Raw genomic sequence first — 57,671 nt, 5'->3', positions numbered from 1 at the left:
CATAGCAATGTGGGTCTCGACCGTATCATTATTTAGGTCGATCATTTTTATTAAGGTGTCGACGGCTTTATCGGGTTGCTCTGATAAAAGGAAGTTCAGACCCCGATAATAGTGCTTCGAGAGGATACTCGATTGCTTGCGTTGGGCTTGGCGCAGACTATTCCGCCCCATTACCCATCCGTAGCCTACTGCGACGGGTAGCAATAGAAACAAAAGTTCTAACATGAGTTACTCGTTTTGCAGCTTTTTGAGCTTTTGTTTAGCAATACCTAACTTAACTCTGAGTGCTAGCCAGCTGGTCATTAGGATACATAAACCGATAGCAACTCCTATCGTCATAATAATGGCCATAAGGGTGCTGAGCTTTAGTGTGGCTTGAGCAATTAAAAAGTTGACTGTGACTGTTTGGCTATTTTGTGCCCCAATTAACACAAAAACACACACCAGCACGATCACAACTAAAAATAATGCTAACCCTCTCAAGGACTATTTCTCCCGTAGTCAGTCGCAACTTTTACATCGCTTCATTGACGCGATCACGAAGTTCTTTACCTGGCTTAAAATGTGGCACGTACTTCCCTTCTAATTGCACAGTTTCACCAGTTTTAGGGTTACGACCTACGCGAGGTGCACGATAATGCAAAGAAAAGCTACCAAAACCGCGAATTTCGATACGCTCACCTTTTTGCAGAGTTTGCGCAAGTTGCTCAAGCAGTTCTTTAACCGCTATTTCAAGCTCTTTGGCAGGGATATGCTCGGCCTTTAAGGCCAATCTTTCGATAAGTTCAGACTTTGTCATGGCAACCTCACGATAGTTAGATATCTCGATGTTACCAGCAGGAGGAGGTAGGCGCATCAGATAGATGCGCCTAATTTGGGGAGAATTACTCGCCTTTTGCTGCTTTGAAAGCTTCAGCCATGGCATTTGCGAAACCGGCGTCTTCTTGCTGGTTCACTTTATCCAATGCTTCTTTCTCGTCAGCTTGGTCCTTCGCTTTAACTGAAAGGTTAACCATGCGGTTCTTGCGATCAACGCCCATGAACTTGGCTTCGATTGCATCGCCTACATTAACAACTTCAGAAGCGTCTTCTACGCGGTCACGTGCTAAATCACCAACACGGATGTAGCCGTCAACTTCTTCAGCTAGATTTACGGTTACGCCTTTCGCGTCAACTGCGGTAACTGTTCCATTAACGATAGCACCTTTCTTGTTATCTGTCAGATACTTATTGAAAGGATCTTCTTCGATTTGCTTAACGCCAAGAGAAATACGCTCACGCTCTGGATCAACTTGTAGTACAACAGCAGAAATTTCGTCACCTTTCTTATAGTCACGAACCGCTTCTTCACCTGACTTGTTCCAAGAAATGTCAGATAAGTGAACAAGACCATCGATGCCGCCGTCTAGGCCGATAAAGATACCGAAGTCAGTAATTGACTTGATCTTACCGCTAACTTTGTCGCCCTTCTCATGTGACTTAGCGAACTCTTCCCAAGGATTAGCAATACACTGCTTAAGGCCAAGAGAAATACGACGACGCTCTTCGTCAATTTCAAGAACCATTACTTCAACAACGTCACCTAGGTTAACAACCTTAGATGGGTGTACGTTCTTGTTAGTCCAATCCATTTCAGAAACGTGAACAAGACCTTCAACACCGTCTTCGATTTCAACGAAGCAACCGTAATCAGTTAGGTTTGTTACTGCACCGCTAAGCTTAGCACCCTCTGGGTAACGCTCAGCAATTTCTTGCCACGGATCGCTGCCCATTTGTTTCATACCTAGAGAAACACGTGACTTCTCTTTGTCGAACTTAAGTACCTTAACGTTGATTTCATCACCAACATTTACGATTTCACTTGGGTGCTTAACGCGCTTCCAAGCCATATCAGTGATGTGAAGTAGACCGTCAACACCGCCTAAATCAACGAATGCACCGTAGTCAGTAAGGTTCTTAACGATACCTTTAACTTCATGACCTTCTTCCAAGTTAGCTAATAGCGAGTCACGCTCAGCACTGTTTTCTGCTTCGATAACAGCACGACGAGATACAACTACGTTGTTACGCTTAGCATCTAACTTGATTACTTTAAATTCGAGTTCTTTACCTTCAAGGTGTGCCGTGTCGCGTACTGGGCGAACGTCTACCAACGAACCAGGTAAGAAAGCGCGTACTGCATTCACTTCTACTGTGAAGCCGCCTTTCACTTTACCGTTGATAATACCTTTGATGGTTTCTTTTTCTTCGTATGCTTTCTCAAGCTCTACCCATGCTTCATGGCGCTTCGCTTTTTCACGAGAAAGGATAGTTTCACCGAAGCCGTCTTCGACTGCATCAAGTGCAACGTCAACGGAATCACCGATAGCAATTTCAAGCTCGCCATCAGCGTTCTTGAATTGATCAGCAGGAATTGCGCTTTCTGATTTGAGACCCGCGTCTACTAATACGATGTCTTTGTCGATTGAAACAACGGTTCCTTTAACGATGGCACCAGGACGCGTTTCAAGTTGTTGTAAGCTCTCTTCAAAAAGCTGTGCAAAATTTTCAGTCATAAAGTTCAGTTAATTTATCTAATTTACATCCACGTTACGTTCCAGCTAACATGGGGTTGTTATTCAAAATCATCACAATCCATGGCGACGATACGTTACATAACACTTGCAGAATCTATTGCGCGGATATTTTCCCGCCAATAATTTCTTTCGCTTTTTCAAAGACTTGAGCAATGCTCATTGACGTTGAATCGATAACAATTGCATCGTCAGCAGGCACTAATGGCGCGACCGAACGGTGCGTATCTCTTTCGTCTCTGGCTTTGATGTCAGATAAAAGGCGCGAAAGTTTAACATCATGGCCCTTATCTTTCAACTGATCAAAGCGTCTTTGCGCACGGGCTTCCGCCGAGGCTGTAAGGAAAATTTTTGCCGGTGCGTCGGGGAAAACAACAGTACCCATGTCGCGTCCATCAGCAATCAATCCAGGCTCTTGTTCGAACGCACGTTGACGGCGCAATAACGCTTCCCGAACCCGCGGGAGCGCTGCCACTTGTGAGGCGATACTACCAACCTCTTCAGTACGGATCACGTCAGTGACATCTTCGCCTTCGAGGATAATCTTTTTTACATCACCGTCTATTTCGAATGTGACGTCAAGGCTTGAAGCTAATGGCATTAGTGCTTCTTCATCGTTTGGTGCTAACCCATGATGTGAGGACGCTACGGCTAGTACCCGATATATCGCGCCACTATCTAGTAGGTGCCAACCGAAGTGCTCCGCTAACATGGAAGCCAATGTCCCCTTCCCTGCACCGCTGGGGCCGTCGACGGTTACGACTGGAATCGACTGCATATAAACCACCCTTGGTAAAAATCGGGCGGCATTATACGCGTGCTAGCATTCAATTACCACTTGGATCCTGTAACCATTTGTGATTATGCGTTTTGTTGTATCGTAGCGAACCGGGTAAAATAGTCAGGGAAGGTTTTTTTGGTACATTGCGGATCGAGGATTGTTACCGGCGTATCACTTAATGCAACTAAAGAAAAACACATAGCAATACGATGATCATCGTAGGTTTCAATTTCAGCGTGGTTAAGCGTTTTTGGTGGGGTTACGCTAATGTAATCATGGCCTTCATCCACCGTAGCGCCTACCTTACGTAATTCAGTCGCCATCGCATGTAAGCGGTCTGTTTCTTTAACACGCCAGTTGTAAATATTAGAAATCCGGGTTGTTCCTGTCGCAAACAAAGCAGTAGTTGCGATAGTCATCGCAGCATCTGGGATGTGATTCATATCCATATCAACTGCCGTTAATGGAGCACCTGTGACAGTAATGGACTCGTCTTGCCAATCGACTCTTGCACCCATTTTCTCAAGTACATCCGCAAAACGAATATCACCTTGGATTGATTTTTTGCCCACGCCTGTCACTGTGACGGTGCCACCTTTGATGGCTCCGGCAGCGAGGAAATACGATGCGGATGATGCGTCACCCTCAACTAAAAAGCGGCCTGGGGATTGGTACGTTTGATTTCCGGCAACTTTGAAGATTTGATAATTCTGATTCTCTACCTTAATACCGAAGGCTTCCATGGTGGCAAGGGTAATATCAATGTAAGGTTTGGAGACCAACTCTCCTTCTATACTGATCACCGAATCCTGTGCAAATAGCGGAGCAGCCATAAGTAAAGCAGTTAAAAATTGGCTCGACACACTGCCATCAACAGAAATATTACCACCCGTTAATTGCTTACCTTTGATCGTAAGTGGTGGAAACCCTGTGTTTTTTAAAAAATCAATTTCTGCCCCAGCTGAAACCAGGGCATCAGTGAGATCGCCGATTGGGCGTTCTTCCATGCGCGGTTCACCCGTTAGAGTGACCTCAACATCAGATGTCGCAAGTACTGCACACAGGGGGCGCATAGCGGTACCAGCGTTGCCCAGAAACAACTCGAGTGGTTGCGAGCGGGCAAAGCGCCCACCAAGGCCTTCAACGGTGCATTCGTCGCCTGCAGCGTTTAAAGAAACGGTTACGCCTAACTGCTTTAACGCATTGAGCATATGCTTTATGTCGTCGCTGTTAAGCAAATTAGTTAAGGTTGTCGTACCCTTTGCTAATGCGGCTAATAATAATGCGCGATTGGATAAACTCTTTGAGCCGGGCACATTCACAGTGCCCGCGACATGTGCAATCGGGTTCAATAATAATTTATCCATTAACTATCCTTGGGTACGTTCAAATTCGCGCATAAAATCAACGAGCGTTTTAACTCCAGCTAACGGCATAGCATTATATATACTGGCACGCATACCACCCACTGAGCGGTGCCCTTTCAGCGCATGCAATCCCGCATCTACCGACTGTTCCAAAAAGCGCTCATTAAGAGATTCATCGGCAAGCTGAAATACTACATTCATACGTGACCGGTTAGCATCCATAATGCGGTTATTAAATAGACTAGACTGATCAAGAAATTGATAAAGCAGTTCGGCTTTTTGTTTGTTTAGCTGCTCTGCTGCGTTCACACCACCATTGGCGAGTAGCCATTTAAAGACTAATCCAGACAAGTACCAACTGTAAGTTGGCGGAGTATTGAACATTGATTCATTGTTGGCTGCGGCGGTGTAATCCAATATCACGGGTGTTTGTGCTTGCGGCTTTCCGAGTAAATCTTCACGCACAATAACCACTGACAAACCACTTGGGCCTATGTTTTTCTGCGCACCCGCGTAGATCAATGCGTAGTCTTCAACATTTATTTGGCGCGATAAGATGTTTGATGACATGTCAGCGACCAAGGGCGCTTTGGTTACTGGTACGTCAAAGATCTCAATGCCATCAACAGTTTCGTTGGGACAATAATGCACAAACGCATACTGTTCATTATCTTCATAAAGCTTAAGATCCGCGCCTAATCGCCCGTCTCGCTCGACACGAATGTCTGTCTTGTGCGCTTGGATGAACTTATCAGCCTCCACTACCGAGGCCTTAGACCAAGAGCCGGAAACTAAATGCATTCCACTTTGCGACGGACTTGCCAGATTTAATGGCACGGCCGCAAACTGACCACGGCCACCACCATGCATAAACAATACACGGTAATTAGCCGGTATCTGCATCAATGCACGTAAGTCTTGCTCAGATTCCTCGGCCACGCGCATAAACTCTTTACTGCGATGACTGATTTCCATCACTGAAGTGCCAAGGCCTTGCCAGTTGATGAGTTCTGCTTGCGCTTGTTCTAATACCGCAGCCGGCAGCATTGCCGGCCCCGCGGAAAAGTTATACACGGTTTGTGTCATAGAGCCTTATTCTTCTGCTGGAGCTGATCCGCTATCTTGAGTTGTTGATTCTTCGATACCTTCAGCGTCGATTGACTCGTCGTCGAGCTCTTCAGCTGCGATTTCTTCAATGCGCTCAAGCCCTACAACGTTTTCATCGTCAGCAGTACGGATCAGACGCACACCTTGAGTATTTCTACCCACAACCGACACTTCGTTCACACGTGTGCGCACCAAAGTACCTTTATCGCTGATCAACATGATTTCCATGTTTTCGTCTACTTGCACTGCACCAACAACTTTACCGTTACGTTCAGAGACTTTTATCGATACAACCCCCTGAGTTGCCCGGCTCTTCGCTGGGTAATCAGCCAGCGGCGTGCGCTTGCCATAGCCGTTTTCGGTCACGGTTAAAATTGCGCCATCACCGGTAGGCACAATCAGCGATACAACGCGTTGACCCGGCTGCAACTTGATCCCTCTAACACCTGTTGCGGTGCGCCCCATAGGACGAATAGCTAGGATTTCTTCACCGGTATCAGGGTCACGTTTGACTTCACCCGTTTCTGAATCTCTTGCCTTCTCGTTAAAACGCACAACCTTACCTTCGTCTGAGAACAACATGATGTCATCCTCACCGTTAGTAATTGCAACACCGATTAACTCATCACCATCATTAAGATTTACGGCGATGATGCCGTTCGAACGAGGGCGAGAATATTGGGTAAGAGCAGTCTTCTTAACTGTTCCATTAGCGGTTGCCATAATGACAAACTTGTCGTCCACAAACTCTTTAATCGGTAGAATCGCGGTAATGCGCTCATCTTCTTCAAGTGGCAAGATATTTACAATCGGACGCCCACGCGCGTTGCGGCTGGCTAGCGGTAACTGATAAACCTTTAACCAATACAAGCGACCGCGGGTACTGAAGCACAAAATATGATCGTGGGTATTGGCCACGAGTAAACGCTCAATGAAGTCTTCGTCCTTCATTTTCGTTGCTGACTTACCCTTACCGCCACGGCGTTGCGCCTCGTAGTCAGAAAGTTTCTGATACTTAACATAACCTTCATGGGAAAGCGTCACTACGACATCTTCTTGCTCGATTAAATCTTCAATATCGATATCATGACTCGCAGCAGTAATTTCAGTGCGACGTTCATCACCGAATTCTTCACGAATGGCTTCTAATTCTTCACGGATGACTTCCATCAAACGTTCGGAGCTGGCCAAAATATGCAACAACTCAGCAATTAGTTCTAATAGCCCACGATACTCATCGAGGATCTTGTCGTGCTCTAGACCCGTTAATTTATGTAAGCGCAAATCGAGAATAGCTTGTGCTTGTTGCTCAGTAAGGAAGTATTGTCCATCCCGGATCCCATACTCTGGCGCTAACCATTCTGGACGCGAAGGATCTTCATCCCCTGCACGCTCGAGCATTTGAGCAACATCACCCAGATCCCAGCCACGCGCCACTAAGGCTTGTTTAGCTTCAGATGGACTTGGTGAAGCCTTGATTAATTCAATGATCTCATCAATATTCGCAAGGGCTATCGCTAGACCTTCTAAGATATGCGCCCGGTCACGCGCCTTGCGCAATTCAAACACAGTGCGTCGAGTAACCACTTCACGACGGTGCAGAATAAAGGCTTCGAGCATTTCCTTGAGGGTAAATACTTTTGGCTGACCGTTATCTAGTGCAACCATGTTAATGCCAAACACAGTTTGCAACTGTGTATTAGCATATAAATGATTAAGAACAACCTCTGCAGATTCGTTGCGCTTTACCTCGATAACAATGCGCATACCGTCTTTATCTGATTCATCACGCAGTGCAGATATACCCTCAACACGCTTTTCTTTAACCAATTCTGCAATTTTTTCGATTAAGCGTGCTTTGTTAACCTGATATGGAATTTCATTAACGATGATGGTTTCTTTACCATTCTCTTCCGTTTCGATATTCGCTCTGGCGCGCAGGTAGATCTTGCCACGACCGGTACGGTAAGCATCTTCAATGCCTTTACGGCCGCTGATCATTGCAGCTGTTGGAAAATCCGGACCGGGTATGAAGGTCATTAGCTCTTCAATCGGCATGTCAGGATTATTGATCAACTCAATACAACCGTTTATCACCTCGGTAAGATTGTGTGGTGGAATGTTGGTTGCCATTCCTACGGCGATACCGGACGAACCGTTAACTAATAAGTTAGGAACCTTGGTAGGTAATACCTCAGGGATCTGTTCAGTACCGTCATAGTTAGGTACAAAGTTAACCGTCTCTTTATCTAAGTCAGCGAGTAGCTCATGCGAAATTTTAGCCATACGCACTTCGGTATAACGCATAGCTGCAGCAGAGTCTCCATCCACAGACCCAAAGTTACCCTGACCATCAACCAGCATATAGCGCAATGAAAACGGCTGCGCCATACGTACAATGGTGTCATAAACCGCGGAGTCACCATGCGGGTGATATTTACCTATAACGTCACCGACCACACGCGCCGACTTTTTATACGGTTTATTGAAATCATTTTTGAGTTCGTTCATCGCAAACAAAACGCGGCGATGCACCGGCTTAAGCCCATCACGAACGTCAGGCAAGGCACGCCCAACGATTACGCTCATGGCATAGTCCAAATAGGAATTCTTCAATTCTTCTTCGATATTAATCGGAAGGATTTCTTTCGCATTGTCAGTCATAAACTGGCTGTTCCCTTATAGGTTTTATTGGGTCATACCTGCGATATATTAACGCTAGCGATCGGTCTGCGATCTGGCGTTTCTGATTGGAAGAATACTGCAGGCTATGACACGCTTTTGGGTCATACTCCAAGCAGTTGAGTGTACCACTAGAAATTCTCAAACTGTAGCCTTAGATGCGCTTCTAACAAAACTTTTAGTGAAGCCTTTACCTTATCAATTGGTATCGTTAATAATAACGCCGAAACCAGACGTAAAATGAGCAAAAAATGACCACTAACGTAGACGCTAAAGAAATTCAAAAATTCTCAGAGATCGCCTCTCGTTGGTGGGACTTACAGGGTGAGTTTAAGCCTCTGCACCAGATAAACCCCCTTCGCGTTGACTGGATCGCCACTGCGTGTGACGGTTTATTTGGCAAAACGGTATGCGATGTTGGCTGTGGTGGTGGGATCTTATCAGAATCTATGGCTAAGCAAGGGGCGGATGTCAGTGGCATAGATATGTCGGAGGATGCATTAGAAGTCGCCAAACTGCATGGTCTTGAATCGGGTGTTGCCGTAAATTATACGTTAAGCACCGCTGAAGCCTTTGCAGATAAACATGCGCACTCATTTGACGTTGTGACATGTTTAGAAATGCTTGAGCACGTGCCTGAACCGGCTTCCGTTATTTATTCATGCGCACGTTTAGTTAAACCTGGTGGCCATGTGTTTTTCTCCACGTTAAATCGAAATATGAAGTCCTTTTTAATGGCGATCGTAGGCGCTGAATATGTACTTAATATGGTACCGAAAGGTACTCATGAACACGCTAAGTTCATCAAACCCAGTGAACTGATGGCTATGATCGACCAAACTAATTTGACGGTAAGCGGTGCAATCGGTTTGCACTTTAATCCGTTATTACAAAATTATTATTTGTCAGATAAAAATCTAGATGTGAACTATCTTTTACATTGTCGCGCTTAATAGCGAAAACACTATATCTAGTTATTGCACTCACAAGTTAAACCTATATATCGATTTCCTCTAGGATCTACGTAAGTTATAAAAATTTGATTTTAACGCCAAAAAACTCGTTGATCTTTAGTAAACATTGCTAAGAAAAGCGACATAACGTTAGTCTCCACTAACTTAAATTTAATGCCAATTTTTATTTACTAAAATCACCATATATTGGGTTGCGTTAACAACCAAAGCGCACTATCTTGTGTTTCAGTTGCTCGCTAAAAACGTATAAAAAAGCAGCGACAAATTTAACTATAAGAATTCCAACGATACTCAAACTGAGCCTTATCGCTCTCTGTGTCGTGCGCTAACTCAATGAATGGCTAAAAATCATGAATAATAATCTGTATGTCACCAAACGTAATGGTGAAAAAGAAGCAATCGATCTCGATAAAATCCATAAGGTTATTACTTGGGCTGCGAAAGGGCTGAGTAATGTCTCGGTTTCTCAGGTAGAAATCAAAGCTCAAATCCAGTTTTATGAAGGGATCAGCACCGAAGTTATTCATGAAACCTTAATTAAGTCTGCTGCTGACTTGATCAGCACTGACGCCCCAGATTATCAATATCTAGCTGCACGACTTGCGATTTTCCACTTGCGTAAAAAAGCCTACGGTCAGTTTGAGCCACCAACGCTTGTTGACCATGTACAAAAAATGGTGAGCACGGGTAAGTATGATGCGCACATTCTTGAAGACTACAGCATTGCTGAATTAGAAGAGCTTGATGAGTACATCGACCACTGGCGTGATATGGATTTTAGTTATGCTGCAGTGAAACAGTTAGAAGGTAAGTATTTAGTTCAGAACCGGGTAACAGGTGAAATCTATGAGTCAGCGCAGTTCCTCTATATCTTGGTGGCTGCTTGTTTGTTTGCTGACTATCCCAAAGAAACGCGCATGGATTACATTAAGCGTTTCTACGATGCTACATCTAAATTCAAGATTTCTTTGCCTACACCAATAATGTCTGGTGTGCGTACCCCTACCCGTCAATTCAGCAGCTGCGTATTGATCGAGACAGGTGATAGCTTAGATTCGATTAATGCAACAGCAAGCGCGATTGTTAAGTACGTGAGCCAACGTGCCGGCATCGGCATCAATGCCGGTCGTATCCGCGCTTTAGGTAGCCCTATCCGCGGCGGCGAAGCCTTCCACACTGGATGCTTACCGTTTTATAAGTACTTTCAAACAGCCGTTAAAAGCTGTTCACAAGGCGGAGTTCGCGGTGGTGCAGCCACTCTGTTCTATCCACTTTGGCATTTAGAAGTTGAATCATTGCTGGTGCTTAAAAATAACCGTGGTGTTGAAGAGAACCGCGTACGTCATTTGGATTACGGTGTACAGTTTAATAAATTAATGTACCAGCGCATGATTAAGGATCAGAACATCACATTGTTCAGTCCATCAGATGTTCCTGGGTTGTACGATGCATTCTTTGCGGATCAAGATGAATTTGAGCGTTTGTATGTACAATACGAAAACGATCCAAGCATTCGGAAGAAGCAAATCAAAGCTGTAGAGTTATTTAGCTTATTTATGCAAGAGCGCGCTAGTACTGGGCGTATCTACCTACAGAATGTGGATCACTGTAATACCCACAGCCCGTTCAATCCTCAATTGGCGCCAGTACGTCAAAGTAACTTATGTCTTGAAATAGCTTTGCCAACTAAGCCATTGCAACACGTGAACGATGAAGAAGGTGAAATTGCATTATGTACGCTATCTGCCTTTAACCTGGGTGCTATCCAAAGCTTGGACGAGTTCGACGAATTAGCTGACCTAGCTGTACGTGCGCTTGACTGCTTGCTCGATTACCAGGATTACCCGGTGCCTGCCGCGCGTAATGCCACTGAAGGTCGCCGCACGTTAGGAATTGGTGTGATTAACTTCGCATACTACCTCGCCAAAAACGGGGTTAAATATTCCGATCACAGCGCAAATGGTTTAGTGCACCGTACGTTTGAAGCCATGCAATATTACCTGCTCAAAGCATCAAATAACCTTGCGAAGGAAAAAGGTGCTTGTCCGAAGTTTAATGAAACAACTTACTCTCAAGGATTAATGCCGGTTGATACCTATCGTAAAGAACTCGATGCAATTTGCGACGAACCGCTACATTACGATTGGGATGCATTGCGTGACGACATTGTTAAATACGGTTTACGTAACAGCACGTTGTCGGCCTTGATGCCATCAGAGACATCATCACAGATCTCTAATGCAACAAATGGTATTGAACCACCGCGTGGTCACATCAGTATCAAGTCGAGTAAAGACGGCGTATTGAAACAAGTTGTACCTGAGTATGAGCGGTTAAAAGATCAATACGAATTGCTATGGGATATTCCATCAAACGATGGTTATCTGCAACTGGTTGGTATTATGCAGAAGTTTATTGATCAAACCATTTCTGCCAATACTAATTACGATCCAAGCAAGTACGACGGTGGCAAGGTTCCTATGAAGCTACTGCTTAAGGATTTGTTGACGACTTACAAGCTGGGCGTAAAAACTCTGTATTACCACAACACCCGTGATGGAGCGTCTGACAGCAGCAGTGTTGCAATTACATCAGCGGGCGTTAAACAACCTCAAGCCACTGAAGTAGTTATGGCTGAAGATGACGATTGTGCGGGTGGTGCTTGCAAGATCTAACGCAGGCACCATAGCAACAGTAAAACGCGAACACGTACGTAGAATCGATATAAGAATAGGTTTCCATGAAATACACAACGTTTAATCAATCTGTTACGGACACTTTGTCAGAACCCATGTTTATGGGAAATCCGGTGAATGTTGCGCGTTATGACCAACAAAAGCACGAAATCTTTGAAAAGTTAATTGAAAAACAAATCAGCTTCTTTTGGCGCCCAGAAGAAGTTGATGTAAGCAAAGACCGTGTTGACTTTCAAAAGCTGAGCGATGCTGAACAGCATATTTTTATTTCTAACTTGAAATATCAAACCCTGCTCGACTCAGTACAAGGCAGAAGCCCAAACATTGCGTTATTGCCGATTGTTTCGATCCCAGAGTTAGAAACGTGGATTGAAACATGGTCGTTTTTCGAAACCATTCATTCGCGTTCGTACACGCACATTTTGCGAAATCTATTCACTGATCCTAGTGAGGTATTCGACGATATCGTTGTGAATGAGGAAATTAAAAAGCGCGCCAGTGACATCAGCCGTTACTATGATGACCTTATTTTCTATACCCAATTATGGCAAACCTTGGGCGAAGGCTTACACACTATAAACGGTGAGGCACATAACGTAACGATCCGTGAACTTAAAAAGAAATTGTTCTTATGCATTAACTCGGTTAATGCGCTTGAAGCTATTCGTTTTTATGTGTCGTTTGCCTGTACCTTTGCATTTGCAGAGCGTAAATTGATGGAAGGTAATTCTAAGATCATTCGTTTAATCGCGCGAGATGAGAACGTTCACCTAACCTCCACTCAACACATCCTTAATTTATGGGCGCGTGGCAAAGACGACCCGGAAATGGCTGAAATCGCTGAAGAACTCAAAGATGAAGCGCGCGAAATCTTCCTTAAAGCGGTTGAGCAAGAAAAGCAATGGGCTGATTATTTGTTCCAAAATGGCTCAATGATTGGCTTGAACAAAGACATTTTATGCCAGTACGTTGAGTATATTGCTAATCACCGTATGTCAGCGATTGGCATGGACCAACCGTTTGATGTGAAAGACAATCCACTACCGTGGATGAATAACTACTTGAGCTCAGACAATGTACAGGTAGCGCCCCAAGAGTCTGAAATCAGCTCTTATCTAGTCGGTCAAATTGATTCTGAAGTCAGCGTAAATGACTTCGAAGATTTTGAACTGTAAGTAAGCGATACATGTGACGAGCACTGCTGCCGACACATTGATTGTCACCGTTATCGACGGCAAGTCTGATAACGGTGATAAACTCGATATTACCCCTCTCCCCAAAGAAACCCTGCTTGAAACACTCGAACGGCACAATATCGATGTTCAGTTTCATTGCCGGGATGGTTTTTGTGGCGCTTGCCGCTGCAAAATGACCAGTGGTAGCGTGGACTATACCACCGACCCCCTCGCCTTTATCGATGACGATGAAATTTTACCCTGTTGCACAAGGGCAACATCACCAGTGACATTAATTGTTAGCTAGAAAATCCAAATACTATAGAACGAATCAGAAATACTAGTCGTCGCCCCGTTAGTTTGAAACTTAATCTGAGCCTTGATTCAAATAAAAAGGATTCACACGCATCTTTCATCTAATAGTTATTCTTGCAATCTAGCAAAAGATTAGACCATCACGCACATATTCGGTAAATCAAAGGTCAGATTTTAGAGAAACGTCAGCAGAAAATGGCTGCGTAGATTAGATGCTGCGATTGCTGAGTGCTGGTCGCAAAATAAGTCTATATTTAAATAACAGTTAATTATAAGTTTAACGGAATTGTCGGTATAGAAGTTCCTCTAAATTAAAAATTTTACCATTAAGGATCTCTATGTTATTCGGGATTGATAGTTCATCTTTTATGCCGCATGGCCATTGTATACTTTGGAAACCTGAACTACTTTTTCCTATCGTAATTTCAGAGATTATGATTTTCATTGCATATACATCAATACCTGTAGCGATTTATATATTTTACAAACGTAGACCTGATCTAACCAAAGATTCACAAAAAATACTCTTTCTATTCTTTCTTTTCATACAATTGTGTGGTTTTACACATTTGATCTCTGCATACAATTACTGGAACAGCGAGTACGTATTAGCGATGTTCTTAAAAGTATCAATTGCTATCGTTAGTCTTTTGACCGCCTACACGCTTTTTAAATTGCTACCAAAGCTTACCGCACTGCCGTCGCCTGCTGAGCATCTAAAGCTCATTGATGAACTACAAAAGCTAAATACTCAACTTGAAGAAAAGGTTCAAGAGAGAACCTCTGTAATTACAGAACAAAAGAATCTGTTAGCCACGCTCGTTGAGGGAAATCCAGGGTCTATTCTTAAATATGAACCTAAGTTTAATAATGGCAAGATAGTTGACTTTCGCAGTAGCATCGTTTCCGGCAAAGCTACTACAGAGGCCGGTGTAGCTAGCGCAAGTGAAGTTGTCGGAGAGTCGGTTTTAGAGCTGTTTCCAGACGTTATAGAAAATGGACATTTTGATTCAGCAGTTAAAGCTTTTAATAGTGATGACCTGGTTATTGAAGATCCTGTGTATAACAAATCACTAAAAAGATACTTTAGAGTTATTAATTTTAAAAAACCTGAAATGGACTTTCTTCTAGTTTACTTCACCGACGTTACGCAGAGAGAAAAAGTAAAACTAGAGGCTACAACAAATTCGAAGCTGATTAGTTTGGGTGAGCTTGCTGGTGGAATTGCACATGAAATTAATAGCCCTCTGCAGATAATCATTGGAAGCGCTGAAATATTAGAAAAATCAATTAGCTCTGAAGATATCATCGGAAATAAGTGCCTAACAAATATACGTAATACCGTTTTAAAAATTAGCGACATAATTAAAAACTTACAACGTCTATCACGGCATGAACCAGGGCATCCGCAGGAGGTAAGTGTTTATGAGATTGTTAAAAAAGCACTTCAACTTTACGAGCAGAGAATAAAAGTAAACGATATTAAACTTATAGGAAACTATGAAACAAATTCACAACTGCGCGTGAATACTATAGAACTAAACATTTTCCAAATAATTAATAACTTGCTATCGAACGCCATTAGCGCACTTCAAAAAATAAATGGCGATAAAATACTGACTGTTAAAATTAACGAAAATCAAAATGACATTGATTTGGCTATTATAAATAATGGTCCACTAATTAATGACGATGTTAAGGACCGAATATTTGATCCTTTATTTACTACTAAGGATGTTGGTGAAGGAACTGGCCTCGGTTTATCACTATCGAAGCGATTAGCAGAAGATATGGGGTCAGAGTTATTGTTTGAGCAATCAGCAAACTCTGTGAGTTTTATTCTAAAGATTAGGAATATAGATGAGAATCCTTCTGGTAGACGATGACCCAACAATTATTGAAGTATTCGAGATGCATATACAACACTATTACAAAGACTGTTTTATTTGCTCAGCAACAAATGGAATAGAGGCTCTTGAGATGTGCAGAGATAATACCTTTGACCTGGTCCTAACCGACGGGAAAATGCCCAAAATGGACGGCGTCGAACTTTCTAAAGAGTTGAAAGAAATTAACTATTCTGGAGTCATCATCCTGCTAACCGGTTACCATGAAATGAATGATGGAAGTAATTTAGAAGAGTTTGGTATAGCAAAGGTACTGCTGAAACCAGTGAAGTTGGAGGATGTTCGCGCTTGTATCGATTTAGTTAGGGATAAGTTATCTTCAAACAGGCAGAATTAAATCTTACGTTACAGAAAAAAATTAATTAACCCTATGCAACTAGGTTCTTGTCAGATTTAAAATTTTAGTACCGTTCTACTATGGCTGAAATTACTAAATTTACTTGTATTAGCTCAGAATTGTTCTGGCAGTTAATTATTATTCCCATTATCGCTTCCTGTTGAACGAAGTTTTTCCCTTATTAAAGTTGCAGCTATTGTGCTTATCGTTATCCTCAACCATAAATAATCATATGGAGATCCAGTGCAGATTCCCGAAAAACGAAACAAAACTAGAGAAGACGAGTCTCAATACGCATTGCTATTCAGTGATTTGTATCAATTCATGCGCGCTTCTACAGGCTTGTCTATTGCTATCTCTTACCTAGTAATGATTTTAACCAGTACTGCCTATTTGTATACGTTATACGACGCGTTTGGTATCGACATTGTTAAGTTTATTACATTAGAAGATATACTTGTCGCACCAATTAAAAACCCCGACATCATTGTCGTTTTCGCGTTTATTACCTTGTTCTTTTACTTTGCCGATAGCGCTAATTTATTCAGTGCGAAACAGCGCGCGAAGTACGCTGACAACCCTATGCCTCTCTATATAAAGGTTTTGTTATTTGTTTTTTGGGCACCGAAAAAGCGTAAGAATAATTTACGCCTGACCTTTGTGATGGGAGTGTTGTCTCTTGGAGCCTACATTTGGTTTTTCGCGAATAATGAAGCGGAAGATATAAAATCTGGTGGTGGGTCAAAGGTGACTATTGTTGTAAGCGATAGTGACGCCAAAACCACAACATTACTGGGCGTGAGTAGTTATTTCTTATTTACCTATGACGAAACAGCGCAAGACGCCAAGATATACAGTATTGAGGCGGTAGAGTCTTTGCAATATTTGAGTGAAAAGTCAGAGGACTAAACGCCTATACGTATAAAAAACAAATTTATACTTTACTGCTGAATAAGTTTTTTTATCGTCTCTACCACGAGCTCTCTGTCAGCGATATGAAGGTGATGTTTATCAGAATCTGAGTAAATTACCTGTGCATTAGCTGAAAGTTGTAGAAACTTCTCGTCCGCATTTTCAAACAGCAAATCCATTTTTTCAGCGACTGATTCTGGAACGAAAGGCGGATCATACCTTTCAAGCGATGGCTTGGCTCGCAGCACCAAAACAGGCTTATCGCCAAAATTCTGGGCGTTACGCAGTTGCTCGTAGCTATTCATATGGTCGATTTTTTCTGGTGCTCTTGCAAACAATGGTTCATGCACGCTTTGTTCGAATTCATAATAGCGTTTTAGTTGTTGGTCTTGAGTTTCAAAATCATCAGGCCATCGAGTGCCCATGGTATGAAAGTAACCAAACGGTGAAGGATCAATGAAAACAGCGCCCAAAACTTCTTTTTCGTATAGATTATTAAAGGCAGTTATGATGTTGGATGCATAGGAGCCGCCTGCAAAGTAATAAGGAGGTTCTACATTTGCAGCAGCTAACAAACGATGAAGTTGAATTGCAAGGTCATTCACTGTCACAGGGACAGGCCCTTGTTCACTTTTCCCTAAACCGTGCCGATCATAAAGACAAATACTGAAATCACCGAGTAATTCAACGATGTTCGGTAACCAGACGCCATCAGAACCTGAACGGCCGAAACCTTGCTCTAAAATCAATGTTGGGTGCTCGTTTTCATAGCATTCTAGATATTGTCGAACGCCACCAATATCATAGCTTCCAGATTTTGTTGGCTCTGGATTAACGCCATGTGCATTAAATGCGAGACAGCATGTGACCAAAAAAAGAAAAAGTTTCATCGAATAACCTTAAGCTTTGTTTCACCAAATATCATTGTGCAGAAGCTTGCAATTCGCGGAGATGAAGCACGGCCCATCCTCCAATGTATATATTCGACGGTCTGCGCGCACTATAAATGTCTTTAGATTCAATCAGCGAGCCGAATTCGTTGTGCGATAATAAAAGCGGTTCACTGCGATAGTAGTTCCTTAATGTTACCGCTTTGTCTGACTTGGCATGTTGGTAGGGTGAAGCTGGGTTACTGTAAGCGATATTACCGACTTTGAATAAGAGACCTTTTTCACTAATGCTTAATATCTTCATTGGAATATATTTAAACTTCCTATCTGAATCTGGAGCAATTGCAGTGTAATCGACATAAATAAAGTCATTTACCTGTGGACTGCTAAACACCTCTTGAGTTAACGCCTTATCGTATTGTAGATACATTAAATAAGCACATACTGCGCCAGTGAGCACCACTATTTCGATATATCTCTGTATTCGATCTTTAAGCGCTGCAAAGGAGAAAAAGGTGGGGTGTAAATTTGCATTATCATCCTGTAAATAAGCATTCATACATGAAGTCCGTTTTTCAAATCAATGTTTACCATGAAGCATTGAAACTTGAAATGCAACCAATCTAAGCCTAGGGAAGATGACACTAGGTATAAAAAAGCCCCCGGCTATTCAAGCAGGAGGCCTTTAAAATCAATTGTTCTGAGGGCGTTGCACGTAGTCTATTACAACGGTACGCCTAAACGTTCAGCCACTTCGATATAGGTCTCAACTACGCTACCTAAGCCCTGACGGAAACGGTCTTTATCCATTTTTTTACGGGTTTCTTTATCCCATAAACGGCAACCGTCGGGTGAGAACTCATCGCCAAGCACTATGCGGTTTTCAAACACTCCAAACTCTAGTTTAAAGTCGACCAATAACATACCTGCATTTGAGAACAATTCACGCAATACGTCGTTCACTTTAAAAGTGAGCATTTTCATTGCATCAATTTGCGTTTGAGTAGCCCAATTAAAAGAGATGATGTGCGACTCATTGACCATAGGATCATGTAAAGCATCGTTCTTAAGGAAAAACTCGAAGGTTGGTGGATTAAGCTCAATCCCCTCGTCGACCCCTAAACGACGGCACATGGAGCCCGCAGCGTAGTTTCTAACCACGCACTCGACTGGGATCATGTCTAATTTTTTAACTAAAGATTCGGTTTCGCTCAAACGCTCGATAAGTTGAGTCTCAACACCAGCCGCTTCAAGCTTTTGCATAATAAAGTGATTAAACTTGTTGTTGATCTCGCCTTTGCGATCCAACTTCTCAACCTTTTCACCGTCGAATGCCGAAGTATCATTGCGGAATTCTAAAATTAACTTGTCAGCGTCTTCGGTGGTAAAAACCGTTTTCGCTTTACCGCGATATAGTTCGTCGCGCTTTTGCATTAGAGCATCTCTCTGTTATTAGATATCAAGATCATCTTCTGACATTACTTCGGCAAAACGCGGAAATAAATCAGATACTTTATTGGCCGTGAACGGCTGGCTTTGGTTGTCCATCAGCGTAATTGAAGTTTTCGCCCCTAGCTCGCGCATTTGTAAGCGATAATCATCTTCTTCTAGCTCCATTGTGTCATCGTCAGAAAACCAACCTTCGTACCACTTTTCTTCAGTACCAGCATATGTCACAAAGAGTAGCCCATTGGATTTATCCAAGTCTTTAACATCGAAACCCAGCTTGCGCAGCACTAGTTGCATCCGCGGCCATGCGATATCGTACTCAGCATCAACGACAAAAGCTGCATTGCCATTGTCATCAAACCCCATTTCCATATTGAAGCCTTGACGGATTTGTTGGATTTTACGCGATGTTGCCAAACGGATCTGATAATCGTAGTGGTTAATTACCTGATTAAGAATACTGACTTCTTCCTGGCGTTCACGAATGGCATCGATATCAGCAACAACATTCTCACCACTTTGCTCTAAATAATCCACTAGTTCTGTATTCAAAGCAGCGCTGCGGCCATGTGCTTTCATATCTAACGTAAACTCAAATCGGCGGCCGACTTGGCTTTCTGTTGATGTCCAATCATACCAACTGCTGTCTTCATCTTCCTTGCTTACGATCATCCAGTCGGTGACTAATCGCTGGTTTTCTGCGTCAAAACTATCGACACCGATCCCCTGCTCTTCTAGAAACGCTAATAAAGAATTCCAAATAGCCTGATCGAGTGGCTGTGAATCATCCACTTTGTCAAACCAAATAGTGGCAGTTTTGGTACCTTCAGTAATATGCGAGCCGGTTACTGACGGAATAACTAAGCTAGGTGATGCGACTCTTAACTTTTGTCCGACTAACTCACGCTGCGCATTTTCACCTATTTCAGGCAATGCATAACGATTGGAAAAATTTGGTGTGTCAACATCGTCTGGAATGGCGATGGTCTGTCCGGGATTAACCTCCGTGTAATTAAAACCACCTGAGGCAAGTTCGCGTTCTTCCTTGCTGGCACACCCACTCAATAAAACTCCAACGAGCGCTGCAATACCAATATTCGCGAAGGGATTTAACTTTTTCATGTACACCTTATTTTAATAACTTTAATGACGCCAAAGTTGCTTCGATTTGTTTTTGGCTAACAAGTTCCGGCTCTACCATCGGTAAACGCAAAGTTGGCCCTGACATTCTGCCCATTTTATACAACGCCCACTTGGGCATCACTGGGTTAGGTTCAATAAACAGATCTAAATGGAGCTGCGCGATTTCAGCGTTTACACGCTCAGCTTCTGCATGCTGACCATTCATGGCAAGCTTGCACAATTGTGCCATAGCAGCGGGCACAATATTAGCGGTGACAGAAATAACCCCGTGTCCGCCAGCAATAAGAAAATCAAGACTCGTATCATCATCACCGCTTAGCATCACGAAGTCATTGGGAACTAAAGGTTGAGTTTCGCGCAGACGATTAACATCGCCTGTTGCATCTTTTAAGCCCACAATCGTTGGTAATTGAGAAAGCTCGGCAACGGTCTCTGGCAGCATATCAACGGCTGTGCGACCCGGTACGTTATACAAAAGATTTGGAAGGTCAGTCGCTTGCGCAATGGCAGTGAAGTGCGCCACCATTCCGCGCTGTTGGGGCTTATTGTAATACGGTACGACTGAAAGAAAACCTTCCACACCAGTTTTAGCCAACTGTTGAGATAAGAAAATGGCTTCTTCAGTTGCATTGGCACCAGCCCCAGCGATCACTGGTATTCTGCCGGCAGCAAACTCGACAGTTTTTTTAACTACGTGAACATGCTCATCAAAAGGTAACGTTGCTGACTCGCCAGTAGTCCCAACCGCTACGATACCATCGGTTTTTGACTCGATATGGAACTCTACTAATTGTTGTAACGCACCATAGTCAACCGTACCGTCGCTATGCATTGGTGTAACTAACGCAACCCAACTACCCGTAAACATGATCACCTCTTTATTTGCGAGCGCACATGGTAATGATGGACGCGTGTAAAAACAAGCGATCAGTGCCAGCAAATCATTAATTTTAACGCTATATTGCAACGACCACGATAAATCAGGAGAATACGCGCCCGTTATTCTTAAATTACGTGTTGATTTGCATGAAAATACAGTTAATTGTTACCGTCCTTGGCCATAATCGCCCGGGCATCTTAAGTGCACTGGCTGAATGTGTCGCTGAAGTGGGTTGTAACATTCTTGATAGCCGCCAAGCCATTTTTGGTAAAGACTTCACCTTAACTATGATTATTGAAGGTGGGCAAGCGGCGATAACCAAGGCTGAAATCATGCTGCCACGTTTGTGTATGGAGCATGATCTGCTTTCTATCCTCAAGCGTACAAGCGAACACTGTAAACAAAATTTAGAGCATTTGTTTAGCCTAGAGTTTAGTGGTGTAGATTCGGTAGGCATTGTTAAAGCAGTCACTTCATTGTTTGCACAGTTTGAGATAAGCGTTACTGCGTTGCGCCAACAAACATTCTTATATAAAGCGTCAGGTGCAAACATGATGCGCTGCAAAATGATGCTAAGCGCACCGCAAACCACAGACCTTGCTACCGTCGATACGGCTATCAGCGAAATGCTCGCATCACTTAACCTTAGTGGTAAATTGATCGACAAACAAACACAGGACTAACATGAAAACACTGATGAAAGGTGATAATGCACCACAATTTTCGCTTCTAGATCAAAACGAAAACACTATCAATCTTGCCGACTACAAAGGTAAAAAAGTACTGGTCTATTTTTATCCAAAAGCAATGACACCAGGCTGCACTGTACAAGCTCAAGGGTTACGCGATACGCACGATGCATTAGAGAAGCTGAATGTCGTTGTTATGGGTATCAGTATCGACGCTCCCAAGCGTTTAGCTAAGTTTGCTGAGAAAGAATCGTTAAATTTCACCCTATTAAGCGATGAAGATCACGCCGTCGCGGAACAGTTCGGCGTTTGGGGTGAAAAGAAGTTTATGGGCAAAGTCTATGATGGTATTCATCGCCTGAGCTTTTTGATCGATGAAAACGGAGTCATCGCTCATGTATTTGATAAATTTAAAACGAAAGACCACCATCAAGTCGTACTCGATTACCTCGCCCAGGAATAACAAAAAGCCGAGTTAATCTCGGCCTTTTTTTTTGTTGTTGGATTTAGGTCGCCGGCGGGATATCAGGTTCAGGGCTAGACGACCAAGCGTTTACGACAGCTTTAACCAAAGTTGCTAGCGGGATTGCGAAAAACACCCCCCAAAAACCCCATAAGCCGCCAAAAAATAGCACTGCGATAATGATCAGTAATGGGTGCAGGCTCACCGCTTCACTAAATAGAAGTGGCACCAACAGGTTGCCGTCCAGCGCTTGAATAATCGCGTAGGCAATCATTAATGTCCAAAACGGTGTCGTTAACCCAAATTGAAATAATGCTACCGCGGCCACAGGGATGGTAACCACGGCTGCACCGATGTAAGGGATTAATACCGACAGGCCCACTAACACGCCTAATAACACCGCATAGCGCAAATCTAATACTAAAAAGGTGATAACGGTTACGGCACCGACGATAATGATTTCAATTACTTTACCACGGATATAATTGGCGATTTGCGTATTCATTTCAGAACCGACTTTGTTAATTAGGCGGCGTTCTTTTGGCATAAAGCGTGATACGCCTTCAAGTAACAAAGCTTTATCCTTGAGCATAAAGAAAACCATCAACGGAACTAAAATGGCATAAATTAACAGCGCAGCTAAATTACCGATCGATGTAAATGACAATGAAATGATCTCTTGGCCAATTCCCACTGCGCGCTCATTAATGCTGACCATCATGCGCTCGATAGCATCATACTGAATAACCGTCGGGTATTTTTCCGGCAGCGTCATTAACCAGCTTTGTGCCTGTTCCCATATAATTGGGATCTCGCGGATTAAATTTGCACTTTGCTTAGTTACTACCGGAAGTAACATCACTAAGGCAATAATGGTTACCGTAAAAAATACGATTAGAACCAACGCCGTGGCAACCGTACGTTTTATACACACCCGCTCTGCTTGAGTCACCAGCCAATCGAGTAAATATGCCACAATAACCGCAACGATAACGGGCATCAGCATGCCGCCCCAAAACACCAAGACTAAACTACTGATGATGATCAGGACCAATAACATGAGTGCATCGGGATCAGAGAATTTACGTTTGTACCAGCGGTCAATAACGCTTAGCATATTTGGAGTAGAACCTTTTACTGTAGAAATTACTGCGATGATAGGTTAAGCATGGGTGCAAGTGCAATCTGCTTTGTCGCGGATAAAAAAGAATGTTTAATAAAGTGCAACTATTTTTAAGGTTTGAAGCTCTTATACCCTATGAGGTCTGCGTTCCTTAGTATTAACTATATTGCGTTACGTAAGTGACTGTGTTTTATACCTTAAGCTTGGAGAAGCATGATAAGTCGTAAATTGTTTAGCTGTATTTTCGTGTTGGTATATTGCGCGTTAGCCTCCCATGCGGCAGCCTTACAGAGCACTCGCAATGATCGCAATGAATTACCAGAAATAGGCGTAGTCGCTTCAGATACTGTTAGCATTGATAAAGAAATGCTGATTGGTAATGTGATCATGCGACAGATGCGTGCTCAGGCTCCTATCATTAATGACCCAGTATTAACTCAATATATTCAGGACCTGGGTAACCGCCTAGTTATCCATGCTGATAACGCAAAATTCCCATTTACCTTCTTTCTCCTGAATAACAGTGATATCAACGCATTTGCTTTCTATGGCGGCCATATAGGTGTGCATACGGGCTTGATTTACAACGCGGATAATGAAAGTGAAGTCGCATCTGTCTTAGCGCATGAAGTCGCTCACGTTACACAACGTCATTTAGCTCGGCGAATTCAATCAGCACAGCGTGCATCACCTCTGCAAATAGCCTCTCTAATCGGCGGGATATTGTTAGGAGCAATGGCTGGCGACCCACAAGCCGGGATGGCTGCGATTAGCGCCTCTCAAGCTGCCGCTGCACAAATGCAACTCAATTACACTCGTTCAAACGAGCAAGAGGCCGACCGCATTGGCATTACCATGTTGGCTCGAGCCGGCTATGATCCAGCTGCTGCGGCAACTTTCTTCGGTAAATTAGCCGCTCAAATGCGTGTTGTATCTCGTCCCCCTGCCCGCTTGCTATCTCACCCGTTGCCAGAATCTCGGATTGCAGACGCGCGGATCAGAGCGGCAAATCTTCCCAATGTACGATTGCCGCCTAGCTTATCATTTCATTTGGCAAAGTCGCGGATCCAAGCACGTTATATTTACGACAAGCAAGCCGCTTTGGACTATTACACTAATGCAGTTACCGAGCGTCAATTAGTCCCCGCCGCCGCTGAATACGGTTTAGCGTTAGCGTTATTGCGTGCAGATAAGGCCAATGAGGCGAAAGAAATTATTGACAAATTACTGGCTCAGGATCCAAGTAATTTATTTTACCTTGATACCGCAACTGACATTTATGTTGCTATGGGCGACGCCAAACAGGCTGTAGCAATGCTTACTGAAGAACTAAAAAACTCACCTCGTAATGCGGTGGTCACATTGAATTTAGCCAATGCAGCTATTGAAGATAAGCAGCTAGACTATGCTACTGAACTATTACGTGATTTTTTATTGCTAAACCCTGAACACATGCTGACCCATCAATTGTTGTCAGACGCCTACGGTAAAGCGCGCAAGTATAAAGAAATGCATCAAATGAATGCCGAAGTTTTTGCTCTGTTAGCGGCGTTCCCGCAAGCAATTGATGAACTACAACATGCGTATAACTTCACCGGCGACAACCATTTAGAAAAACAGCGTATCAGAGCTCGCATTCAACAGTTACGGGACGAAGAGGCTCGCCTAGAACGCCTCCTGTAGTTGCACTAGTGCCGCTTGAATTGATTGATTCGTTTGTTCACCTAACAACGGTGGCGTAATGCTGCCATCTGGCTTGATAATAAAGGTCGCTGGCAAGTATTGTGGTTTTTTCACTGGGACGTGACGGGTTAGCTCTGGTACCAGTAAATCAAAGGTCATTCTGTATTGCGTCGCAATGTCGCTCAACTTTTCGCGACTTAATGCATCGTAACTGATCGCAAATAAGTGCACGTTAGATTGCTCTTCGGCCCATTGTCCAAAGGCGTTTAATTCAGGCACTTCTTTTAAACACGGAGCACACCACTCTGCAAAGTAGTTAACCACCACCCAATCGCCCTCAAGCTGTTGCCATTGATACGAATCACCCTGCAACGTTTGAAAATCATATTGCTGTGACTGATACAACACGATACCTGCCGCAAGGGCACAACCTGCTACTACTGCAAATAACCACTTTTGCACTTGAACCTCCCCGTTCGTTACAGGGTATACTACTAGGTATTCTGCATATTTTGGAAGTTAACAAATGCAATATTTACATAATCCACGTTGTTCAAAGAGTCGTCAGGGCTTAGCACTACTTGAAGAAAATAACGTCGATATTGAAGTGATCGACTATCAAAAGACACCGTTGAACGCCACGCAGATAAAATCCATCGCGAAAAAGTTGGGAATTAACGACTACCGCGAAATGATGCGAACCAAAGAAGCTGAATATAAAGAGCACGACTTAAGTGCAGCTAATCAAGACGCATTATTAGATGCCATGGTACAAATACCAAAGCTCATAGAAAGACCGATTTTGGTTACTGAGAGTGCAGCACGCATTGGGCGTCCGCCGGAACAGCTATTGGAGATCCTGTGAGCCACGTACTTGTACTTTACTACAGTCAATCAGGTGCTACTCGTTTGTTAGCCGAGCAAATCGCTTTGGGGATCGAATCCACAGGCATGAGTGCACTGCTACGAACCGTACCTAAAGTTTCTACCAATATAGATGCAACTCAAGCGGCAGTGCCAGCGTCTGGTGCGCCTTATGTAACCAAACAGGAGTTGGCTGAGTGCGCAGGATTGGCATTAGGAAGTCCGACGCGCTTTGGCAATATGGCCAGTGCATTGAAACATTTTTGGGATAGCACCAGTGACCTTTGGCTTAAAGGTGCTCTAGTGGATAAGCCCGCCTGTGTATTTACTTCAACAGCGAGTATGCATGGTGGGCAGGAAGCGACCTTGTTGTCGATGATCACTCCACTGTTACATCACGGCATGCTAATCACTGGAATTCCCTACAGCGAACCGGACTTGGCTTCTACTCGCACAGGTGGAACGCCTTACGGCGCGAGCCATGTATCCTTTAATTCTGAAACCCCAGCATTAAGCGCAGAAGAGAAGAACCTAGCGTATAGTCAAGGCAAACGCCTAGCCAATTTAGCCGCCCTACTGAGTAAAGGCTTATCATGAACTTAACAACCCGATTTTATCGTTTTTTAGCGCTGACTTGTCATCTAGCATTGTTGGCCTGGGTGGTCCTTTGGCACTTTGGATTACGCACAGAGCAGGCTTTCAGTACAGTTTTCATTCTACTGATATATGTTCTGCCCTTGGTATTACCTCTGTATGGCGTGATAAAAGGCAAACCCTACACTCACGCATGGGCAAATTTTATTGTAATGTTTTACCTGATCCACGGTCTTACTATTATGTACGCAGAACCGCAGGAATGGCTGTATGCGCTCATTGAACTAATATTCGCCACAGGTATGTTCATTGGTTGTGCCGTTTATGCCAGAAAGCGCGGACGTGAGCTGGGTGAAGGGTTGCAAAAGTTATCAGTGGTGATGCAACAAGAACGAGACAAGTTTGAGCGAGGTTAAGCATATGCATAAGATCAGAAATATTGGGATCAGTGCACTTCTTTTTGCAACCATTATTACGCTTAGTGGTTGTGGTGGAGGTTCTGATGGTGGTGGGCCTTCGCCGACCACACCTGCGCCACCGCCGCCGACACCTGTGCCAGATGATACCCCTGCTACGCCCAGTCTCGAAGCTAATGGTCTGTCTCTATATGGCGATCTGACGGCGAATGTTGGTGAGTCAGTTGGGTTTGCAATTACCACCGATGATAATACCAGTATTCGCTCGGTCGAATGGGAACAGGTTAACGGCCCCACAACTATTGACCTTTTGGCCTCTCATACCCAAGCGATTGGCTTTGACCTCGCAACTGCCGGTGAATATGCCTTTACTGTTCAAGCCATAACCAGTAGTGGTCAAACTCGAAATCTGGACTTTACTTTACAAGTGGGTAACAACGCCGGAACTATGGCGAATATTCGTCTCGACCATGCAGCGACTGAGCGCGGTCGGGTATCGCTTAGAGTCGACGGTGTTGATGGCAAAACTATTACTGCTGTTACCTGGGATCAAGTTGCCGGTCCCGCTGCACAGAATGTGGTTATCGACGCAGACAATTTAAATTATGTGTTTTTTGATGCCCCTGCGGTCACAACCGATCGGGTCATTGTCTACTCAGCAACGGTTACCTATGATGACCAAACAACCGGCACGGACACGGCGTTAGTTGCGATTACCAATGATACGATCAATGAGTCTGGCTTTTTCCCCTCCAATAACCTAATTACTACTGCCGACATGTTCGCGTATCGCGCTGATAGTCCTTATGCGGCGGCGCTTGACAGTTGTGTTTACAATAACCAAATCGCTAATAGTTGTGCCTTTTCAACCCTACCTTTAATTGGACAGGTCAATGAAAACCCAAGTATTGAAGATATCTTAGACCGTACGTACGTATCACACCGTTGGATGGGCGAAAGATTTGAGCAATTCTTACGTACCTCAGCTGCAGGTCCAGATATGGTGCAGCTATTACGAGCGACCACCGCAGTGGTTATTTCCTATGAGGTCAGACCGTCATTTTATTGGACCGCTACAGGGGCCATTTATCTCGACGGGAATAACTTTTGGTTAACCCCTCAAGAGCGGGATACGCTGAATGACCGACCGGATTTTCGCAGTGATTTCGGGCAAGATCTTGCCTTCGTTATTCCGTGGCGGTATGTCAAAGACCGAGACTATTATCCGGCCGGCCGCTACCCGCAGGCGCAACGTTCTAACCGCACGTTCAGTGATTTAGAGGCATCGATTTCGTGGCTAATGTACCATGAATTAGGCCATGCCAATGATTTCTTCCCGCCAAGTCGATGGGCAAATCTGTCAATGAATGACAATCCGCTGGCACATTTTAGGAACAATGGCGCAACCTCAGATAACATTCCTGTGTCTTACCCGTTAGGTTCGGCTGAAATGAAATCCCTTGCGCAAGTGCGTTTTGCTGGTGAAGCCGCTACCACGACGCAGCGAAATTATAACGGCGCCGATATCGAGCAGTTTTTTGCGCCAGACGTTTCACCAAGTTTCTATTCTTATCTCAACGAGCGCGAAGATTTTGCCACATTGTTTGAACGCTTTATGATGCTCTATCGATTGGGTGCGAGTAATGACGTGGGTATTATCAATACGGTAAATAATGATGAACTCATTGTGACTTGGGGGCAACGGAACCGTATTAGCGACAACAGTTTACAACTGCGGGTACGCTTTGCCGTTGAAAATGTCTTGCCCGATCTTGACGTTGCCGCAATTCAAGCCCAATTACCTGCGCCACAATTGCTCGACCCATCTAAGAGCTGGTTCGACAATGTTATTTTAGCCGAAGGTTTACAATCGCTGAGTGATAATTCCAGGGTGCGCTTGTACGACCCACGTGTCCATGTACGCGAACACGTGCACGCCCCCCACCATGGATTCATTGTTCCTAACAATTAGAGGCCGAGTTCACGCTTGATCAAGTCTACGGTTAATGCTCGTTGCTCACGCAACGAGCGTTGATCAAGGCGTTCTATGGTATCCACTAAAATCTGCGTGCTGCGTTCGCAATGATTTAATAAGTACGAAATAGCCTTATCTGAAAACTTCATTCCCTTTAGTGCTGCGCGACGGATCAAGAGTTCGCGTTTATCATCATCGGATAAAGCGTGTAACTGATAGACTTGCCCCCACTGAAGGCGCGACACTAAATCAGGTAGCACCTGAATTGACATAGTGTCGCATTCTGGTTGCGAAATATTTTTGGTACTTGCGAATATAAGCAGTCCATGATCGATCTCTCGCCGTTGGTTGATCAGATCAAAAATCGCAATTTGCCAGTTACGGTCGCTACTGATCCCATCGACATCATCTATACACAATAAAGGTATATCACGAAATCCTTGTAACAACGCCGGTGGATATTGCGTGCAATCGCTAAGAGTTAAATAGTAGTGCTCGATATTCCTTTCATTCGCGAAATGACATAGCGCATACAACAAATGACTTTTTCCACTCGCCGTTCCACCATGTAGGAAAAGTTGCTGAAAATGGTGCTCTGGTAGGACTAACCCTTCAATAAATGCCGCTGCTTGCTCGATCAAAGCAACATTCGGACCCGCAACGAAATTGCTGAGCTGCTTCTCAACAGGGAGCTGAACAGGTAACGTAAGTTGCATGGTTAATTTGGTGTCCAAGCCAATTCATCAGTATTGATGACATTTCCAAATGCATCTAACCGTGGCAATAAACGACCATCCAGCACAAGTGCTTCAATCAACTGTTCAAAATCAGCAAATAAACGTACGTCAAAATAAGCCTGGCTGCCTTGTAAGCGTTGCAGCTGCACTGACTCAACCACGCTCAAAGAACTTAGCAAACTAAAAACTTGTTGATAGTCACTTAACCGTTGAATGTTAGTGACCGCTAAAGAAGCATTAACCAACCCTGCTTCATCAACGATTGATTCAATGGCATAGCGTTCGGACAATCGGTCTACGTAGCGCTGTATAAGCTCTTCTACCATTTGCTCTGGGGAGTCACCACCCAGCGTCCCACTGTGGACAGTGCTGTCTATCAAATAAGTGTAATCTAATTGATACTGCTGATAGTCAGCCAATAGTGCTTGAAACTCTTCAAAGCTAAATAAGGCGGCCGGCTCTACAGGTACAATTTCCTCAACTTCTTGGTACTCATCTGTATTCTCGGTTACACCTAATGCCTCAAGGCTATCTTCTTGTAATCCAGTCATTGTGCGAGGAGCATTTAAGTTAGAGTCTAGAACTTTTTCAGTCTCAGCAGATTTATCTACCTGGTCTGATTGTTCTACTCCCAAAGCTTGCTGAACTTCTATTGACTGCTCGCGCAATTGATTTAATTCTTCTATCCGTTGCTTTAATGCACCTGGGTCATAATCAGGTGACCGACGAACACGAGCAACGATAGAATGCGTAAGTCCATAACGAGTGTTTGCTTGTTTAATTGGACCGGTAAAACGCCCCCAAATATCATACAAAGAAACTAGCTGTGCGTCTTCAAGGTCATACAGTGGCAACACTATATTCACCCCTCGTTGCTGCGCTATCTTTTTTACGATCTGACCCAACTCACTCGGCTGACTTTCAGATAATAAGAAATTGTCTCTTGCACTGGGCTCATTGACGGTTAACCAAATAATGCTGTCCGGCCGTCGTGATTCCCACAATTTCAGTTGATTATCACGCAACAATGCTTGCATCTTTAACTTGTCAAAGGTTGCGATTAGATTAAGGTCGCCGTTGTCAATCTCGTACTGATATGCTTTTAACAAAGCAGTTGCTTGCTTATCCAAACGTTGCCACATTGCACGATCAAATTGATTACGATTCCCCGACATCTTAATAAGCGCTCGCCGAAACGCAGTACTTACGGCGCGCTGCTGTTCGCGCTGTGACTGATCGGCCACGTTGATTTTAACCACATGAGTCGCAATAACAGTGGATTCACTACTTTGCTGAACTTGTGCAAACGCGGTTAGTGATAAAAAAAACCAAGCGCCAATCGCGAATTTAACGGTTCGATGCATGATTACTGCTAACTGGATATCCATAGCCGTATTGTTATCGATTTGTCGACAATTTGCATCCGTTAATAATTTTAATTTGTCGCATTGGTAAACCTGTCGCTAGCTGGTAGAATTCGCACAATTTTTGATTCTTGTTTAAAGGAAACGCCGTGAGTAACGACAAACCCACGCTCAGCTATAAAGATGCTGGTGTAGATATTGACGCTGGTAACCAATTAGTTGAACGCATCAAATCAGTCACAAAAAGAACGACTCGCCCTGAAGTCAAGGGCGGTTTAGGCGGTTTTGGCGCACTATGCTCACTTCCACAGAAATACAAGAATCCGCTTTTAGTGTCTGGAACTGATGGTGTTGGTACTAAACTGCGTCTAGCTATGGATCTCGGTAAACATGACAGTATCGGTATCGATTTGGTGGCCATGTGTGTCAACGACCTTATTGTTCAGGGCGCCGAACCTCTTTTCTTTCTCGATTACTATGCGACAGGAAAACTCAACGTTGATACGGCAGCAGATGTAGTTTCTGGGATCGGAGAAGGCTGCGTACAAGCTGGTTGTGCATTGATTGGCGGCGAAACAGCTGAGATGCCAGGCATGTACCATGGTGATGATTATGATGTCGCGGGCTTTTGCGTTGGCGTGGTAGAAGCTGATGATGTTATCGATGGCAGTAAAGTCAGTTCTGATGATGCACTCATTGCGTTGGGCTCGAGTGGTCCACATTCCAACGGTTATTCTTTGATCCGCAAGATTATCGAAGTGGACGGTAGCGACCTTACCCAACCACTCGAAGGTAAACCTTTGGCTGAGCACCTGCTAGCGCCCACAAAAATCTATGTTAAGTCAGTATTAACGCTACTAGAAAGTATTGAAGTTCACGCCATTTCCCATATTACTGGCGGTGGATTTTGGGAAAACATACCGCGTGTTCTGCCAGACAACTATTGTGCAAAAATTGATGGTAGTAGTTGGCAGTGGCCGGCAATATTCAAATGGCTACAAGACGCTGGTAACGTAACGACTAAAGAAATGTATCGCACATTTAATTGTGGTGTCGGCTTAATCATCGCCCTACCCAAAGCGTCTGCACAGGCAGCTATAGATATCCTACGCGGTCAAGGTGAGGATGCTTGGTTAATTGGTGAGGTTGTTACCAAAACCGATGATAAGAGCGTTGTGATTGAATAATGGCAGAGCAAAATCTTGCCCGTATTGTGGTCGTCATTTCTGGTAATGGCTCAAATTTACAAGCCATTATCGACGCAGTAGTCAATAAACGGATTAACGCAGCAATTGCTGGTGTAGTGTCAAATAAACCTGACGCGTATGGTATTGAACGTGCCAAGCAAGCGCAAATCCCGGTATCGGTTGTGACTGCCGAACCCGGTGAATCGCGTGAATCCTTTGATGAGCGACTAGCTAATACTATAGCTAGCTATAAACCCACCTGTATTGCCCTTGCCGGTTATATGCGCATACTCACTGAAACCTTCATTAATCGGTTCGGTGATATTTTATTGAACGTTCACCCATCGTTATTGCCGAAATACCGAGGATTACACACGCATCAGCGCGCGATCGAAGCAAAAGACGACGAACATGGTTGTAGTATTCATTTTGTCACACCTGAGCTTGATGGCGGTCCAGTAATACTACAAGCTAAAGTACCAGTATTCGCCGACGACGATGTAGAGTCTTTGGCTGAGCGTGTGCAAACACAAGAACGCCAAATATATCCACTGGTAATCAAGTGGTTTTGTGAAGGGCGGCTAAGAAAAATAAATGATAAGGCTGTTTTAGATGAGCAAATTTTACCCGACAGTGGCTTCGCTGCTGATTAGTTTTATCGCCTGCGTACTAGCCAGTAAAAGCCTCTACGCAAGCGACATAGACCAAGCACAGCAACTTATCCCATTCAAAGCCGAATATATTGCTTTTCGCTTTGGTGATGATGTCGGTACTGCTACTTTAGCACTTGAGCACCTAGGCTATGACCAGTATTCACTGACCTATAGTTCGAAAGTGTCAAAATTCTTTCTTTCCGACAAACGCTACGAGCATTCAATTTTCTCTTTCAGTGACGGTCAAATAACGCCGCAAAGTTACAATTACACCCGTTCGGGTACAGGCCCAGATAAAGCCCTATCGGCTAATTTTGATGCAGCCTCAAAGAGCATTATGGTCGATGGTCAAAAGCTGAAAGATTGGCAAGGTGAGTTTGACAATCAACTGTTTCGCATCGATATTCCTCGCCAACTGTCTAGGGACAAAAAAGAAATGCGCTATGCATTTGTGAATTATCGTGGCCAACCTCGCGAATACATTATAAAGGTCGTTGGCAAGGAGCAACTTGATCTTCCCTATGGCATGGTAGATAGCGTGAAGATTAAGATCGACAGAGGCTCAAGCTCACGTGAAACCTTCGCGTGGTTCTCGCCGGCTTTGGATTACACGCTGGTGCGTCTACAACAATTTAAAGATGGTGAAGAACAAGGCGACATTCAGCTAAAAACGCTGGTTCAATCACCACATTAAGCTCGCGTTTGAGGTTTTTCCACTATACTTATAGACAGCTATCAGTGGAAAAAATACCTGAACAAATCCAATCAGCTTGATCTTTCGTTTAGGTAATTATAGGTTACCGTACATTCTGGTCTGACCTATGACCACTTTTCGGTGAATGTTCACCCTTTTTCAGGAGGCAACATGTCTGATTTAGTTTGGTTCTTATTGTGCATCGCAGTAATCGCTGTCGCGGCCTATAAGCAAACTTCTTTACTTAATTGTGTCATCGGCTTAGGCGTTGTGATGATTGTTGGCACGCTTAGCGGAGATATTGGCCTATTCGGCTGGATCGTATTCGCGGCGCTAACCATTCCTTTGGTCAACCGTGACATTCGCAAACAACATATCAGCAAAAAGTTACTCGCATTCTACAAAAAAGTAATGCCTGAAATGTCCGATACCGAGCAAGAAGCCATCGACGCAGGTACCGTTTGGTGGGATGGTGACATTTTTACTGGAAAGCCGGACTGGAATAAACTTCATTCCTATGCACAACCTCGCCTTACACCAGAGGAACAAGCATTCCTAGATGGGCCTTGTGAGGTTGTGTGTAACATGGTCGACGAATGGCAGATTAACCACAAAGATGCAGACCTTTCTCCAGAGATATGGCAGTACCTTAAAGACAACAAGTTTTTTGCCATGATCATCAAGAAAGAATATGGTGGCTTGGACTTTTCTGCATATGCCCAATCTCGCGTTTTACAAAAACTCGCGGGCGTAAGTGCTGTTTTATCGAGTACCGTTGGTGTACCCAATTCTCTGGGGCCTGGAGAACTCTTACAGCACTATGGCACCAAAGAGCAACAAGACCACTACTTGCCTCGCCTCGCGGTGGGTGATGAAATCCCGTGTTTTGCTTTAACCAGTCCAGAAGCAGGTTCCGATGCAGGTGCAATCCCAGATTATGGCGTTGTTTGTAAAGGTGAATGGGAAGGTAAAGAAATTCTCGGCATGCGCCTCACCTTCAATAAGCGCTACATTACCTTAGCCCCTGTAGCAACGGTGATTGGCCTGGCGTTCAAACTAAAGGACCCTGAAGGCTTGTTGGGTGATAAAGAAGATATGGGGATCACCTGTGCTCTGATCCCTCGTGACACCAAAGGACTCGACGTGGGTCGTCGTCACTTCCCTCTCAACGTTCCGTTCCAAAACGGGCCGGTGCGTGGTGAAAACATTTTCGTGCCTTTGGATTACATCATCGGTGGCGAAAAAATGGCCGGAAAAGGCTGGCGTATGTTGATGGAATGCTTGTCTGTCGGGCGCTGTATTACACTCCCCTCCTCAGCCGCTGGTGGTGCTAAGTCGATTGCTGCGTCAACGGGTGCTTATGCGCGGATCCGTCGTCAATTTAGATTACCAATTGGTCATATGGAAGGTATTGAGGAGATGTTGGGTCGTATCGGTGGTAATGCCTACATGATGGACGCCGTTACCAGTATGACAACAGCAGCGCTTGATATAGGTGAAAAGCCTTCGGTCATCTCTGCGATCTGTAAGTATCACCTTACTGAGCGTATGCGGACAGTGATCAATGATTCAATGGATATCCACGGCGGCAAAGGAATTTGTTTAGGCCCAAATAACTACATCGGTCGTGGTTATCAAGGTGCACCGATATCGATTACGGTTGAAGGTGCAAACATCCTTACTCGGAACATGATGATCTTCGGCCAGGGCGCGATGCGCTGTCATCCGTTTGTACTTGCAGAGATTCGCGCCTCCCAGGTTGCTGACAAAAAGCAGAGCTTAGATCAGTTTGATAAGGCAGTATTCGGACATATTGGTTTTGCTATCGGTAATACTTTTAGAAGCCTTTGGTTCACGTTAACGGGTGGCCGTCTTAGCCGCACGCCATTTAAAGACGATACCAGCCGGTATTATCAGTTGATGCAGGGGTATGCAGCAAACTTAGCCCTTTTGACCGATATTTCAATGGGGGTATTGGGTGGAGATCTTAAACGTCGTGAACGTTTATCAGCGCGCCTTGGCGATATTCTGAGCAATATTTATTTGGGCAGTGCGGTACTCAAACGATTTGATGAACAAGGCCGTAACCAAGAAGATTTGCCATTTGTTCACTGGGCTATGCAGGATCTATTGCATAACACGGAGTCTGCTATAGACGAGTTCATTAAGAACTTCCCAGCTACGGCTGTTGGCGCGTTCATGCGGGTATTGGTATTACCCATAGGACGCCGCGTTAAGCGCCCTTCTGATGTTCTGGAACATAAAATTGCGCAAATTTTGCAAACGCCTTGCCCAGCACGCGATCGTATTGCGCACGGTCAATACATCACTCGTGAGGATGGCAATTTATTAGGAGATCTGGAACAAACACTTGACGATATCCTCGCAGCAGAGCCTGTTTTCGAGAGGATTTGTAAAGCGATGAAGCAGAAACTGCCGATGACCGGGCTAGATACGCTTGCTGAAAAAGCACTGAAAGACGGTATTATTTCGCCAGAAGAAGCAGATTTGTTGAAGCGTACTGAAGCGGGTCGGTTACGCACAATTAACGTCGACGACTTTGATCCAGAAGAACTCGTGGCTGCATCAAGCGCTAAAAAGCCAGCGCGTAAAGCGAGCACCAAAGCCAAGTCGGCAAAAGCGGCTTAAATAAGCAACCTCGCAAGTCAAAAAAAACCGGCGTTTTATGCCGGTTTTTTATTGCTTGCCGATCACCGCGAAATCCTAATCTCTCTGTTTCAACCTTCTACAAAGATAAGTAGCACGCACCAGCGCTTAGTGGCTTTATCAAGAGACCTAGGCCAGTTGCATCTTTGTTATTTACTCTAACTTGTAGTCAGCATTAGACTGAGTGTTAAAGTGAACCCTAAGACTTATATTTTTGTAATAAATACAATAATTTATTATGTTGACGTTTTAGTGCTTGAAATTCATTTGGTATTTTGATTACACAACATTGAATCCGATTGATAGAGCGCTATTAATCCTTTACGAGCAGTCAATATCAGTTTTACGACGCAGAACTTAAGAGAACCATAACAATGCGATTACCGATCTTATTACTTACTTACGGCCTTGTAGTAAATGCTTTTGCAGACAATCATTTCGAACAAGGGCGCGAAATCCAAGCATTACCGGATGTATTAACTTTTCAACAGCGCACACAACCCATAAACGATATATTGATCGAGCGACTCGATAACCTATTACCTGAGTTAATGCAGGCGTCTGGTCTCGACATGTGGCTGGTGATCAATCGAGAATATGGTGAAGATCGACTATTTACCACACTTGTGCCCCAGCCCACTTTTGCCGCCCGTAGAACAACCTTATTGGTTTTTGCAAAGCGTGATGATGGCAGCGTTGAACGATTCAGTGTTAGTCGCTACCCGATCGGAGATATCTATCCTACCGTTTGGGAAGGTGGCACGGTAGAGCAACAATGGCAAAAACTGGCGAGTATCATTGCCGAGCGCGACCCTCAACGTATTGGTATTAATAAAAGCCGTGATTGGGCTGTAGCCGACGGCTTATCGAGCGGTCTTTATCAACGCCTACAAGCAGTACTTGACGAGAAATATCTCGCGCGACTCGTGAGCGCTGAAGAGTTAGTCGTTCGCTGGTTTGAAACCCGGAGCGCGAAGGAACTCGCCGTTTATCCACAGATCGTGACACTCGCGCGCGGGGTAATAGCTGAAGCATTTTCGAACCATGTGATCACGCCTGGGGTTACCTCAACTGATGATGTCGCTTGGTATATCCGTCAACGCTTTGAAGATTTGCAATTACGCCCGTGGTTCCAGCCCTATGTGAATATTCAACGTCGTGGCGATGAAACCAGTAAAGATGATGTTTTTATGGGTAAAGATAAACGGGTCATTATGCCCGGCGATGTCTTGCATACCGATGTTGGTATTTGTTACTTGAATTTATGTACCGACACACAAGAAATGGGGTACGTTCTGCGCTTAGGTGAAACTAATGTACCCAGCGGCTTAAAAGCGGCTTTAGCTAAAGGAAACCAATGGCAAGACATCCTAACCGGCGAATTCAAAACCGGACTATCAGGAAACCAGATCCTAGCCAATACCATTCACAAAAGTGAAGCAGCAGGACTAGTTACCAGTACCTATACACACCCGTTAGGTTTTGTCGGTCATGCTCCAGGTCCAACAATTGGAATGTGGGATAATCAAGGGCCCATTCCAATCCAGGGGGATTGGCCACTGTATGCGAACACCGCCTATGCAATTGAAGGAAATGTAAAAGCTCAAGTACCTGAGTGGAATGATCAATGGGTACAAATTAAGCTTGAGCAAAGCGCTGTGTTTGACGGCAACAAAGTGATTTACTTAGCCGGCCGTCAAACAAAATGGCACGTGATTGATTAAACCACTAACGGCCTACGGCAACGCCTTCTCGACGGGGATCGGCACCACCAATTAAGGTGCCCTCTTCGATCTGAATGCCATGTAGGCCACTGTTCAAATCAATAATCCTCACGGAGTGCCCAAGCTCTTCTAGCTTTGCCTGCAGGCCTACAACCGGTGTACCTTTCTCAAGAGCAGTATAATCATTGCGGTTGGTGATTTTAGGTAAATTAATTGCTTCTTGAACATTTAAATCCCAGTCCAAAACGCCAATGATTGTTTGCGCAACATAACTAATAATTCGCGAACCACCGGGCGAACCGATAATTAACTTTACTTCGCCAGCTTCATCAAAAATAATTGTCGGCGACATCGCACTGCGTGGTCGTTTGTTTGGTTCAACGCGATTAAGTACAGGAAAGCGATTCCGCGTAGGTACCAAAGAAAAATCGGTTAATTGATTATTCAGCAAGAATCCCTCGACCATCAAGCCCGAGCCAAACATAAACTCGATACTCGATGTCATTGATACGGTATTGCCTTGTTTATCAACAATCGCTATGTGGCTGGTATTGGGCAATTCCATCGAATAATCAGCGCTTAGCTGGGCTTCTGAATAAGGCTTACCTGCCCTAAAACGACGCATTTTATCTGTAGGTCTTATCCCCTCAGCACGACGACTTAAATAGGTATCGTTGATTAATGCTGCAAACGGTAAATTGGTAAAGTCAGAGTCGGCAACATACATGTCTCGATCCGCGTATGCCATCGCAGTCGCCTGCGTGAATACATGCGCAAATTCAACAGAATTTGGCGTCATCTTGTTAATTTCAAAGCCTTCTAGCATTTTTAGAATTTGCACTACGTTTATGCCGCCCGAGCTCGGGGGAGCCATTCCGCATATCTGGTGTTTACGATAACTACCGCACACTGGCGCACGTTTAACGGCCTGATAGTTCTCAAAATCACTGACTTCGAGGACACCGGGATTAATACTGCTGTTTTGCACCGAATCCACTATTCGTGCTGGGATATCCCCTTGGTAGAACACCTCAGCACCATTCGCGGCTACCTTGCGCAGGGTGTTCGCGAGTTTAATGTTCTTCCGCTTGCTACCTTCTGCTAACGGCTTGCCTGCCGGAAAAAAATAACTGTTAGATGCCGGAAATTGCTTTAGTCCAGGGTGTATATCTAACGACAAAAGGCGATGCAAGCGTTCTGAAACAATAAAGCCTTGTTGAGCTGTAACAATTGTGTCATCAAACAACACTGACCAATCCAGTTGTCCAAATTCAGTATGAGCGAGCTCTAACGCTCGCAATGCACCTGGAACACCGACTGAGCGACCACCAACGACAGCATCACGCCACTTCATTGGTTTACCTTTTTCCGTAAATAAATAGGCATTCGCTTCTGCCGGCGCAGTTTCGCGCCCGTCGAATGTATGTAGTCGTTTGTTCTGATTGTCCCAGTACAGAATAAAAGTACCACCACCAATGCCGGATGATTGCGGTTCAACTAACGTCAGCATCGCCTGAATAGCAACAGCGGCGTCAATGGCGCTGCCACCACGCTCTAAAATATTGCGTCCAGTCCAACTGGCATAGGGATTCGCTGCCACCACCATGTATTTATTGGCTGTGAACGCCTTTTTGTTGGCGTAGCCTGTGGCGGCTTCTGGCTCTCGATCTTCACGTCCTTGAATGCTCGAGGTTTGCGCTACAGCACAGCTACTCGCAAACCAAAGAGCGCTAAAAATACCTATCAGATATACACGTTTGATCATCTATTTAAACTTTTCCGGATTAATGGGCCTTTTATTGAGAAACGCAGCAAAGGCTTCCTGCGCAGGCTCAGAACGCATAGCTTCGATAAAATAATCAAGCTCTTCATTCATGTGCTCTTCAACCGCTTGATGATTAGTTTTCATCAGTTTTTTCGTGGTCGCTAACGCAACCTTAGGTTTCGCCATTAATGCAGCTATAACGTTATTCACCATATCATCCAGAGCTGCTGTTGCAAATTGAGCAGTAACAATACCAAACTTTTCCGCCTCTTCGCCATTAAATGGTTTCCCTAACATTAACCACTCAGCGGCTTTACGGTGGCCGGCTAAACGCGGTAAAAGATAACTCGATGCGTATTCTGGAACTAAACCCAAATCAATAAACGGCATGATAAATCGCGCGCTTTCATCGCAATAAACAAAATCACAATGCAGTAACATCGTGGTGCCTATCCCAACAGCAAGGCCTTTTACTTTTGCCACCACAGGCAATTCACAACGCATCAATGCGTTCATAAAATGAGCAGTTTCATTTACGTGTTCAGCTTCATCAACAGAGGCAAAATCAGCAATATTATTACCTGCAGTGAAACACTCTCCTTCCCCTTGCAGTAAGATAACTTTGCAGTCTGACTCAGCGGCGCCAGCAATGGCGTCTCCCATGGTCTGATACATTTCACGCGTAAGAGAGTTTTTCTTTTCTGGACGGTTGATTGTGATAGTGAGCAACTGATTTTGACGTGCCACATGAATATCTGACATAGTTACGACCTCTTCAGGGTAGTTATCTTGAGTATTTACTTACCGTACCTAAGCAAATGACTTTATTAAATAAAACGGTATGATACCCAACGATTTTAGATTATCGACTCACGTTTATGAATAGGTTTGTATTTGCCACATCACCGCGTTTTTGGATTGTACCGGCTTTTCTCGCGGGTGTGTCAATCTTAGCTTGGTTTTTTGATCCAACGGCATCGCATGCGATGGCTTTTTCGTCGGCTCAAATTAATTCAGGCGAGTTGTATCGTTTATTTACCGCCCACCTCATGCATACGAATCTTTGGCACTTACTTTTAAATCTTGCCGGACTATCACTTTTATGGGCTCTTCACGGCGACTATTACACACCATTGCGCTTCGCATTTGCCTGGGCAGCAATTTCAGTAATCACCAGTTTATGTTTATACATCTTTGAACCAAACTTACTCTACGTAGGCATGTCAGGCGTACTGCACGGAATTTTTGCCTGGGGAGCTTGCCTTGATATCCGACGGGGGGACAAAACGGGTTGGCTACTCTTACTCGGCTTGGGAATTAAAGTAGGCGTTGAGCAGCTAGGGGGCGACACCAGTGATATCGCAGCGTTAATTGAAGCCTCTGTTGCGATTAATGCTCATGCGTTTGGCGCAATAGCCGGTATTACCTGGGGTACGTTAGGCGCATTAAAAAAGCCCTCCGTAGAGGGCTAGTTTATTTATAAGTTTTCTTCAAATAGTTTATAGATCCGACGATACTCATCTAGCCACGAACTCGGTTGCACAAAACCGTGTGGTTCGACCGGATAAATCGCTGTTTCAAAATCTTCTTTTTCTAATTCAATCAAACGTTGAACCAAGCGCACAACATCCACAAAAAACACGTTGTCATCGACCATCGGCGCATTGATCAATAATGGCTTTTGTAAGCCTTCAGCAAAATAGATCGGAGAACTGCGACGGTAAGCAATAGGATCAACATCTGGCGTATTAAGGATATTGGCTGTGTATGGATGGTTATAGTGTGCCCAATCACTAACGGGGCGCAACGCAGCGCCAGCTTGGAATAATTCTGGTCGGGTAAATAACGCCATAAACGTCATAAAACCACCATAAGAACCGCCATAAGTGCCGATCCGCTCACGATCAACATTCGCATTTGCGACTAACCAATCAACACCATCAGCAAGGTCTTCTATCTCTGGCGTGCCCATTTGGCGGTAAATTGCGGTGCGCCAGTCTCGGCCATATCCTTTGGATGCACGATAATCCATATCCATCACCACATATCCCTGCTGGGCAAGCATACTGTGGAACATAAATTCCCTAAAGTAGCCGGACCACCCCATGTGCGAGTTTTGCAAATAGCCAGCACCATGATTGAAAATTACCGCTCTTCTCTTTTCAGCCGAATCGCTCACAGGCATGTAAACGCGTGAATATATCGGAGCGTTAGTGTTGCTAGAACTGACCGGCACAATACTCGGTGCTACCCACGGAAGTGCTAAAAACTCTTCACTTACGGTATCGGTGATACGCTGCACAACACCTTCATTCACATCCGTAGTATAAAGCTCTGGCGGCAACGTGAGTTTGCTATGCGTCAGGAGTAATGTTTTTTCGTCTGGGCTTAAGACATAATCCGTCATGCCATTCAAATCAGTCATTGCGGTCAATTGGGCTGACTTAACGTCGACACGATAGACCTCATAAATACCCGGATGCTTCACATTTGCGGTAAAATAAGCAAATTGGTCATCACCTGTAAAAGTAACACTATCAACGACAAAACGGCCTTGGGTTAAGGCTTTTGCAGAGCCATTCACCGGTTTTACATAAAGATGTGAGAAACCACTCTCTTCCGATAAGTAATACAAAGTCTCACTTTGGTTTAACCAACCAAATTGGTTAAATGCGTAGTTGATCCAGGCTTCATCTGATAATCGATGTTGCGTGACTAGCTGCTGCTTATCAAAATCAACTGAGACTATCCAACGATCTTTGTTATCCCAAGCCTCAAGCATAATAGCGACTTGTTCACCCTCTCGCTGCCAAACAATGGCTGGATGTCCGTACCAGCTTTGGAGTAAACCGATATCCCGAGGTAGGCGATTGACTTGATAGTCTTCACCGCGGGCCTTGGCATTTTCACGCTTTACTTCTGCAAGAACGTCATCGTTGTAACCCGGGAGGTTTTTCTTGCTTAGTTCTTTGACCTGTTGGGTTGCGATATTCACTAGCCACAAGGAATGGCTTTCTGGAGTTGCATCGGCTACCCGACGTCTTACTCGCTCAGCAGCAATACGTCCATCTTCTTGAATGTAATGCGGCATAATATCGCTATCTTGTCGCGTGGGTTTGTTTTCGCGACTAGCAATAATGATGTGCTGCGCATTGGGCGATAATGCGACCTGAACATTGGTGTGCCCCTTCGGCAGATAAACGGTAGGCATGGTTGTCGTTTGATTTTGCTGAATGACCTGTTCAGTAAAATCTGCACTGGCTTGACGATCCGCGCGTTTATTCGCGATATAGTCAATCAAGGTTATTTGCTCTCGCGCAATAAAATCCTTTGCTTCTTTGACCGCTTCGGGTTTATCTGCATACTGCCAGCTGATAATTTCATCGCGCATACCAGTATTAAGGTCGATGGCAATATAACGATTGTCAATGCGGAATGCGACGCGTCCATCAGTTAAAAACAATAAATCACGTGGCGAATCACTGTCTCGAGTAACTTGTTTAACCTCGCCTGTAGCGTGTGAATAAAGATAAATATTGCTTTCAAACACCCACGCTGAAAGAGTCCCATCTCTGGACTCTACTTGCATGTCTCGATCAATGACGTGCAGGTCTTGTAGGGCTACTTGTTCGCCATTGTTGGCAGCGGATAGTTCAGTAATAAAGTAATCTTCTAACTTCGACCCCTGGCGCTTGCGCTTGTAGGTGATTTTTTGGCCATCTAAACTCCAGCCAGGAGACGAAGGTTGGCGCCCCAGCCAATCTGGGTCTGCCATGATGCGCTCGAGGGTAATAGCATCTGGAGAGTTCGTTGTGTGTACTTCATTGGCTGGCGGCGAAATTATTTGAGCCACAGCAGATTTAGCAGTATCTAAAGACTCATTCTTGGTGCCTGACTCGGTAGCGACACACGCACTCAAGCTAGCGCAAAAAAGCGCTATTACTATAGGTTTTGGAGTTGTTAGCATAGTAGTTGCCCTTATTTTTATCGCTGCAAACTATAGCATCAAAAGCGGATTGGCAGTCAAACACGCTCACCGTCTAATCAGAGGTCATTCATCGAATTTAATCTTTTCTAATTGGAAATTGAGTTGATCCATTTTATTCTTTTCGCGTTTTACTCTCATAATCTCATCAAATAGGAAAGATAATGAAAACTTGGCTTTTGCTAACTTTTATTTCACTAAGTGCTGTGTCATTCCCGAGCTATTCCGCAGAAGAATGCCCTGACCTTCTTAAGTTCGTTAAGCGTAAACTAAACTCACAAGAAACGGTCAACTTGTGCAGTGAATACCAAGGGCAAACCTTGTTGATTGTCAATACTGCGAGTTACTGCGGTTTTACTCCTCAGTTTGAAGGACTAGAAAAACTGTATGACACATACAAGGATAAAGGATTCACTGTATTAGGTTTCCCTTCGCACGATTTTAATCAAGAAGACGAAGATGAAGGTAAAACTGCTGAGCTCTGCGAGCTAACCTATGGGGTTGAGTTCCCTATGTTCGAAGCGGTTTCAGTGCGCGGTGATGAAGCTGATCCGATGTATCGAATGCTAACTGAAAAATCAGGGACATCGCCAAAGTGGAATTTCTATAAATATTTGGTTAATAAAAATGGCGACGTGGTAGAGAGTTATTCTTCTTTTACTAAACCTGACGATAAAGACCTGATTACAGCCATTGAGACCGCATTAACGTTATAAATAAAAAAACCCCGCGAAACCGCGGGGTAAACAAGCACACTCAACTTGGAACACACAGTAGGAAATTTAAATCAAATTTGCGCTACATAGTCATAGACCGGTCTAACGTTAAATAAGTTCCAAAATATTTTCTTGCGCAGCAGAAAAACTTTTTGCTGCGGCTTCTTCTCCCATTGCAAGCCCTTCTGCATAAACAAATTGGATGTCTGTGACGCCAACGAACTGCCAAAAATGTTTTAAATAATCGGTTTGAGTATCCATTGGTGTTCCTTGGTACTTGCCACCTCGCGCAGCGAGGACGGTTACCCGTTTGTTCTCTAGCAATCCAACTGGGCCGTTTTCAGTGTATTTAAATGTGATCCCAGCACGAGCAAGACGATCAAACCAAGCCTTCAAACTACTCGGTATTCCAAAGTTATACATAGGAACTGCCAAGACAATTTCATCAGCGTTCTTAACATCACTAACAATATCATCAGATAACTGCGCTAAGCGCTGTTGCTCAGCTGTGCGTTCGCTTTCAGGCGTCATCCAAGCGCCCATCTCAACCTCACTCAAATGGGGTAAAGCTTGCTGGGATAGATCACGAATAGTCACTTGTGTGTCTGGATTTACGCTTGCCGCCTGAATATATACTTGCGCGAGCTTTGACGAATTCCCCCTTTCAGCATGTAAACTGGATTGGATCACTAATATACGTTTCATAATTGTTCCTCTCTGATTTATTACAAAACATCATAGAACCAACAAAGTAGAAAATAAATTGCATTAAATTGTCGCATTTGTACGAATTATTAGAAATAAAAGTGCGTGAGCTAAGTCAACATTAAACTTTTGTCATCTTTGTAATTTTCATGATCTCGGTACTGTACCGTGCTCGTAAGCACCTCGACATTTATCACTAAGAGGAAACATTATGCGAGGCTTAGCCAAGACGTTGAGCGCTTTCGCGCTTGTAGGACTAATAGGATGCGGTTCTGACTCTGATGATCTACCACCACCGCCAGCACCACCTCAACCTGAACCTGCGCCGACGACCATTGTCGACGTCGCCGTGGCTGACGGCAACTTCACTACGCTAGTTGCTGCATTAGAGGCTACTGGACTTGACGCGACTTTGTCAGATGCGAGCGCTAGCTTTACTGTTTTTGCGCCAACGGACGACGCTTTCGCGCTACTCGGAGACGATACAATCAATGCTTTGTTAGCAGACACCGAGCAACTTACTGATATTCTCACTTACCATGTGCTAAGTGGTGAAGTCGATGCTACAGCAGCCGCGAACGCTGTTGGCACTACCGTTGAAACAGTCAACGGCGCGAGTGTTGGGTTGTCGAGCCCAATGGGGGATCTATTTGTGAATCAGGCACAAGTGATCGCGACCGATATTATGACTGATAACGGAATTATTCATGTTATTGATGCAGTGCTTCTACCACCTGCACCACGGGGTGAACCAACCGCAAACATTGTAGAAACCGCAGTGTCCGCTGGTAGCTTCGAAACCTTAGTTGCTGCACTGCAAGCCGCGGAATTGGATGCTGTTCTCGCAGATGAGACTCAGCAGTTTACGGTTTTTGCCCCTACTGACGCAGCATTTGCCATGCTCGGTGAAGATACAATAGCAACACTATTGGCAAACCCTGATGTTCTCAGTGATATTCTGTTGCAACATGTGGTTGCTGGCCAAGTCACTTCAACCACCGCCTACAGTCTTGCTGGGAGCGCGGCAGAAACCGTATCAGGTACAGCGATTGAGATTGGTTTAAACCTCGATACCCGAAATCTGACTTTTGGTGGAGCGACCATTACTACAACCGATATCTACACCACCAACGGTATCATTCATGTGATTGATACTGTAGTTGTGGGTGACGTTGAAGTACCTGCACCACCGCAAAATATTGTCGATATTGCGACCGCTGCCGGCAGCTTTAATACGCTAGTTGCGGCGTTGCAAGCCACCGGTTTAGATGCTGTATTAAGCGGCGAAAACACTGAGTTTACCGTATTTGCGCCCACGGATGCAGCGTTTGCGCTTCTCGGCGATGATACGATTACAGCGCTATTAAACGACCCAGATACCCTCAGCGATATATTGCTGTATCACGTGGTATCAGGCGCTGCTGTGCTTGAAGACGCTGCAGTAGGAATTGCGCAATCTAACGACAACCTAGTTACTATGGCAAATGAACGGCAAGCAGCATTGTCTCTATCCGGCTCGACGTTGTACGTGAATCAATCAGCGGTTTCTAGCACCGATATTCTGGCTTCAAATGGTGTTATCCACGTACTCGATCAAGTCATTGTTCCACCCAGCGTGAAGGATGAGCCTACGCAAACGATCGCTGAAGTTGTTGCTGGTAGTGCCGATTTCTCTACACTACTGGCTGCAGTTCAGGCAGCTGACCTGGTCGACACTTTAAATGACAACTCCGCCACATTTACTGTTTTTGCCCCCACCGATGCGGCCTTTGCCAAAATCGACAGTGATGCACTTAGTGCCTTGCTAGCAGATACTGATGCCCTAACGACGGTGTTACTTCAACACGTCGTTGGTGGTACAGAAATAAGTGCAGTACAAGCCTATGCAGCCAACGGGAGTAGCGTTGACACGCTCGCGAACGATGATGTGAGCGTGGCTATAGTGAACTTTACTCAAGGTGCGAACGACTCCACTACCGAGGTTTCTTACGATGCGGTTAATCAGCGTCTGGTCGGTGGTGTGGGTAGTATAGCGCCCGGCTTCACCTTGTATGTATTTGACAACGACTTAGGCACCAGCGGTAGTGTGTGTAACGATGCCTGTGCCGATAATTGGCCACCAGTGCTAGTCACAGACGACAGTGTTTCTGATTTACCCGGCTTAAGTGTTATTGAGCGTGATAACGGTGACATGCAAGCCACGTATCAAGGCCGCCCCTTGTACTTCTTTGCTGGCGATGAGAGCGCTGGGGATACCAACGGAAATGGAGTTAATGACATTTGGTGGGCTGTGTCACAAGCTCCAGTATCTTTGCAAATCCAAGGAGCAAACGTAACAACCACGAATGTTTACACGACCAACGGTGTGATCCACATTATCGATAGCGTGATCACCGAAACGTTGCAGTAAGAAATATTTAGGACGAAACTAAATGCCCCTCATTTAAGGAGGGGCATTTTTTATGTTAATTAAAATTGTGCAAATGCTTGCTTGAAATCGGCAATAAGATCATGGATGTCTTCGATCCCGATTGAGAATCTGATCAAACTGTCGCTAATCCCCATTTCTTGCCTTGCTTTAGCCCCATTTTCAAAGAAAATGGTGGATGCGACCGGTAATGCCAATGTCCTAGTGTCACCCAAATGGGTAGCGGATAATACAAGCTTAAGCGCATTAAGAAACGCGACGGGGTCGATATGTGACTGCAACTCAATACTTAGGATCGCTCCGAAGGTAGTAAATTGTGCTCGCGCCATACTGTGTTGAGGATGCTCTGCTAAACCGGGGTAATACACCTGTGCCACGGCCTTATTAGAATTCAGCCAGGTCGCAAGTTGTAGTGCGTTGTCACAGGCTTTGTCCATTCGCAATGCCAGCGTCTCAAGTCCAAGCGCTAAACGACTGGCTGATTCAGGAGCTAATGTTGCGCCAATGTCGCGCAAACCACGTTTCTTTATTTGCGTCAAACCCCACTGACGAACATCATCGCCACGATAGTTGGGATGGATATTTTCAAAGTTCTGCCAATTGAATTCGCCCATATCAACAACAACGCCACCTAGCACGTTACCATGGCCGCCAATGTATTTGGTTAGTGAACTAACAACTAGGCTCGCTTTTACTGACTTTGCATCAAAAAGATAAGCCGGGGTCATGGTGTTATCGACCATAAAGATCAATTGGTTTTCCGCGCAGAATTGACCAATTGCAACGCAATCACTGACCTGCGTTACTGGATTAGCAATGGTTTCACAGAACACCATCCGCGTGTTTGGTTGATAAGCTTCAATAACGTTACGGATATCGGTTACGTCGACGTAACTAACGGTTACGTTAAATGCTTCTAAGGTTTGCATAAAACTGCGTGTGTTGCCGAATAAATAGCGACTAACAATGATGTGGTCACCGGCACGCAACAATGCCATTAAAGAACTCGCAATTGCGGCCATGCCTGTAGCAAAACACAATGCTCCGACACCGCCCTCAATGTCACTTAAGATAGTTTGTAACGCGTTAACTGAACCTGATGATGAACGAGAATAAACATGCCCGGCCTTTTTCCCCTGAAACACATCTACGAGATCTTGGGCATCTGCGTATTCAAACAAAACTGACTGTGACGTAGAACTATGCACACCACCCGATTCTGGGGAATTCAAAGTTCGATCGGCGTGGACTAATCGAGTGGTAAAACCGTTATTAGACAAAACTTACTACTCCGGGAAACGTACGTTGTGTGGGTACTTAGCGTGCACTGTAGCAAAAAATTCATAAACCATGTGCATTTTATCTGCAAAGCTTATATCGGGTGGCAATATTGGCCCAAAAATGATTTTTTTTAGTTTAAAATCAAACCCAATCAATACCACGGGAACTCTAGCTGATTCAGCAATCGCCAGAAAGCCGGTTTTCCACGGGAAGATGGGTGACCGAGTACCCTCTGGCGCTACAGCTAGGATCATTTCTTGTCTGCGCTCGAACTCATCAACCACTTGCCCCACTACGCCATGAGTAGACCGGCGATCGACAGGGATCCCGCCGATTGATTGCAACAGTTGCTTAACCACTGGCACAAATATCGTGTGTTTCCCTAAGAAGCGGATCCGAATACGCAGCGCAAACAACACCGCCACGCCTAAGAAAAAATCCCAATTGGATGTGTGTGGGGCCACACCAATCACCATTTTTCGATAATGCGGGAGTTGTCCTTGGAATGACCAACCCGTCAGCCTCATCAAAACCCGTCCGAGCCAACCAGTAAACTTGTTACCGCCACAAGGCGGAGCTCCAACTAACTCAGGACATATGATCGAATTTTGTTTATCTGGCATCATGAATACTGCAGAAAAATGCGTAAAAATATAATAGCATCATCCATTTAAAGGATCAGCTTTCGCTTAGGCCCCTCGTTATGTGCATTTTATTCATCGCTGTAAATCAGCACGCGAAGTATCCGCTTATCATTGCGGCCAATCGCGACGAATTTCACCAGCGCCCTACCCAACACAGTCAATATTGGCCCAATAATCCGGATCTTCTCGCAGGCATTGATTTACAAGGCGGAGGAACCTGGATGGGGGTTACGCGGCACGGTAAATTTGCCGCTTTAACCAATATCCGTGATCCGCATAGAAATAATCCTGAAGCTCGCACGAGGGGTGAATTGGTCGCGAATTTCTTGACCTGTAATACAAGCATAGATAACTACTTAGAAGATATAAAGCCCGATAACCATAAGTATAATGGCTACAATTTGCTGCTTGCTGATTTACCCTCACTTGACTTGCGCACCTATAACAATTATTTGTGTGAAGAACATAGACTTACTGAAGGTTATTACGGTCTATCAAACGCGAGTTTGGATGTTCCTTGGCCTAAGATTCAACGCGGCAAACATGCGCTTCAATCCTATTGTGAGACGCATGCTGACATCAATACCGATGCGCTATTTGCGATTCTTGCCGATAGCACCCTAGCCGACGATGCTCAACTGCCACAGACTGGAGTTCCACATATCTGGGAAAAACGCTTATCTTCAATATTTATTACTGGGGATGATTATGGCACTCGCGCTAGTACCCTGCTGTTTGTAAGCCGAGCAGGTACTGTTAAGTGGTTAGAGAGAAGCTTCTCTGCAACTGGTACTGTTGTGGACCAACAAAGCTTTACCTTTCGTCTAGCCTAATTAGCACGTCAGTTAACGGCGATGCTATCTAACTGCCCTGCTGACTAAGAATAATAGCACTGTGCACTGGTCATAAGCATAAACACAATGGCATAATGCGCCGGTCGCCAACCTAACCTAATGAGGACATTCCGTGTTTGAAGTATTACCCCAGTTAGCCGCTGATCCAATTTTGGGATTATCTGCTGCTTATAAACAAGATCCTAACCCTAATAAAATCGACCTAGGCGTTGGTGTGTATAAGGATGAACAAGGGAATACTCCGATTGTTAAAGCAGTTGCTGCTGCCGCAAAACAATTGATAGCAACGGAAACCACAAAAACTTATATCACTCCCCAAGGCATACAAGGGTTTATTGATGGTATGTTACAACTCATACTGGGAGATAAAAGCCCAGTATTAATCGCTGATCGCGTTGCGGCGGTTCAGGCACCCGGCGGTTGTGGAGCGCTGCGCATAATTGCGGAGTTATTAACCCGAGTGAATAAGGATTTAACGGTTTGGGTCAGTGATCCTACGTGGGCCAATCATATTCCACTGATTGGAAATGCCGGCCTGGCGATAAAAACCTATCCGTACTTCGACAAAGCCAATGCTGCCGTCAAATTTGATCAAATGATCGATGCGCTCAAAGAAGTACCTAAAGGCGACGTTGTCCTTTTTCATGGATGTTGCCACAACCCGACAGGCGGTGACTTAACACCTGCGCAATGGCGTGAGGTTTTAGCGGTAACCGAACAACAAGGTTTCTTGCCTTTCTTTGATATTGCGTACCAAGGCTTTGGTGATGGGTTAGAGGATGATGCTTATGCGGTCCGATTATTTGCCGAGCATCTGCCTGAAGTCATCATTGCAGCTTCATGCAGTAAAAACTTTGGTTTATACCGCGAACGTGTAGGTCTTGCCGCGATTATTACGACAGATAGCAAAAATAAAACGGTAGCACAGAGCCAGATCCAGAGCGTAGCGCGTGGTATATACTCAATGCCACCGAGTTATGGTGGTGCTTTGGTCGATATTGTTCTAAGCGACGCTCAGCTCAAACAAGAGTGGGCCGATGAAGTTAACGCCATGCGTGAACGCATGAAAGAATTGCGCGCATTGTTGGTGAGTGCTTTGGCGGATAAAGGCGCTGATCGCGACTTTTCTTTTATTAATCAGCAAAAAGGCATGTTCTCTTATCTGTGTATTACGCCAGAGCAAGTGCAACAGATGCGTGAGCAAAACAGCGTGTATTTTGTTGACTCTAGCCGCGTGAACATTGCCGGGATCAACCAAAGTAACGTTGAACGCTTGGCTGATAGCATTATCGCCGTTTTATAAGCGTAACCATTAGGTGGCTTTTGCGAGCCACCTGTCTAACGCATTGGCGAAAGCCTGTTTTTCCTTTTGACCGTAAGCTTTCTGACCGCCGGTTCTCTCACCACTGGCGCGCATGGTATCCATAAAATCCCGCATGGTTAACTGTGCTCGAATGCTACTTCGGTCATAAGCGTCACCACGTGGATTTAACGCGTCAGCGCCTTTGGCTAAGACTTCAGCAGCCAATGGAATATCTGAGGTAATGACTAAGTCGCCAACCACACAATTCGCCGCTATATAATCATCCGCAATATCAAAACCTTTCTCCACCACAATACTGCTGATATGCGAAGCTGGTGGTGTTTTAATGAATTGATTCGCGACCAAACGCAGCTCCGTATGCGTTCGTTGGCACGCTTTAAACAGAATGTCCCGCGCAATCACGGGACAGGCATCTGCATCAACCCAGATGGTCATTAGACCAAATACCCGCCATCAACGACGACAGTAGCACCGGTTGTATAACTAGAGGCATCAGATACCAAATACAAAACTGTGCCAGCCATTTCATCAGGTTGTGCAGTGCGCCCCAATGGAATTTGCATTAACGCCGTTTTCAGGATTTTTTCATTGGTCGTAAGTGCTGAAGCAAACTTAGTTTCAGTCAAACCAGGAAGCAATGCATTAACACGAATATTAAAACGCCCGCATTCTTTGGCGAACGACTTAGTCATACTGATAACCGCGGCCTTAGTGATTGAATAAATACCTTGCATGTCGCCCGGGCGGATCCCGTTGACAGACGCAGTATTTAGGATCACACCGCCACCTTGTTCACGCATCATTTTTCCAGCTTCTATCGACATAAAGAAATAGCCACGAATATTTACATCAACCGTTTTATTATAAGCACCAAGATCAGTGTCCAGAATATGGCCAAAATACGGATTGGCGGCAGCATTGTTAACTAATATATCAAGTTTACCAAAGTCCTGCTTAATGGTATCGAACAGTCGCTCGATTTGGTCCATTTCACCAACGTGACAGCCAAGTGCGGTCGCCTTCCCCCCATCGCTAACAATACTGTCAGCAACCTTTTGGCAATCATCAATCTTACGGCTAGATACGATCACATGCGCACCGTATTGCGCTAGTAAACGTGCAATAGATTCTCCAATACCTCGACTGGCTCCTGTTACAAGCGCGGTTTTACCACTTAAATCAAACAAATTCTGCATCATTCACTCTCTTCGTTACGCTAACATGCCGCCATCCAGGACGACACTTTGACCGGTCATAAAGCTTGATTCATCACTCGCTAACCAAGCTATCGCACTAGCGATTTCCTGAACGGTCCCTAAACGTTTCATTGGATTAGCACCAACAATTGCTCGCTGAGCTCTCTCGTCTACCTTCTTAAGCGTGTTTTGCACCATTGGCGTATCAATGAAACTAGGGCAAATAGCATTACATCGGATATTCGCACGCGCATACTCTACAGCAGCCGCCTTAGTTAACCCGATCACACCATGCTTAGCTGCGCTGTACGCAGCAAGCATTGGCGATGAACGTAAACCTGCAACCGACGCTACGTTGATTATTTGACCATTGCCTTGTTTTAACATAATCGGTAGCGCAGCGCGCATGCAATGCCAAACGCCAGTAAGGTTGACGGCAATATTACGATCAAACGCGACTTGAGGAATCTGAAGGAAAGGCGCTGGGTCATGGTCGATACCGGCATTATTTAATAACACATCAATACCGCCCATCTCCTCATCTGCATATGCCATCAAACCCTGGATCGCTTCCGCATCAGAGACATCTGTTTGATGGAAATATGCTACATGCCCCTGCGCTTTCAACGCCTCCACAAGCGACTCACCAGCCTCGCGGTTAACATCACTCACTACCACGCTTGCGCCCCGCTCTGCCATTAACTGAGCCGCGCCTTCACCAATCCCTGACGCGCCCCCCGTTACAACAACCCGTTTTCCGCTTAACGTCGTCATACTTAGTCCTTGTGGTCAACTTTAAGTACTAATTTTCCAAAGTTTTCACCTTTGAATAGCATCATTAAGGTTTCTGGGAATTTTTCAAAACCTTCGACCACATGTTCCTTGGCTTTAAGTTTGCCTTGCGCAATCCAACCCGCCATTTCGGCAGCTGCTTTGCCATAATTTTTTGCATTATCAAAGACCACGATACCTTCCATGCGGGCACGATTAACCAATAGAGAGAGATAGTTAGAAGGTCCCTTTACCGGTGTAGTATTATTGTATTGGCTGATAGCACCACAGATAACAATACGCGCTTTAAAGTTTATGCGGGTTAAAACATCATCTAAAATGTCACCACCGACATTATCAAAGTAAACATCAACGCCCTTCGGACACTCACGCTTTAAACCCTGCTTTACATCTTCATTTTTATAATCTATCGCACCATCAAAGCCCAGCTCATTAATAAGGTAATCACATTTGTCCTGTCCGCCAGCGATACCTATGACGCGACAGCCTTTAATTTTCGCGATCTGACCCACCACAGTACCGACCGCACCAGCGGCACCTGAAACAACAACCGTTTCGCCGGCCTGCGGATTACCGGTGTCTAAAATGCCGAAATACGCTGTCATTCCTGGCATGCCTAATACGCCTAAATAACGTTCAAGCGGCGCCAAGCTCGGATCGACTTTATGTACTCCTTGTGTATTCACAACCGCATACTCTTGAACCCCGAAATGCCCGTAAACAAAGTCTCCAGCAGCAAAATTAGGATCGGTTGACTCTAAGACCTCTCCCACTGTTCCAGCGCGCATAACCGCTCCAATTTGAACAGGCTCAATATAGCTTTTACCGTCATTCATCCAGCCACGCATAGCTGGATCAAGCGAGATAAAATCAATGCGTACCAGAATTTGATTTTCGCCAAGCGCTGGCGTTTGTGAAGTGACTAATTTCCAGTTATCTTGAGTTGGCTCACCCACAGGGCGAGAAGCAAGTAAAAATTGTCTATTTTCCATCGTTGTATTCCTATTTAATTAATCTATTTTAGTTAACTTAAAACCATTCAACTTGGGTGGTTTCACACAAATCATCCACTGCCAATATGAGCCCGAAATCACGTTCTATTAACGGCAACTCCCAACGGAAGTAATATTCAGCAGCGCGCAGTTTACCTTCAAGAAACTGTATGCGTTGTGGGTTGCCCTCGATATTCTCAGCTAACAATCGAAGGGCCGTATTCGCTTGTCGCAACCACATCCAACTGACTACTACTGAAGAGAAAATATTCATGAAACATTGTGCATTCGCCAATAGTTCAGCTTGTTTATCACTGTTTAGTGTTTGCCCGATATGCTCAATTAAACTCGGCAGACGCTTTAGATAAGGTTGCAACAGACTCACTAGCGCTGCGGTACGCGGAGAAACAGCGGCGGCAATATCTTCGGCTAGACGTTGTTGTAACGTGCGTAATCCTAATTGTTGATTTTGCCAAAGTTTGCGGGTCATCAAATCAAGCGCTTGGATCCCATTGGTTCCTTCATGAATAGGATTTAAGCGATTGTCACGCCAACATTGTTCTACCGGATACTCTCGAGTGTAGCCAGCACCGCCCAGGATTTGGATCGCTAAATCATTGGCTTTCGGGCCAAATTCAGATGGCCAGGCTTTACATACCGGAGTTAATAGATCAAGCAATTCAGCAGTTGCTGTTTTTTCTTGACCTGCAGGTAAACTGGTTAAATCATCAACTAGCATAGCCCCATAAAAACACAAAGCCATGCCACCTTCAGTGTACGCTTTCTGCGCCAATAGCATGCGCTTGACGTCGCCGTGTTGAATGATTGCAACAGCTGGATCTTCCGGCCGCGTGTGTGGTGCTTTACGCCCTTGCGTACGATCTTTGGCATACTCCAACGAATAGCGGTAACCGCGATACCCAATCATTGCTGCACCAAAACCAACCCCAATACGCGCCTCGTTCATCATCATGAACATGTAACGTAATCCTTGGTGTGGTTCACCAACTAAATAGCCGTGGCAATCATCGTTTTCGCCAAAGGTTAACGCAGTTGAAGTCGTGCCGCGATAGCCCATCTTGTGGATAAGACCAGCCAAAGTGACATCATTGCGTGGCCCTACTTCCCCCTTATCATCTAAACGGTATTTGGGTACTACAAATAATGAAATCCCCTTCACCCCCGCGGGCCCACCCGGGATCTTCGCTAACACTAAATGAACAATGTTTTGCGCAAGTTCGTGTTCCCCGCCGCTGATATAGATTTTGCTGCCTTTAAGGCGATATGTGCCATCATCAACCGGCGTAGCTGACGTGCGAATGTCAGCTAACGACGAGCCTGCATGTGGCTCAGTTAGTGCCATTGTGCCGGTAAATTCCCCCGTTAACATGCGCGGCATAAACTGTTGTTTAATGTCCTCAGTAGCAAAATGGCTGATGACGTTTGCTGCCGCGGCGGTCAAAAATGGGTAAGCCGTTGATGACGGATTAGCCGCCATAAAATAACTCGCGCACGCCGTCATAACGGTTTCAGGCAGTTGTAAACCACCATCTTCAAAACTATAGCGACCAGCAATAAAACCAGCGTCTCGATAGGCATCAAAGGCTTCTTTTACTGCAGCGAGCATCGAAACCTTTTGGCCATCGAACGTCGGTTCATCTTTATCTGCTATGGTGTTGTGCGGAAGAAATTTCTCTTCGGCAATTTGTTCCGCGGTATCCAATATAGCTTCAATTGACGCCACATCGTGATCAGCAAAAACGTCGCGGGAGAGAAGATCGCCGACCGCTAAATTTTCAAATAATTGAAACTGTAATTCCTGACGAGGGACAAGTTGTTCTGCCATTGCTGAACCTCATGTATTAAATGAGCAGTCAGTGTTACATGAAAAAAAGTTGATTATAATTGTCTCTAATGACATATTTTTGGTCTATACCGCCACTCATTCACCGAACTAATAACTTAGGCTCAATCACTATTATGGAACAGAACAGTCCGGTCACAGCAGGCCCTTTTTCCGTCGTGATCATCGGCTTTGATCAAGCCCTAGCTTCATCGATTAGTGGTGCAATAGATATGTTTTCGTTAGCCGGAGTTGCTATGCAGCGCATCAATCAGCAACCCGTAAAAAAATTATTCAACGTACAAATCGCAAGCTTAGATGGGGGAATGGTGCGCTGTATAAACAATAATGTTTTGATGGCCCACAGTGCATTAGAAGATATTGAACACGCTGATATTGTTATGATCCCCACGATTGGTGGCAATATTTTACAGGTTCTAGAGCAAACCCGCGGGATACTCCCCCACCTTATTCGGCTATATCGTGCAGGTTGTGATATCGCTAGCAACTGTACCGGTACATTTTTATTGGCCAATGCTGGGTTATTAAATAATCGTTTAGCGACAACACATTGGGGATATTCCGCGCAATTTCAGCAACTCTTTCCTAAAGTTCAGTTGCGTGAAGAATTGTTAATTACGGAAGATCCACCCTTCTTTTGCGCCGGCGGCGGTATGGCGTGGTTCGATTTAGTATTGCGTATTATTGAGCGTTATACCGACCACACAACGGCTGCAGATACTGCAAAGGCGCACGTCATCGAATTTGCGCGTGGACAGCAGGCAGCATATGCCCCTTTACAGCGAAAAAAGTTTCATCATGACAACGAGATTTCACAGCTACAGGATTGGCTGGACAATCACTATGCTCAACCGCTTACGATTGACGTTATGGCAGCTCAGGTTTCTCTCTCTCCACGCACCCTTAATCGGCGTTTTAAAAGAGCAACACAGCAAACACCGCAGCAATATTTACAGAGTATTCGGCTGGAAAATGCCAAGCGATTGCTAGTCAGCACACAAACGCCTATCAGCCAAATTGTTCAACAGATAGGATACGACGATCTCAGTTCTTTTACTCGTTTGTTTAAACGCATTACAGGTTTCTCTCCCGGCTATTACAGGG

General features: G+C 44.7%; 53 protein-coding genes (2 of these 53 cut by a window edge). 25 read left to right on the top strand and 28 right to left on the bottom strand.

The window, feature by feature from the left end:
• The 8 genes from lapB to gyrA all read right to left on the bottom strand — a co-directional run.
• Positions 1 to 225, bottom strand: the beginning of a protein-coding gene (gene lapB / locus CSH92_RS09060; protein WP_100657275.1) for a lipopolysaccharide assembly protein LapB. 945 nt of this gene lie to the left of the window's left edge; the window shows 225 of its 1,170 coding nt (coding positions 1-225); its start codon is at positions 223 to 225; its stop codon lies beyond the left edge, outside the window.
• Between the two features lie 3 nt (positions 226 to 228).
• Positions 229 to 432, bottom strand: a complete 204-nt coding sequence (locus tag CSH92_RS09055; protein ID WP_240612783.1) for a lipopolysaccharide assembly protein LapA domain-containing protein — start codon at positions 430 to 432, stop codon at positions 229 to 231.
• An 82-nt stretch (positions 433 to 514) separates the two neighbouring features.
• Positions 515 to 799, bottom strand: a complete 285-nt coding sequence (ihfB, locus tag CSH92_RS09050) for an integration host factor subunit beta (protein ID WP_100657501.1) — start codon at positions 797 to 799, stop codon at positions 515 to 517.
• Positions 800 to 884: 85 nt separating this feature from the next.
• Positions 885 to 2,555: a 30S ribosomal protein S1 gene (gene rpsA / locus CSH92_RS09045; RefSeq protein ID WP_100657273.1), complete on the bottom strand. Its 1,671-nt coding sequence runs from the start codon at positions 2,553 to 2,555 to the stop codon at positions 885 to 887.
• Positions 2,556 to 2,670: 115 nt separating this feature from the next.
• On the bottom strand, positions 2,671 to 3,351 hold the full coding sequence (gene cmk, locus CSH92_RS09040) for a (d)CMP kinase (RefSeq protein ID WP_100657272.1): 681 nt from the start codon (positions 3,349 to 3,351) through the stop codon (positions 2,671 to 2,673).
• 83 nt (positions 3,352 to 3,434) lie between these two features.
• Positions 3,435 to 4,721 (bottom strand): 3-phosphoshikimate 1-carboxyvinyltransferase, encoded by a 1,287-nt coding sequence (gene aroA / locus CSH92_RS09035; protein WP_100657271.1) that lies wholly within the window; start codon positions 4,719 to 4,721, stop codon positions 3,435 to 3,437.
• Positions 4,722 to 4,724: 3 nt separating this feature from the next.
• Entirely contained in the window at positions 4,725 to 5,807 is a 1,083-nt protein-coding gene (gene serC, locus CSH92_RS09030; protein WP_100657270.1) for a 3-phosphoserine/phosphohydroxythreonine transaminase, read from the bottom strand.
• A 6-nt stretch (positions 5,808 to 5,813) separates the two neighbouring features.
• Entirely contained in the window at positions 5,814 to 8,492 is a 2,679-nt protein-coding gene (gyrA, locus tag CSH92_RS09025) for a DNA topoisomerase (ATP-hydrolyzing) subunit A (RefSeq protein ID WP_100657269.1), read from the bottom strand.
• A 269-nt stretch (positions 8,493 to 8,761) separates the two neighbouring features.
• Here gyrA and ubiG point away from each other — a divergent pair, with 269 nt between their 5' ends.
• The 7 genes from ubiG to CSH92_RS08990 all read left to right on the top strand — a co-directional run bounded on the left by ubiG (position 8,762) and on the right by CSH92_RS08990 (position 16,823).
• Positions 8,762 to 9,463 carry a bifunctional 2-polyprenyl-6-hydroxyphenol methylase/3-demethylubiquinol 3-O-methyltransferase UbiG gene (ubiG, locus tag CSH92_RS09020; RefSeq protein WP_100657268.1) on the top strand — a complete coding sequence of 234 codons (702 nt, stop codon included), beginning with the start codon at positions 8,762 to 8,764 and terminating at the stop codon, positions 9,461 to 9,463.
• A gap of 371 nt (positions 9,464 to 9,834) precedes the next feature.
• Positions 9,835 to 12,159 (top strand): class 1a ribonucleoside-diphosphate reductase subunit alpha, encoded by a 2,325-nt coding sequence (gene nrdA / locus CSH92_RS09015; protein ID WP_100657267.1) that lies wholly within the window; start codon positions 9,835 to 9,837, stop codon positions 12,157 to 12,159.
• A 65-nt stretch (positions 12,160 to 12,224) separates the two neighbouring features.
• Positions 12,225 to 13,355, top strand: a complete 1,131-nt coding sequence (gene nrdB, locus CSH92_RS09010; RefSeq protein WP_100657266.1) for a class Ia ribonucleoside-diphosphate reductase subunit beta — start codon at positions 12,225 to 12,227, stop codon at positions 13,353 to 13,355.
• Between the two features lie 13 nt (positions 13,356 to 13,368).
• Complete coding sequence (gene yfaE / locus CSH92_RS09005; protein ID WP_420807501.1) at positions 13,369 to 13,662, top strand: class I ribonucleotide reductase maintenance protein YfaE; 294 nt, start codon at positions 13,369 to 13,371, stop codon at positions 13,660 to 13,662.
• A 346-nt stretch (positions 13,663 to 14,008) separates the two neighbouring features.
• Positions 14,009 to 15,556 carry a sensor histidine kinase gene (locus CSH92_RS09000; RefSeq protein WP_100657265.1) on the top strand — a complete coding sequence of 516 codons (1,548 nt, stop codon included), beginning with the start codon at positions 14,009 to 14,011 and terminating at the stop codon, positions 15,554 to 15,556.
• Positions 15,531 to 15,914 (top strand): response regulator transcription factor, encoded by a 384-nt coding sequence (locus CSH92_RS08995; RefSeq protein WP_100657264.1) that lies wholly within the window; start codon positions 15,531 to 15,533, stop codon positions 15,912 to 15,914. The genes CSH92_RS09000 and CSH92_RS08995 overlap by 26 nt, the downstream gene beginning before the upstream one ends.
• A gap of 243 nt (positions 15,915 to 16,157) precedes the next feature.
• Positions 16,158 to 16,823, top strand: a complete 666-nt coding sequence (locus CSH92_RS08990; protein WP_100657263.1) for a hypothetical protein — start codon at positions 16,158 to 16,160, stop codon at positions 16,821 to 16,823.
• Positions 16,824 to 16,855: 32 nt separating this feature from the next.
• Here the strand turns inward: CSH92_RS08990 and CSH92_RS08985 are convergent, their stop codons facing one another.
• The 5 genes from CSH92_RS08985 to dapA all read right to left on the bottom strand — a co-directional run bounded on the left by CSH92_RS08985 (position 16,856) and on the right by dapA (position 21,176).
• Complete coding sequence (locus tag CSH92_RS08985; protein ID WP_100657262.1) at positions 16,856 to 17,716, bottom strand: alpha/beta fold hydrolase; 861 nt, start codon at positions 17,714 to 17,716, stop codon at positions 16,856 to 16,858.
• Positions 17,717 to 17,747: 31 nt separating this feature from the next.
• Positions 17,748 to 18,275, bottom strand: coding sequence for a hypothetical protein (locus CSH92_RS08980; protein WP_100657261.1), 528 nt, complete (start codon positions 18,273 to 18,275; stop codon positions 17,748 to 17,750).
• A gap of 164 nt (positions 18,276 to 18,439) precedes the next feature.
• Positions 18,440 to 19,150, bottom strand: a complete 711-nt coding sequence (purC, locus tag CSH92_RS08975; RefSeq protein ID WP_100657260.1) for a phosphoribosylaminoimidazolesuccinocarboxamide synthase — start codon at positions 19,148 to 19,150, stop codon at positions 18,440 to 18,442.
• An 18-nt stretch (positions 19,151 to 19,168) separates the two neighbouring features.
• Positions 19,169 to 20,287 carry an outer membrane protein assembly factor BamC gene (bamC, locus tag CSH92_RS08970; protein ID WP_100657259.1) on the bottom strand — a complete coding sequence of 373 codons (1,119 nt, stop codon included), beginning with the start codon at positions 20,285 to 20,287 and terminating at the stop codon, positions 19,169 to 19,171.
• Positions 20,288 to 20,294: 7 nt separating this feature from the next.
• A complete protein-coding gene (gene dapA, locus CSH92_RS08965; RefSeq protein ID WP_100657499.1) occupies positions 20,295 to 21,176 on the bottom strand; it encodes a 4-hydroxy-tetrahydrodipicolinate synthase in 882 nt (293 codons plus the stop codon).
• A gap of 158 nt (positions 21,177 to 21,334) precedes the next feature.
• Here dapA and CSH92_RS08960 point away from each other — a divergent pair, with 158 nt between their 5' ends.
• Positions 21,335 to 21,871, top strand: coding sequence for a glycine cleavage system transcriptional repressor (locus CSH92_RS08960; protein ID WP_100657498.1), 537 nt, complete (start codon positions 21,335 to 21,337; stop codon positions 21,869 to 21,871).
• A 1-nt stretch (position 21,872) separates the two neighbouring features.
• The gene (bcp, locus tag CSH92_RS08955) at positions 21,873 to 22,340 is read left to right on the top strand and encodes a thioredoxin-dependent thiol peroxidase (RefSeq protein ID WP_100657258.1); all 468 of its coding nucleotides are present in this window, start codon (positions 21,873 to 21,875) and stop codon (positions 22,338 to 22,340) included.
• Between the two features lie 43 nt (positions 22,341 to 22,383).
• On the opposite strand, the gene CSH92_RS08950 is transcribed toward bcp, so the two are convergent.
• Entirely contained in the window at positions 22,384 to 23,457 is a 1,074-nt protein-coding gene (locus tag CSH92_RS08950) for an AI-2E family transporter (protein ID WP_100657257.1), read from the bottom strand.
• 219 nt (positions 23,458 to 23,676) lie between these two features.
• Between CSH92_RS08950 and bepA the strand changes: the two genes are divergently transcribed.
• A complete protein-coding gene (gene bepA / locus CSH92_RS08945; RefSeq protein ID WP_100657256.1) occupies positions 23,677 to 25,146 on the top strand; it encodes a beta-barrel assembly-enhancing protease in 1,470 nt (489 codons plus the stop codon).
• On the opposite strand, the gene CSH92_RS08940 is transcribed toward bepA, so the two are convergent.
• Positions 25,129 to 25,608 carry a TlpA family protein disulfide reductase gene (locus CSH92_RS08940; protein WP_100657255.1) on the bottom strand — a complete coding sequence of 160 codons (480 nt, stop codon included), beginning with the start codon at positions 25,606 to 25,608 and terminating at the stop codon, positions 25,129 to 25,131. The genes bepA and CSH92_RS08940 overlap by 18 nt on opposite strands.
• A gap of 64 nt (positions 25,609 to 25,672) precedes the next feature.
• Between CSH92_RS08940 and arsC the strand changes: the two genes are divergently transcribed.
• From arsC to CSH92_RS08920, 4 genes are read left to right on the top strand one after another with little or no spacing between them, the layout of a single operon-like run.
• Positions 25,673 to 26,011, top strand: a complete 339-nt coding sequence (gene arsC, locus CSH92_RS08935; RefSeq protein ID WP_100657254.1) for an arsenate reductase (glutaredoxin) — start codon at positions 25,673 to 25,675, stop codon at positions 26,009 to 26,011.
• Entirely contained in the window at positions 26,008 to 26,607 is a 600-nt protein-coding gene (gene wrbA, locus CSH92_RS08930) for an NAD(P)H:quinone oxidoreductase (RefSeq protein WP_100657253.1), read from the top strand. The genes arsC and wrbA overlap by 4 nt, the downstream gene beginning before the upstream one ends.
• The gene (locus tag CSH92_RS08925) at positions 26,604 to 27,020 is read left to right on the top strand and encodes a DUF2069 domain-containing protein (protein ID WP_100657252.1); all 417 of its coding nucleotides are present in this window, start codon (positions 26,604 to 26,606) and stop codon (positions 27,018 to 27,020) included. The genes wrbA and CSH92_RS08925 overlap by 4 nt, the downstream gene beginning before the upstream one ends.
• Positions 27,021 to 27,024: 4 nt before the next feature.
• Complete coding sequence (locus CSH92_RS08920; protein ID WP_100657251.1) at positions 27,025 to 28,992, top strand: PKD domain-containing protein; 1,968 nt, start codon at positions 27,025 to 27,027, stop codon at positions 28,990 to 28,992.
• Here CSH92_RS08920 and hda read toward each other — a convergent pair.
• Positions 28,989 to 29,729 carry a DnaA regulatory inactivator Hda gene (gene hda / locus CSH92_RS08915; RefSeq protein WP_100657250.1) on the bottom strand — a complete coding sequence of 247 codons (741 nt, stop codon included), beginning with the start codon at positions 29,727 to 29,729 and terminating at the stop codon, positions 28,989 to 28,991. The two genes, CSH92_RS08920 and hda, sit on opposite strands and share 4 nt — an antisense overlap.
• Positions 29,714 to 31,120: a DUF2066 domain-containing protein gene (locus tag CSH92_RS08910; RefSeq protein ID WP_100657249.1), complete on the bottom strand. Its 1,407-nt coding sequence runs from the start codon at positions 31,118 to 31,120 to the stop codon at positions 29,714 to 29,716. The genes hda and CSH92_RS08910 overlap by 16 nt, the downstream gene beginning before the upstream one ends.
• A gap of 125 nt (positions 31,121 to 31,245) precedes the next feature.
• Here CSH92_RS08910 and purM point away from each other — a divergent pair, with 125 nt between their 5' ends.
• From purM to CSH92_RS08885, 5 genes are all read left to right on the top strand, one after another.
• Positions 31,246 to 32,283, top strand: a complete 1,038-nt coding sequence (gene purM, locus CSH92_RS08905; RefSeq protein ID WP_100657248.1) for a phosphoribosylformylglycinamidine cyclo-ligase — start codon at positions 31,246 to 31,248, stop codon at positions 32,281 to 32,283.
• A complete protein-coding gene (gene purN, locus CSH92_RS08900) occupies positions 32,283 to 32,936 on the top strand; it encodes a phosphoribosylglycinamide formyltransferase (protein ID WP_100657247.1) in 654 nt (217 codons plus the stop codon). Before purM ends, purN begins: the two co-directional genes overlap by 1 nt.
• Positions 32,896 to 33,630: a DUF3108 domain-containing protein gene (locus CSH92_RS08895; RefSeq protein ID WP_100657246.1), complete on the top strand. Its 735-nt coding sequence runs from the start codon at positions 32,896 to 32,898 to the stop codon at positions 33,628 to 33,630. The genes purN and CSH92_RS08895 overlap by 41 nt, the downstream gene beginning before the upstream one ends.
• Positions 33,631 to 33,801: 171 nt before the next feature.
• Positions 33,802 to 36,279, top strand: a complete 2,478-nt coding sequence (fadE, locus tag CSH92_RS08890; RefSeq protein ID WP_100657245.1) for an acyl-CoA dehydrogenase FadE — start codon at positions 33,802 to 33,804, stop codon at positions 36,277 to 36,279.
• Between the two features lie 392 nt (positions 36,280 to 36,671).
• The gene (locus tag CSH92_RS08885; RefSeq protein WP_100657244.1) at positions 36,672 to 38,021 is read left to right on the top strand and encodes a M24 family metallopeptidase; all 1,350 of its coding nucleotides are present in this window, start codon (positions 36,672 to 36,674) and stop codon (positions 38,019 to 38,021) included.
• Between the two features lie 4 nt (positions 38,022 to 38,025).
• On the opposite strand, the gene ggt is transcribed toward CSH92_RS08885, so the two are convergent.
• Both ggt and CSH92_RS08875 read right to left on the bottom strand, forming a co-directional pair.
• Positions 38,026 to 39,786 (bottom strand): gamma-glutamyltransferase, encoded by a 1,761-nt coding sequence (gene ggt, locus CSH92_RS08880; protein WP_100657243.1) that lies wholly within the window; start codon positions 39,784 to 39,786, stop codon positions 38,026 to 38,028.
• The gene (locus tag CSH92_RS08875) at positions 39,787 to 40,548 is read right to left on the bottom strand and encodes an enoyl-CoA hydratase (RefSeq protein ID WP_100657242.1); all 762 of its coding nucleotides are present in this window, start codon (positions 40,546 to 40,548) and stop codon (positions 39,787 to 39,789) included.
• Between the two features lie 116 nt (positions 40,549 to 40,664).
• Between CSH92_RS08875 and rrtA the strand changes: the two genes are divergently transcribed.
• Positions 40,665 to 41,258 carry a rhombosortase gene (gene rrtA / locus CSH92_RS08870; protein WP_100657241.1) on the top strand — a complete coding sequence of 198 codons (594 nt, stop codon included), beginning with the start codon at positions 40,665 to 40,667 and terminating at the stop codon, positions 41,256 to 41,258.
• A 5-nt stretch (positions 41,259 to 41,263) separates the two neighbouring features.
• On the opposite strand, the gene CSH92_RS08865 is transcribed toward rrtA, so the two are convergent.
• Positions 41,264 to 43,753: a S9 family peptidase gene (locus CSH92_RS08865; RefSeq protein ID WP_100657240.1), complete on the bottom strand. Its 2,490-nt coding sequence runs from the start codon at positions 43,751 to 43,753 to the stop codon at positions 41,264 to 41,266.
• Positions 43,754 to 43,935: 182 nt separating this feature from the next.
• Between CSH92_RS08865 and CSH92_RS08860 the strand changes: the two genes are divergently transcribed.
• Positions 43,936 to 44,487, top strand: coding sequence for a glutathione peroxidase (locus tag CSH92_RS08860; protein ID WP_100657239.1), 552 nt, complete (start codon positions 43,936 to 43,938; stop codon positions 44,485 to 44,487).
• 108 nt (positions 44,488 to 44,595) lie between these two features.
• Here CSH92_RS08860 and CSH92_RS08855 read toward each other — a convergent pair whose 3' ends face one another.
• Positions 44,596 to 45,192 (bottom strand): FMN-dependent NADH-azoreductase, encoded by a 597-nt coding sequence (locus tag CSH92_RS08855; RefSeq protein ID WP_100657238.1) that lies wholly within the window; start codon positions 45,190 to 45,192, stop codon positions 44,596 to 44,598.
• A gap of 211 nt (positions 45,193 to 45,403) precedes the next feature.
• Here CSH92_RS08855 and CSH92_RS08850 point away from each other — a divergent pair, with 211 nt between their 5' ends.
• Complete coding sequence (locus CSH92_RS08850) at positions 45,404 to 47,602, top strand: fasciclin domain-containing protein (protein WP_100657237.1); 2,199 nt, start codon at positions 45,404 to 45,406, stop codon at positions 47,600 to 47,602.
• A 59-nt stretch (positions 47,603 to 47,661) separates the two neighbouring features.
• Here CSH92_RS08850 and CSH92_RS08845 read toward each other — a convergent pair whose 3' ends face one another.
• Together CSH92_RS08845 and CSH92_RS08840 are read right to left on the bottom strand one after the other, a co-directional pair.
• On the bottom strand, positions 47,662 to 48,900 hold the full coding sequence (locus tag CSH92_RS08845) for a cystathionine gamma-synthase family protein (RefSeq protein WP_100657236.1): 1,239 nt from the start codon (positions 48,898 to 48,900) through the stop codon (positions 47,662 to 47,664).
• 6 nt (positions 48,901 to 48,906) lie between these two features.
• The gene (locus CSH92_RS08840) at positions 48,907 to 49,527 is read right to left on the bottom strand and encodes a 1-acyl-sn-glycerol-3-phosphate acyltransferase (RefSeq protein WP_240612765.1); all 621 of its coding nucleotides are present in this window, start codon (positions 49,525 to 49,527) and stop codon (positions 48,907 to 48,909) included.
• Between the two features lie 77 nt (positions 49,528 to 49,604).
• Between CSH92_RS08840 and CSH92_RS08835 the strand changes: the two genes are divergently transcribed.
• Positions 49,605 to 50,378, top strand: a complete 774-nt coding sequence (locus tag CSH92_RS08835; protein ID WP_100657235.1) for an NRDE family protein — start codon at positions 49,605 to 49,607, stop codon at positions 50,376 to 50,378.
• Positions 50,379 to 50,511: 133 nt separating this feature from the next.
• Positions 50,512 to 51,702, top strand: a complete 1,191-nt coding sequence (locus CSH92_RS08830; RefSeq protein WP_100657234.1) for an amino acid aminotransferase — start codon at positions 50,512 to 50,514, stop codon at positions 51,700 to 51,702.
• A gap of 9 nt (positions 51,703 to 51,711) precedes the next feature.
• Here CSH92_RS08830 and CSH92_RS08825 read toward each other — a convergent pair whose 3' ends face one another.
• From CSH92_RS08825 to CSH92_RS08805, 5 genes are read right to left on the bottom strand one after another with little or no spacing between them, the layout of a single operon-like run.
• Positions 51,712 to 52,158, bottom strand: a complete 447-nt coding sequence (locus CSH92_RS08825) for a YaiI/YqxD family protein (RefSeq protein WP_100657233.1) — start codon at positions 52,156 to 52,158, stop codon at positions 51,712 to 51,714.
• A complete protein-coding gene (locus CSH92_RS08820; protein ID WP_205662146.1) occupies positions 52,158 to 52,922 on the bottom strand; it encodes an SDR family oxidoreductase in 765 nt (254 codons plus the stop codon). Before CSH92_RS08820 ends, CSH92_RS08825 begins: the two co-directional genes overlap by 1 nt.
• A 12-nt stretch (positions 52,923 to 52,934) precedes the next feature.
• Entirely contained in the window at positions 52,935 to 53,693 is a 759-nt protein-coding gene (locus CSH92_RS08815) for an SDR family NAD(P)-dependent oxidoreductase (protein WP_100657232.1), read from the bottom strand.
• A 2-nt stretch (positions 53,694 to 53,695) separates the two neighbouring features.
• Positions 53,696 to 54,703: an NADP-dependent oxidoreductase gene (locus CSH92_RS08810; RefSeq protein ID WP_100657231.1), complete on the bottom strand. Its 1,008-nt coding sequence runs from the start codon at positions 54,701 to 54,703 to the stop codon at positions 53,696 to 53,698.
• A 37-nt stretch (positions 54,704 to 54,740) separates the two neighbouring features.
• Positions 54,741 to 56,549 carry an acyl-CoA dehydrogenase family protein gene (locus tag CSH92_RS08805; protein WP_100657230.1) on the bottom strand — a complete coding sequence of 603 codons (1,809 nt, stop codon included), beginning with the start codon at positions 56,547 to 56,549 and terminating at the stop codon, positions 54,741 to 54,743.
• 134 nt (positions 56,550 to 56,683) lie between these two features.
• Here CSH92_RS08805 and CSH92_RS08800 point away from each other — a divergent pair, with 134 nt between their 5' ends.
• Positions 56,684 to 57,671, top strand: partial view of a GlxA family transcriptional regulator gene (locus tag CSH92_RS08800; RefSeq protein WP_100657229.1) — the 5' portion only. Its footprint extends 17 nt past the window's final position; the window shows 988 of its 1,005 coding nt (coding positions 1-988); it begins with the start codon at positions 56,684 to 56,686; the stop codon falls past the right edge of the window.

Source organism: Neoalteromonas flava, from assembly GCF_002807685.1.
Taxonomy (GTDB): domain Bacteria; phylum Pseudomonadota; class Gammaproteobacteria; order Enterobacterales; family Alteromonadaceae; genus Alteromonas_E; species Alteromonas_E flava.
This window is presented reverse-complemented; position numbering and strand designations above follow the sequence as displayed.

What these genes read in the sequence shown, in the direction of transcription:
- cmk (WP_100657272.1), bottom strand. Translation starts at nt 3,351, where the DNA reads ATGCAGTCGATTCCAGTCGTAACCGTCGACGGCCCCAGCGGTGCAGGG.
- CSH92_RS09000 (WP_100657265.1), top strand. Translation starts at nt 14,009, where the DNA reads ATGTTATTCGGGATTGATAGTTCATCTTTTATGCCGCATGGCCATTGT.
- CSH92_RS08995 (WP_100657264.1), top strand. Translation starts at nt 15,531, where the DNA reads ATGAGAATCCTTCTGGTAGACGATGACCCAACAATTATTGAAGTATTC.
- CSH92_RS08825 (WP_100657233.1), bottom strand. Translation starts at nt 52,158, where the DNA reads ATGACCATCTGGGTTGATGCAGATGCCTGTCCCGTGATTGCGCGGGAC.
- CSH92_RS08850 (WP_100657237.1), top strand. Translation starts at nt 45,404, where the DNA reads ATGCGAGGCTTAGCCAAGACGTTGAGCGCTTTCGCGCTTGTAGGACTA.
- CSH92_RS08835 (WP_100657235.1), top strand. Translation starts at nt 49,605, where the DNA reads ATGTGCATTTTATTCATCGCTGTAAATCAGCACGCGAAGTATCCGCTT.
- aroA (WP_100657271.1), bottom strand. Translation starts at nt 4,721, where the DNA reads ATGGATAAATTATTATTGAACCCGATTGCACATGTCGCGGGCACTGTG.
- ggt (WP_100657243.1), bottom strand. Translation starts at nt 39,786, where the DNA reads ATGATCAAACGTGTATATCTGATAGGTATTTTTAGCGCTCTTTGGTTT.
- CSH92_RS08805 (WP_100657230.1), bottom strand. Translation starts at nt 56,549, where the DNA reads ATGGCAGAACAACTTGTCCCTCGTCAGGAATTACAGTTTCAATTATTT.
- serC (WP_100657270.1), bottom strand. Translation starts at nt 5,807, where the DNA reads ATGACACAAACCGTGTATAACTTTTCCGCGGGGCCGGCAATGCTGCCG.
- CSH92_RS08950 (WP_100657257.1), bottom strand. Translation starts at nt 23,457, where the DNA reads ATGCTAAGCGTTATTGACCGCTGGTACAAACGTAAATTCTCTGATCCC.
- nrdB (WP_100657266.1), top strand. Translation starts at nt 12,225, where the DNA reads ATGAAATACACAACGTTTAATCAATCTGTTACGGACACTTTGTCAGAA.
- CSH92_RS08855 (WP_100657238.1), bottom strand. Translation starts at nt 45,192, where the DNA reads ATGAAACGTATATTAGTGATCCAATCCAGTTTACATGCTGAAAGGGGG.
- bamC (WP_100657259.1), bottom strand. Translation starts at nt 20,287, where the DNA reads ATGAAAAAGTTAAATCCCTTCGCGAATATTGGTATTGCAGCGCTCGTT.
- CSH92_RS08985 (WP_100657262.1), bottom strand. Translation starts at nt 17,716, where the DNA reads ATGAAACTTTTTCTTTTTTTGGTCACATGCTGTCTCGCATTTAATGCA.
- CSH92_RS08980 (WP_100657261.1), bottom strand. Translation starts at nt 18,275, where the DNA reads ATGAATGCTTATTTACAGGATGATAATGCAAATTTACACCCCACCTTT.
- purN (WP_100657247.1), top strand. Translation starts at nt 32,283, where the DNA reads ATGGCAGAGCAAAATCTTGCCCGTATTGTGGTCGTCATTTCTGGTAAT.
- CSH92_RS08810 (WP_100657231.1), bottom strand. Translation starts at nt 54,703, where the DNA reads ATGGAAAATAGACAATTTTTACTTGCTTCTCGCCCTGTGGGTGAGCCA.
- CSH92_RS08815 (WP_100657232.1), bottom strand. Translation starts at nt 53,693, where the DNA reads ATGACGACGTTAAGCGGAAAACGGGTTGTTGTAACGGGGGGCGCGTCA.
- CSH92_RS08865 (WP_100657240.1), bottom strand. Translation starts at nt 43,753, where the DNA reads ATGCTAACAACTCCAAAACCTATAGTAATAGCGCTTTTTTGCGCTAGC.
- rrtA (WP_100657241.1), top strand. Translation starts at nt 40,665, where the DNA reads ATGAATAGGTTTGTATTTGCCACATCACCGCGTTTTTGGATTGTACCG.
- CSH92_RS08860 (WP_100657239.1), top strand. Translation starts at nt 43,936, where the DNA reads ATGAAAACTTGGCTTTTGCTAACTTTTATTTCACTAAGTGCTGTGTCA.
- gyrA (WP_100657269.1), bottom strand. Translation starts at nt 8,492, where the DNA reads ATGACTGACAATGCGAAAGAAATCCTTCCGATTAATATCGAAGAAGAA.
- CSH92_RS08920 (WP_100657251.1), top strand. Translation starts at nt 27,025, where the DNA reads ATGCATAAGATCAGAAATATTGGGATCAGTGCACTTCTTTTTGCAACC.
- CSH92_RS08960 (WP_100657498.1), top strand. Translation starts at nt 21,335, where the DNA reads ATGAAAATACAGTTAATTGTTACCGTCCTTGGCCATAATCGCCCGGGC.
- CSH92_RS08895 (WP_100657246.1), top strand. Translation starts at nt 32,896, where the DNA reads ATGAGCAAATTTTACCCGACAGTGGCTTCGCTGCTGATTAGTTTTATC.
- ubiG (WP_100657268.1), top strand. Translation starts at nt 8,762, where the DNA reads ATGACCACTAACGTAGACGCTAAAGAAATTCAAAAATTCTCAGAGATC.
- arsC (WP_100657254.1), top strand. Translation starts at nt 25,673, where the DNA reads ATGCAATATTTACATAATCCACGTTGTTCAAAGAGTCGTCAGGGCTTA.
- fadE (WP_100657245.1), top strand. Translation starts at nt 33,802, where the DNA reads ATGTCTGATTTAGTTTGGTTCTTATTGTGCATCGCAGTAATCGCTGTC.
- CSH92_RS08875 (WP_100657242.1), bottom strand. Translation starts at nt 40,548, where the DNA reads ATGTCAGATATTCATGTGGCACGTCAAAATCAGTTGCTCACTATCACA.
- CSH92_RS08840 (WP_240612765.1), bottom strand. Translation starts at nt 49,527, where the DNA reads ATGATGCCAGATAAACAAAATTCGATCATATGTCCTGAGTTAGTTGGA.
- rpsA (WP_100657273.1), bottom strand. Translation starts at nt 2,555, where the DNA reads ATGACTGAAAATTTTGCACAGCTTTTTGAAGAGAGCTTACAACAACTT.
- CSH92_RS08885 (WP_100657244.1), top strand. Translation starts at nt 36,672, where the DNA reads ATGCGATTACCGATCTTATTACTTACTTACGGCCTTGTAGTAAATGCT.
- CSH92_RS08925 (WP_100657252.1), top strand. Translation starts at nt 26,604, where the DNA reads ATGAACTTAACAACCCGATTTTATCGTTTTTTAGCGCTGACTTGTCAT.
- purC (WP_100657260.1), bottom strand. Translation starts at nt 19,150, where the DNA reads ATGCAAAAGCGCGACGAACTATATCGCGGTAAAGCGAAAACGGTTTTT.
- bepA (WP_100657256.1), top strand. Translation starts at nt 23,677, where the DNA reads ATGATAAGTCGTAAATTGTTTAGCTGTATTTTCGTGTTGGTATATTGC.
- CSH92_RS08820 (WP_205662146.1), bottom strand. Translation starts at nt 52,922, where the DNA reads ATGATGCAGAATTTGTTTGATTTAAGTGGTAAAACCGCGCTTGTAACA.
- ihfB (WP_100657501.1), bottom strand. Translation starts at nt 799, where the DNA reads ATGACAAAGTCTGAACTTATCGAAAGATTGGCCTTAAAGGCCGAGCAT.
- CSH92_RS08910 (WP_100657249.1), bottom strand. Translation starts at nt 31,120, where the DNA reads ATGGATATCCAGTTAGCAGTAATCATGCATCGAACCGTTAAATTCGCG.
- dapA (WP_100657499.1), bottom strand. Translation starts at nt 21,176, where the DNA reads ATGTTTACGGGTAGTTGGGTTGCGTTAGTTACACCAATGCATAGCGAC.
- nrdA (WP_100657267.1), top strand. Translation starts at nt 9,835, where the DNA reads ATGAATAATAATCTGTATGTCACCAAACGTAATGGTGAAAAAGAAGCA.
- bcp (WP_100657258.1), top strand. Translation starts at nt 21,873, where the DNA reads ATGAAAACACTGATGAAAGGTGATAATGCACCACAATTTTCGCTTCTA.